The sequence below is a fragment of the Aquimarina brevivitae genome (assembly GCF_004216895.1).
GTDB classification, from domain to species: Bacteria; Bacteroidota; Bacteroidia; order Flavobacteriales; family Flavobacteriaceae; genus Aquimarina; species Aquimarina brevivitae.
In genome coordinates this window covers 66565-124235 of record NZ_SGXE01000006.1, presented here as the reverse complement: position 1 = coordinate 124235, position 57671 = coordinate 66565, and the positions used below count along the sequence as shown (strand labels likewise).

Here is a 57671-nt window from a genome sequence, read left to right as displayed (position 1 = left end):
ATTTTTCTAAACTACCTGTATTTCTCTAAGCATTTACATATATTATTGGCATTTCCTAATACCTATTATGCCAATCTTAAACCACAAGGACAGTTTGATAATTTAGAGGCCGTTACTAATGAGGTAAAGTTAATGATGGATCCAAGTGCTGACCCATTTGCTGCAGCTCCAGAGGGAGAAGAAGAGGCTGAACCAGAAAAATTTGGTGCATCTGATGTAGCAGATCTTAATTGGGTACAATTGTTAAATGCATATACTTGTACAGAATGCGGACGTTGTACTAGTGAATGTCCGGCAAACCAAACCGGAAAGAAATTATCCCCACGTAAGATCATGATGGATACCCGGGACCGTATGGAAGAAGTGGGTAAAAATATAGACAAGAACGGTAGCTTTGTTGATGATGGCAAGCAGTTGCTTAATGATTATATCACAGCAGAAGAATTATGGGCCTGTACCAGTTGTAATGCTTGTGTAGAAGCTTGTCCGGTAAGTATTAATCCACTTTCTATTATTATGGATATGAGACGCTATTTAGTAATGGAACAAAGTGCAGCGCCATCAGATTTAAATAATATGATGTCTAATGTAGAAAACAATGGTGCTCCTTGGCCATTTAACCAAATGGATCGATTGAACTGGAGCAAAGAATAGCAATCTACATCACTTTTATTAACCTTTAAACCAAAAAGAAATTTAGAACTTGAATACTATGAAGAAGGAAGAAGTAGAAAAATTATTACACGATAAGGTTGAAGCAGGAGAGCATATTAGTCCTGTTTTACCCGAAGGAATTAAAAATTATCTGATTGATATTGATGGAACGATTACTGAAGACGTTCCTAATGAAGAGCCAGAGCGAATGGAAACCTGTGAGCCTTTTCCTGATGCTTTAAATACTATCAATAATTGGTACGAAGAAGGACATATCATTTGTTTTTTTACGTCACGCACTGAAGATCACCGAGAAGTAACCGAAAACTGGTTACAAAAGCATGGGTTTAAGTATCATAGTATTTTAATGGGCAAGCCTAGGGGAGGGAATTATCATTGGATTGATAATCACTTAGTGAAAGCTACCCGATACTCCGGTAAGTTTACAGACCTAGTGGAGCGTGTAGTAACGATAGAAGTGTTTGATGATGGTAAACACGATTAAAATTTTTAGAAAACTAGATTTAATAATACAATAGTCTTATAATATGAGTGAAGCAATAAAAGTGCCTACTATGGCAGAATATATGGCTGAAGGTAAACAACCTGAAGTTTTATTTTGGGTTGGATGTGCAGGTAGTTTCGATGATAGAGCCAAAAAAATAACTAAAGCTTTCGTAAAACTGTTGCATAACGCTAATGTTGACTTTGCTGTTTTAGGTACTGAAGAAAGTTGTACAGGAGATCCTGCAAAGCGCGCAGGGAATGAGTTTTTATTTCAGATGCAGGCAGTAACTAATATTGAGGTGATGAATGCGTATGAGGTAAAGAAAGTGGTAACAGCTTGTCCACATTGCTTCAATACAATCAAAAATGAATACCCATCCTTAGGTGGTGACTACCAGGTAATGCATCACACGCAATTCCTTAAGTCGTTATTAGAGGAAGGCCGCTTAAAAGTAGAAGGCGGCAAGTTCAAAGGCAAAAGAATTACCTTTCACGATCCTTGCTATTTAGGCCGTGCCAATAATGTATATGAAGCCCCAAGAGATTTGTTGCGAAAGCTTGAAGCAGAATTGGTAGAGATGAAAAACTGCAAAAAGAAGGGACTTTGTTGTGGAGCAGGAGGAGCACAAATGTTCAAAGAACCAGAACCTGGTAATAAAGATGTCAATATCGAAAGAACCGAACAAGCCCTAGAAACTAAGCCAGATATTATTGCAGCAGGTTGTCCTTTTTGCAACACTATGATGACAGATGGCGTTAAGAATAAGGAAAAAGAAGACAGTATAGAGGTGTTAGATGTGGCAGAACTAATAGCCAATGCCAAAGATCTATAAACCGGTAGAACTGGAGTTTATAAAAAAAGAGTTGGTATGCGCTTCATATTAACTCTTTTTTTTCATCATACGTACTATTGTTTTTTACATTAGCAAAAAAATTGTCATGTTAGTAGCGTTTAATACTTTGCCGGATAATGCCAGAGTTTGGATTTATCAGGCAAATAGGTCTTTTACTGAAGACGAGATAGCAGAAATTAAGACAAAATTAGATGCATTTATCACCCAATGGACAGCACACGGGGCTGCACTAAGATCGGGGTATGATATTCGTTATAAGCGGTTTATAATTTTAGCTTTGGATCAACAACTCAATCAGGCAACTGGTTGTTCAATAGATGCCTCAGTACATTTTATTCAGCAATTAGAGAAAGAATACAACGTAGATTTGATGGATAAAATGAATGTTTCTTTTAAGCAAGGTGAGTTTGTAGCATATAAACCCCTTGTTGAATTCAAAAAAATGGCAAAAAACCGTTCGGTTTCCCCCAATACCATTGTTTTTAATAATTTAGTAACTAATCTGGCAGAGTATAAATCTAGCTGGGAGGTGCCTGCTAAAGAAAGTTGGCACAGTCGATTTTTAAAGTAATCTTTTGTGAAGTATAGTCCTAGGAAGTTAACCTTAATCCTTTTTTTAGTTGTTTCTGTAAGCGCGTTCTGTCAAGAGGCTAATCCGTTGGTGGTCAAAAATTTTAATGCGCAGAAAAAGTGGGTCGATAGCATCTATAATCAGATGTCCTTGGCAGAGAAGGTAGGTCAGCTATTTATGGTTGATGCCTATTCGTCTTGGAGCACCGCTGAACTTAACAAAATCAAGAAACAGATCAAAGAAAACCATATTGGAGGTATTATATTTTCTAAAGGAGGGCCTTATCGCCAGGCTAAAATCAATAATGAATTTCAAGAATTAGCGAAAGTTCCACTTTTGGTGGGTATGGATGCAGAGTGGGGGTTAGCAATGCGTTTAGACTCCACCTATGCTTTCCCTTGGAATATGACATTGGGAGCGATAAAAGATAATTGGCTGATCGAAAGAACTGGTAAGCAAATCGCTAAGCACTGTAAACGACTAGGAGTACATTTCAATTTTGCTCCGGTGGTGGATATCAATACCAACCCTAAAAACCCGATTATAGGAAATCGATCCTTTGGTGAGGACAAAGAAAATGTAACCCAAAAAGCATTGGCTTTTATGAAAGGGTTGCAATCCGAAGGCGTATTGGCTAACGCAAAACACTTTCCTGGTCACGGGGATACCGATAGCGATTCTCATAAAACCTTACCTACTGTGGACTTTGAGGCTGCCAGAATAGATAGTGTAGAGCTCTATCCGTATAAGAAGTTGATCAAAGAAGGTTTGTCTAGTGTTATGGTAGCACACCTTAATATCCCAAGTTTAGAGTCTAGATCTGGGTATCCTTCATCGATTTCAAAAAATATAGTGACAACTATTCTTAAGGATAGCTTGAACTTTAATGGGTTAATTTTTACTGATGCTCTTAATATGAAGGGAGCTTCTAATTTTAAAGAACCCGGGGATATTGATTTAGCGGCTTTTTTAGCGGGTAATGACGTATTACTCATTTCAGAAAATGTGCCCTTAGCTGCACAAAAAATTATGGAGGCGTACGAATCGGGTAAGATCACTGAGCAACGTTTAAGTCATTCCGTTAAAAAGATTTTATATGCAAAATATAAAGTGGGCCTGCATCAGTATAAACCGGTGGATTTAGCATATTTACATCAGGACTTGAATAGTATACAGGATGACGTGTTGCACGAAGAGCTTGTGGAGCATTCTTTGACCCTAATTAAAAATGATCGAGCAATTCTTCCGGTAAAAAATCTGGACCTAAAGAAAATAGCCTATGTAAGCCTTGGCGATGATGATGGACAACCATTTTTTGATCAGTTAAACTTGTATGCACAGGTAGATTGGATTAAAGGAGATAAACTGAGCGACATCTTAGAGCAATTAAAACAATACAATTATGTAATCATAGGGTATCATAAATCCAATAAAAGCCCTTGGGCAGCTTATGAATTTAAGGATAAAGAATTAGTATGGTTGTATGAAATAGCGCGCTTAAACCCAACAATACTTTCGGTATTTAGTAGGCCCTATGCAATGCTCGATCTAAAATCGACAACTAATTTTGAAGGGATACTAATGGCGTATCAAAATAGTGAAGTTGCTCAGCAAAAAGCGGCTCAATTATTATTTGGAGCTATTGAAGCAAAAGGAGAATTACCGGTTAGTTTGGGAGAAGAGTATCCAGTAGGATCAGGGTATGAAACACGATCCCTAAAAAGACTATCCTACGGATTACCAGAGCAGGTCGGTATCAACTCTTATAAGTTACAACAGGTCGATTCCATTGTCAATGTAGCTTTAGCAGAGGACATGACACCTGGCGTGCAACTTTTAATTGCTCGAAAAGGAAAGGTGATTTATCATAAAAATTATGGTTATCATACCTATAAAAAACAGCGAAAAGTAAAATTAACAGATATCTATGACTTAGCATCGTTGACTAAAATTTTAGCCACCCTTCCGTTGTTGATGGAGTTGAGAGATCAAGGTTTGGTGTCCTTAGACAGTAAAATAGGGGATATGCTACCTGATTTTAAAGGCTCTAATAAGGAAAATATCAATATTAAGGATATGTTGTCTCACTACGCAAGGCTTAAGGCATGGATACCTTTCTATTTACATACGTTAGATTCGGTAACCACTGCTCCAAGCCCGAAATATTATCGCAAAAAGAAATCAGAAGAGTTTAATATTGAAGTCACGGATCAATTGTATTTGAGATCGGATATGAGAGACTCTTTAATGTTACAGATTAAGGAGAGCGAGCTACGAGACCGTTTGAGTTATCGCTATAGTGATTTACCGTATTATTTATTGAAAGCTTATATTGAAAAGCATTACGAAAATAATTTAGACAATCTTACACAACAACACTTTTATAATCCATTAGGGGCAAGTAATATGGGATTTCTGCCCTTAAAAAAGTTTGATAAGGATCGAATTGTGCCTACAGAGGATGATCAAATATTTCGCAAGCAAGTAGTACATGGATATGTGCACGATCAAGGTGCAGCCATGTTTGGTGGTATAGGAGGCCATGCAGGGCTTTTTGCCAATGCCAATGATGTCGCCAAAATTATGCAGATGTATCTAAATAAGGGATACTACGGAGGTAAAAAGTACTTGAGTGGTAATACTTTGGATGAGTTCAATACCTGCTACTATTGTGATGATGATGTGCGAAGAGGAATAGGTTTTGACAAACCTCAATTAGGTGATGTAGGCCCAACTTGTGGTTGCATATCGATGACGAGTTTTGGTCACAGTGGATTTACGGGTACATTCACTTGGGCAGATCCTGAAGAGCAGTTGATCTATGTGTTTTTAAGTAATAGAACCTATCCGGATGCAGCCAATCGCAAATTAATTAGCAACGATATACGGTCGGAAATACAACGTGTGATTTATAAGGCTATAATACGTTAAATAGATAGATAAAGATGACTCCACAAAAGCTTTCTAACAATGGACTAAAGGTATCAGGTATTGTTGCGGGTTGTATGAACTGGGGTGAATGGGGTGCTCAACTATCGGTAAATAAAACGGCCCAGCTAATCGATAATTGTTTGGAAATTGGAGTTACTACTTTCGATCACGCTGATATCTATGGACATTATACAACCGAAGCGTTATTTGGTAAAGCGATTAAGAACAGATCATCACAGCGAACCGCAATGCAGCTCATCACCAAATGTGGCATACAATTGGTTACTCCAAATAGACCGGCACATCAATTAAAGTCATATAATACGAGTAAAGATCATATTTTGAAGTCCGTAGATCGGTCATTAACTAATTTGCAGACAGACTATATTGATCTTTTATTACTACATCGGCCATCACCATTAATGCGGCCCGAAGAAATTGCCGAAGCATTTACTGCGTTAAAGGATAGTGGTAAGGTGATACACTTTGGTGTTTCTAACTTTACAACTTCTCAATTTGAACTTTTAGACTCCTATGTTATGCTCTGCACTAACCAAATAGAAGTATCTCCGGTACAACTAGATCCATTTATTGATGGCACTTTAGATCAATGTATGCAAAAGGGTATAGCACCAATGGCATATTCTACACTTGCCGGTGGGCAATTTTTTAATAGTAAACCTTCGGAGCGAATTCAACGCATCAAAAAAGTGCTAAACGAATTAGCTAATACCTATAGTTTAGGTATGGATCAAATCCTATTAGCCTGGATCCTAAAACATCCATCAAATATCATCCCTGTGGTTGGTTCCACAAAAATGAATAGAATAAAGGATACCACTGAAGTAAGCCGTACGACACTGACGGATCAAGACTGGTTTAAAATATACGAGGCCTCTCTGGGTCATGAAGTAGCTTAAGATCGCTTATTTTTTATTTATTTTCTTTACCGTAATCCATTTTTGGAATACTTATTGTTAAAGTTTTAAGAACCATAGTAACAATTTTGGGGTTACTGACACATATAAGTGGATAGTGGCGCTAATGCTGCTAAAGTTTAAGTTTGTGTGTTACAAAAAATCGTATAGGTCGTGGAATATTTGGGGTAATGGACCGCGACCTGATTTTTTGTTATGATGCTTCAGGATAGTACGCTTCAAATTTTAAAAAATATCAATTTATAGAGTAACATTATAACCTTTCCAGACACATAAGAGTATAAGTATAGCACTAATGCCAAAATAACATCGCTAGACTTATGTATGTTAATAAAGCCACGGCAACAAGGATAGGGGTATCGGTGTGTCGTGGTTTTTTGTTTAGCATTTGTAGCAGATGGATAAACCGATAATGCGGTAAAACAATAATAACGATAGGGGTATTTTATAGTTTATTCTTATTAAATTACTAGTAAATCTTAATTTTAAGATAATTTTATGTATATTTATCCTGAACCTTAACGTAATGGCAATTTTTTAACCAAATAGTTGCACAATCGTAATGAGAAGATTTTCACACATCGTCACTAATTACCTCACTCAAAACTCCACCTTCCATGAATAGGTATAGGCTTACTATTGTGGGATCGGTACTGGCTATATCGATCTACCTAATCAACAATTTTCTAGAAATCAACATTTTTACTTACGTACTCAATTTTTTTGCAAGTCTCGAAAAATCGATCTTAGAATTGATTGTTTTACTTGGGATCGTTGTACTTTTTGTTAGTATTGATTATTACAGAAACAGCAGGGAATCACAGCTTGAAAAAGCAAAACGCAATATTTACAAAGCAATGCTTTGCTCAAGCCATCATATCTTAAATAGTTTTTTGTATCAAATGGATATCTTTAAAATCACAGCAGAACATACCCCAGGTTTTGATGCTAAAACGCTAGCTTTCTATGAAGATATCGTAGATGATACCTCAGACAAAATACAATCTTTGAGTAATTTAAAGTCTATCGATGAGTTTTCGATCAAGACCTCGGTGATGACAAAATGAATGGTGTTTTTATAGCGTTCGCTAACCATACCACTGTTATTCTTCGGTTTCATTAACCGTGTTATGATTGAAAAAACTGAACACAGAGCTTCCGTATTTACGGGAATGTGCATAGTTGATCCCAGCTTCGAGTGAAGTGTGCTTAGCGTGTTCAATAATTAATACACCATCGTCACTTAAAAGTTTATGTTCAAAAACCAAGGTTGCAATTCTTAAAAATTCTGCTTCACTAAAGTCATAAGGGGGGTCGGCAAAAATGATATCATACTTACCCGCTGCTTTTTCTAAATAGCTGTAGACATCACTTTTTATAGTTTCAATCGGTGCCTCTAGTTCTTTAGCTGTATTTTTAACAAAGCCCACACATCCATAATGTGCATCTACTGCAGTGATAGTTGTTGTGCCTCTTGAGGCAAACTCCAAACTGATACTACCAATACCACAAAATAGATCTAATACGGTTACCTCACTAAAGTAATATTGATTATTCAGGATATTGAAAAGCGCTTCTTTCGCCATATCTGTAGTAGGTCTAACGGGTAGCTTATTAGGCGCTTGTATTCTTTTTCCTTTATGTTTTCCGGATATAATACGCATGGTTTAGTTTTAACTGAGTAAGGTAAAGTATTTATGTTGCACAAAGTCAGATGCTGGCGCAAGTATAGTGGGTGCAGGGAGTAACCCGCCTAAGCTTACGTTACGGATATACGTATAGGCAATGGCATAATAGGGATCATCTTTTTCTATATTCCCAAGCAGTGTTAGCGTAAATTCTTCTGGATTAAACTGCAATTGTTCTGCTGTAAACAGTAGATAGTAAATAAAATCTTCTGTGGTTTCACAAGTAAAGCTATTCGCCAAGAGTAATTTATTTCGCTCCATTGCCACGAGATCAACACTCTTTTCGTGTAGATTGGCATAAATGGTTTTCTCAACTGTATTTTTGTGATACGACCCGATATGCTTTAAAAACACAGATTGTGCATGGTGGTAGGTAAAAGATCCAAAGCGTTCAAAAAAGAAGTTATTGATATTCGTATAAGGTACATACACGCAATTGACCTCCATTTGCTCTAAAGTATCTACAGCGACAAAGTCAGTTTCGAGCAGTTTTATGCTGTATTGCAAATAATCCTTGGCTTGGGTTTCATCAAATAGTGGGCTTGGAACTAAAGTATACAATTCATTTTGGTGTATTACTTCTACAGCTTCAAAATCAAAAGCTAAATCTGGATTTTGATCTAATTCCTTCTCCACCTTTTCCAGTAATTGGTCTGGTGATAATTGGATACCAAAGTTGTCGTGGTGATAGGCAACTATTTCACCATCTTTATTTTGGGTACAAAAAGAAAGTCCACTCAGGCTTACCTGAATGGACAATTTATGTAAGATTTTTGGTGCTGTATTATTGGTCGTTAGAACCATAAGATTTTGGCCAGTTACCTGATGTATTTACTTCTGTCATAGAGCCTACAGATAAATATTCTCCGTTTACTCCATCTACAGAAACTACTTCTTTCTCTTGAGCTAGGAGATCTTTATCCTGATCGAATAGTAATACGTCTTTAGAAACTCTAGCTTCAAAAACCGCGATACGTAAATCATTCTTTAAAATAAACCCAGCATTCATTTCAAATTTCTTGTCTACGCCTTTAACTGGGATCTCCATCATATTCTTGTAGCGGTCTGTACCTTTAAATAAGGAATCTTTTACCGAAGCGTATCCAAGGGTGTCGATAACCACTGTATCCTTTGGTTCGTCAATTTTTAAGATCTTATTGTAAGACATAAAACTTGAATCTCTTCTCTGGGTTAGCGTAAATTTTGCGGTATCAAGAAAGGCGATTAATTTTTGAGGATCTTTTTCAAAAGAACCTGTAACGGTACGGTGAGCCAATTGTGCCTGTCTGATATCTTTAAGGCTTTCGATTGCTTTAGCGTATCTAGCTTTTTTTACTTTATTAAATCGTACAGGGCCCATTACAGAATTAAATACAAGGTACCCTAAAAAAATGATAACAACCCAAAGAACTAATTGAACAACGATTCTCATTTTATATTTTAGCTTTTTTACATTAGTGTATACGCAAATCTACAATTTTTTTTGAATCGTAAAAGTTTATCACTAAAAAAGTGGCCTCTTAGATTCAATTAAAACGATAATGACTGGTAAAAAGAGTATAGAACCCTTATTTTTGAGGCACTATTATTAAAATGTTAAAGTCTATGAAGGAAACGGAATTTTATCAATTACTCAAAAAAGAATTTCCGTTTGAACCTACACTAAAGCAGGATTTGGTACTGCAGAAGTTATCTCATTTTTTATTATCGGATACTAAAGATACACTTTTTTTACTCAAAGGATATGCAGGTACAGGTAAAACAACCTTGATCGGTACCTTGGTGAACAACCTGAGGAAGGTGCAGTTGAAATCTATTTTATTAGCACCTACCGGTAGGGCTGCCAAAGTAATTAGTAGTTATGCTGGTCGGCACGCACAAACCATACATAAGAATATTTATTACCCTAAGAAGGATAAATCAGGTGGAGTAGCGTTTCAACTCAAGCAAAATAAAAATCGTAACACAATATTTATCGTTGATGAAGCTTCAATGATACCAGATGCACCAACAGAAAGCAAACTCTTTGAAAATGGGTCATTGTTAGATGATTTAATGATGTATGTCTATTCTGGTTATAACTGCAAATTATTATTTATCGGAGATACGGCACAGTTACCTCCGGTAAAACTAGAAGTTAGTCCGGCCTTAGACGCGGATAAGCTTGCATTAGGTTTTAATAAAACCGTAGATGAAATAGAGTTGGATGAAGTAGTGCGCCAGGCAGAAGATAGTGGTATATTGATGAATGCCACAGAATTAAGAGAGCTGTTAAATGATCAAATATATGATGATTTCAAATTCAATATTAGCTCTTTTACTGATGTTGTCCGTTTGGTGGATGGACACGAAATTATGGACGCAATTAACGACGCCTACCATACACAGGGTCACGAAGAGTCTGTTATTATATTGCGATCTAATAAGCGCGCCAATATTTATAATCAGCAAATACGATCTCGAATTCTTTTTCAAGAAGAAGAATTGTCTGCCGGTGACCATTTGATGGTCGTAAAGAATAATTATTTTTGGTTGGATAATAAGAGTGAAGCTGGCTTTATCGCCAATGGAGACATTATAAAGGTATTAGAGATCTTTGCAGTCAAAGAATTGTATGGTTTTAAATTTGCAGAAGTAAAAGTAGTCATGGTCGATTACCCAGATCAAAAACCTTTTGAAACGGTATTGCTTTTAGACACACTGACTTCGGAGACGCCTTCTTTAAGTTATGAAGAATCCAATAAGTTATATCAAGAGGTACAAAAGGATTATGCCTCCGAACGCTCAAATTATAAAAAGTTTTTAGGGGTAAAGAACAATAAATTCTTTAATGCGCTACAAGTAAAGTTTTCGTATGCCATAACCTGTCATAAATCTCAGGGGGGGCAATGGGATACCGTTTTTGTAGAACAGCCGTATTTACCAGATGGTATTTCTAGAGATTACCTACGATGGCTATACACAGCAATCACCAGAGCACGAAAGAAATTATACCTGATCGGGTTTAAAAATGATTTTTTTGTAGAAAACTAGTATATTTAACTATGCAAGAAATTGTTATTAGTATTTGTCTAGGTATAGGATTAGCTGCTTCTGCTGGATTTAGGGTGTTCTTACCATTACTAGCATTGAGTATAGCTGGCTATTACGATATCTTACCGTTAAATGATAGTTGGCAGTGGATTGGCTCCTCTTTAGCCATTTGGATATTTGCTATTGCCACACTTGTAGAGATATTAGCCTATTACATTCCTTGGTTTGATAATGCCTTGGATACGATTGCTATTCCTTTAGCCACTATTGCAGGAACCGCAATTATGGTATCTACGGTAACTGAATTGAATCCGGTGATCACCTGGGGCTTGGCAATTATTGCCGGTGGAGGAACAGCAGCAACTGTGAAAAGTGCCATGGGAGCTACCCGACTTTCTTCTACCGCAACTACTGGAGGTATTGCCAACAATTTAGTAGCTACAGCTGAAACAGGCATTGCAACTACCTTGTCATTAGTTTCGGTATTCTTGCCTTTACTAGCACTTTGCTTAGTTATCGTTTTATTTTTGGTACTAAGAAAAATTTATCGAAAACTGTTTAGCAGATCAATTAAAAAATCATCATAAAAAGCCTATTTTGCGGCACTAAAAATTGTAATACATCTTGAGTAGAAAAAAGCTTAGAACTATAGCCATGATTCCGGCACGATATGCCGCCTCTCGTTTTCCTGGTAAATTAATGCAGAACCTGGGCGGAAAATCGGTCATTGTAAGAACCTATGAAGCAGCCACTAATACAGGTTTGTTTGATGAAACATTTGTCGTAACCGATAGTGAGATCATCTATGATGAAATTGTAGCTCAAGGAGGTAAAGCCATAATGAGTGTTAAAGAACATTCTTGTGGCAGCGATCGAATTGCCGAGGCTGTGGAGCATATGGATATAGACATAGTGGTCAATGTACAGGGGGATGAACCGTTTACAGAGAAAGAAAGTCTCGAAAAAGTATTAGCAGTTTTTGAAGAAGAAGATGCGGATAGGATTGATTTGGCCAGTTTAATGACACCAATGAGTGATTGGGATGAGATTGTGAATCCTAATAGTGTTAAAGTTATTGTAGACAAGGATAATTATGCACTCTATTTTTCGCGCTCTCCCATACCTTTTCCTAGGGATAAAGAAATAAATCACGTATATTATAAGCATAAAGGAATTTATGCGTTTAGAAAACAAGCTATTTTAGATTTTTATCATTTACCGATGCGATCGTTAGAGGCCTCAGAAAAAATTGAGTGTATCCGATACTTGGAGTATGGTAAGAATATTAAAATGGTGGAAACGCACCACGAAGGTGTAGAAATCGATACCCCAGAAGATTTAGAAAAAGCAATTCGTTTAATTAACAAAGAAAATCTTTTGATACAAGAAGGAGCAGTTATCGAAACCAAAAAAACTACTACACAGCATAAGAATTTTCCTATGGTACCTAGAGTAGTATTTGGTGCAGGATCATTTGATCAAATCGATGAAATTATTGGAGGGCAGCGCAAAGAAACCGCACCATTTATCTATTTAATAGATAGTGTTTTTAAGACACAAAAGCAGCTTATTGAGGATCGATTGCCACTACAGCAGCAGGATACGGTAGTTTATGTGTCCACGGAAGAAGAGCCCAAAACAGCACAAGTAGATGCTATTGTAGCTCAAATAAAAAAGGAATATAAATTTGCACCCAGTGGAGTTATTGGTATTGGAGGTGGTTCAGTTTTGGACTTAGCTAAGGCTGTAGCGATTATGTTAAAAAATCCAGGCAGTGCTTCGGATTATCAAGGCTGGGATTTAGTGCCCAATAAAGCCTTGTACCACGTAGGTATTCCAACAATTTCTGGAACAGGGGCCGAAGTGTCAAGAACTACAGTATTGACCGGACCGGAACGCAAATTAGGAATCAATTCAGACTATACACCCTTTGACCAGGTGATATTGGATCCTCAACTCATCAAAGATGTACCTAAGGATCAGTGGTTTTATACGGGTATGGATTGTTATATTCATTGTATAGAGTCTTTAAATGGAACGTATTTAAACGCCTTTAGTCAAAGTTATGGTGAAAAGGCCTTGGATCTATGCAAAGAGATTTTCTTATCGGATACCTTACCAAAAGAAGAAGCTGATGCTAAATTGATGATGGCTTCGTGGCACGGAGGTATGAGTATTGCGTACAGTCAGGTTGGCGTAGCCCATGCGATGAGTTATGGATTAGCTTATGTTTTGGGTACTAAACACGGTATTGGAAACTGTATTGTTTTTGATAAGTTAGGGAAGTATTATCCTGAAGGCGTGCGTTTGTTTAAGGAAATGAAGGCCAAACACAACATTGAGCTGCCACAAGGATTATGTGCAAACCTAACCGATGAACAATTGAACACTATGATATCCGTAGCATTAAGTTTAGAACCGCTATGGGAAAATGCATTGGGTAAACAGTGGAGAGATAAGGTTAATGAGCAGGTGTTAAGAGAGTTATATTTGTCTCTTTAAACTAAAAAAAATATGATGTAATGAAATGGCTTTCCTCATTTATATTTCACAAGATTTTAGGGTGGAAGATTATAGGTCATTTTGATCCAGCAACCACCAAAAAGTGCGTAGTAATTGTAGTGCCTCATACCAGTTGGCACGATTTTACTATTGGGATTTTAATACGGCAGATTATTGATTTAAAAATAAGTTTTTTAGGAAAAAAGGAGCTTTTTAAATGGCCTTTTGGTTGGTATTTTAAAAAGGTAGGAGGAATCCCGTTGGATAGAACCCCTGGACAAAATAAAGTCGACGCTATTGCACAATTATTTGAGGATAAAGAGGTGCTACGTTTGGCACTTGCTCCTGAAGGGACTAGAAAAAAAGTTACAGAGTGGAAAACAGGATTTTATCATATTGCTAAGGCGGCACAAGTACCTATAGTGATGGTAGCCTTTGATTTTGGTAACAAATGTTGTAAAATCTCGGATCCATTTTATCCAACGGATGATCAAGAAGCTGATATGAAGTTTATGTATGCCTATTACAAAGGAGTGAAAGGTAAAGTACCAGCAAATAGTTTTGATCCTGATTTAGAATAAGAATTGACAATAAAAACAAAAACACCCGAGAGTCTTATTTTCGGGTGTTTTTGTTTATACTATTTTATGATTGTTATTCCTCTTCGTCCGAAGAACTTTCTTCCATGGTGTGATATACGTTTTGTACATCATCATCTTCTTCAATTTTTTCTAGTAACTTTTCAACATCGGCAGCTTCCTCTGGGGTTAATTTTTTGGTTACTTGTGGGATACGCTCAAATCCTGAAGAAAGTATTTCGATATTGCGCTCTTCTAATTCTTTTTGGATCGCACCAAAACTTTCAAAGGGCGCATATATTAATATACCATCATCATCAAGGAACACTTCTTCGGCACCAAAGTCAATAAACTCCAATTCTAGTTCTTCGGGATCGATACCTTCAGCATTGATCCTAAAATTGCATGTATGATCAAACATAAATTCTACAGAACCAGAGGTACCCAGGTTACCATCACATTTATTAAAATAAGAACGGATGTTTGCCACTGTTCGATTATTGTTATCCGTAGCGGTTTCTACTAAGATCGCTATACCGTGGGGTGCATAACCTTCAAAAAGAACTTCTTTATAATCACCCAGTGATTTATCGGAAGCTCTTTTTATAGCTCTTTCAATATTATCCTTCGGCATATTAACTGCCTTAGCATTTTGGATAACAGCTCTCAGTTTAGAATTAGAATCGGGATCTGGTCCTCCTTCTTTAACCGCCATAACGATATCTTTACCAATTCTGGTAAATGCTTTGGCCATCGCAGACCAACGTTTCATTTTTCTTGCTTTTCTAAATTCAAAAGCTCTTCCCATAATATAAAGCTTGATTTTTAATAAGTACAAACATAAAGAGAAACCCAATGAAGAACAAATGTTTTGTGCTTGGGTATAAAACTTCTCACTGCGTTAGGGATAGTAGTGAAAATCCCGGAGCAGCCTAAGGCTGTGATCGGCATTGTAGCGTATAGCCCGGCCAGGATCTCGATAATTATCGAGATCCTGGCAACGCCATAACTGTTTTAATCTCCTTCTATAATGTTATCAATGATGGCTGCCAATGCAAGATCCTTTTCTGTTACTCCATCAGCATCGTGTGTGGATAGCGTGATGTGTAATTTATTGTACACATTGGTCCAATCTGGGTGATGCTGTGCTGCCTCGGCTTCAAAAGCAATTCGACTCATTACGGAAAAGGCATCTTTAAAATCATTGAATTCAAAAGAGGTGTGTATGGCATTGTTTTCATAATGCCAACCACTATGATCTTTTAATTTATTTTGTATTTCGTCTTCCGATAATTTTTTCATCTGAGTTTTATTTTATTGTAGTTCTAATTCGTTTCGTAAATATTCGTCTTTGTTACTATTTTTTGTCCAATACGGACTTTTAATGCGTTTAAGCTTCGTTGCAGTAGAGGTCAAGGTTGTAGCATTATTACCAAAACCGCTAATGATAGTTTCTGTCCAACCCTCTATGGTGTGTGGAAATTGAGTGCTATAGGATATGGCTAGTGTTCTTTTTAATTCTGGATAATCTAAGGTGTATATGCTTACACTGTCTTTTCGGGTTATGGTAGCCGTTGCCTCATATGCTTTAATTTGTTTGTGTTTTAATCTAGTATAGGCCAGTGAAGGGATCACTTGTAGTGTGCCTTCTGGTAAACTATTTGGGGCTATTCTTATTTTGGTCCAAAGTTCATTTTCTAAAACGTTGGTATCCAGACTAAATTTTTGATCTGCCTCTCCCTCAAAGTAAGAATGCGAAGTAACTTCAAATTGATCTCTAGTATTGAGTTGGGCATAAACCTGCCCGCACCATTCCTGAATACTGCTAGACACTTTTATGGCGTGCTGATTGTTTTGTATGGGATAAAAGGTGCTTTGCATGATACTGTAAGGATAAATTCCGGTATTGAAGTTTTTTGTGGCATTGAGCTTCAAAACAGGTATCGTATTGCCAGATCTTTGGTTTGCTTTAACCTGTACTTTGGGTAAAAAATCTTCGGTAACAAAGATCAGCACTGCTTTACCTTCTCTAATTTCGCCATATCGTGCTTGTCTTAAATCATAGGAGGTGATTTCTGCTGCACCGCTATACCAATACTTCTTAAATGCCGATGTAGGTTGATATGTTTTTGCTTGTGAAGGGGATTCTTTAGTCTTTTCTACAACACTTACCTCTTGTGAATCCGTATTAGTATTTGATGTTGTATTAGAAGGGTTGCAACCTATGATGCTATTGATCAGAAAAATAGTCAAGACAACCGATGTAATTTGTTTCATAGCATAAAAAGTTTTTAGTAAAACAAGTGCCTTTGTTACTCCTGATGATATAGGTTGAGAACAAGGTACCTAATTTTCTTAGCTTTATAAACAAAGTACAATAAAGCTAGGAAGAAACCATAGCTCTTAACGTTTCATAAACAAGATGTGTTGGTAATCCTACCACGTTAAAATAACTACCTTTAATTTCGGTGATTCCGATGAGTCCTATCCACTCCTGAATTCCGTAGGCGCCAGCTTTATCCATAGGATGATAATTATTTACATAATAGTCAATTTCATCTTCACTGAGATTCTTAAAGGTTACATCGGTAGTATAATTAACAATCTTTTGGTCATTATGTGTGGTAAAGCACACAGAGGTAATTACCTGATGGGTATGACCAGATAACCGTTGGATCATCTCTTTTGCTTCTCGGTGCGATCCCGGTTTATTCATTGCTTTTTTCTGGAACCATACAATAGTATCACTGGTAATTACAATTTGGTTGGGTTGTATGTCCGAAAAAACCTCACTTTTTAATTTGGCCAGGTAATCCGTGATCGCTGCACCGTTTAAATGCTCAGGAAAAACTTCATCTACTTTTCGAACATCTACAGTAACTGGTATACCAAGGTCTCTAAAAAACTGTTGTCTCCTTGGAGATCCTGAGGCAAGAATAATTTCATAATCCGCAAAAAAATCCCTTGTCATAATTAAAGTATAATGAATTGAAAAAATAGGATGTTTAGCAAAGTGGTTAAAATGATCATTTTTACCAAAGCAGCCATAAAACGAAATGCTTTCACCTTCTCCGCATTAAAGCATTTAATGATCAGATAAATTAATGGAGCGACAACCGTAGCTAATACTAAAATAACCGCTGTACTATTGGCAAACAAATAGCTGTAGATGTAGTAAACAGCAGCCCCAATAGCAATAAGTGCGATAAGGGCAATGATCTTAAGACTTCTATCTTTACCAAGAGTGATGGGTATGGTTCTCATACCAAGATTATGGTCTCTGTCCAGGTGAACACAATCTTTACTAATTTCGTGAGCTAGAATCAGTAGAAAACCAAAAATAGCATAGTCTAAAATAATCGAAAAGGATACCATAATAGTTTGCTGGGTAGCAGGAATAATCATAGGAACCAATTCAAAAACACCTATACCTAAAACACCTAGCGCCCCTAAAAAGGCAATTGTGATATTTTTGACTACTATAATTTCCTTTAGATACACTGCGTACATATAAAATAGTACCGAAGCGATAATAAAGAAGGCAACAAACCCTGGTTTTTCTGCCAAATTGGATAGGTAAAAACCTAAGACAACCCCCAAGCTATTAAAAAGCAAAAACAAGCGAAAAGCTACCTTTTCGGAGATTTTAAATGGAGTGAGTTCTTTGTTATAGATCCTAATGATTAAAGTACCACTTGCCAATAACAGAACGGATGCTACAACCAACATGCTGAATCCAAGTCCATTATAAGCATAGGGTACTTGAAAAGGTACTAACATCCCGTATTTTATTACAAATTGAGCCAGGACCAATAGTAATAGGTTATCAATTCTGATTAATTTTAAAAAGGATATCATATAGGAAACTTATTTGCCGAACAAATGTACACATTAAATCAGTAAATTTTTGTATTAACATAAACCCGTGTAGGTGCCCAATTATGGTTTTAAAGCTAACAATCTAGGTTAATGAACGGTTAACGGTAAGTAATAAGTAGGGTTACAAGGCTTTTGTTCCTATTTTTGGTATATCAAAAAACGAACAGTTGTGTAATTATGACTAAGGTACTTGCCGCATTATGTAATAGGTATGAAAACAAATAGAATTAAATATTTAATCAGTATTTCCATCGTTTCCTTTATTGCATTATGTCTTATACAGGGGTATTTACTATACAATACCTATCAATTAAAGAAGCAGGTATTTGTCGATGATCTAAAAAGCAGCATAGATGCACTCAATGATGTTCCTGAAATACAACAGCTGAATGAAGCTTGGTACTTAAGCATCATCCAAAATCTTGCAACTTATAAAAATACTGTAAATACTAAAAAAGAAGTCGTCCAAGCCATAAAAACAAAAACAGATAGTATTAATGCACAATTCATAACTCTATTACAAGAAGTATTTGAAGAATCAGAAATTACCCACCGGATTAGTTATAAAAAAGAAATTCAGGATATTATTTTATATGATAATGAACTCCCTGTAGATACAGTCTATAGTGGTGCAAAAACAAATACTAATCTTTATCTGGGAAGCAATCAATCAAATAAAGAAAAAGTGTTGCTGAGTACCGGAAAATGGTTTTCCAAATATGACAAAAATGATGCAAAGGCATTGGGAATTGATGGAAGCCTTGATGTGGAAATAATAACTGGGGATTATGTGAGCCTTACGAATTGGGAAAAGGAAGTGCTACTTCAAATGATAGGCATATTTGCAATATCCATAGTATTATTGGTGTTTGTAGTGGGATTATTTTACATTTCTTTTAGCACCTTACTCCGCCAGAAGAAGATCGCAACAATGCGCAATGATTTTATCAATAATATTACGCACGAGTTGAAAACGCCGCTTGCTACGTTAAAAGTGGCCTCAAAAAGTTTGCATAACAAAGAGGTTCTTCATCATCAAGAAGCCCTAGAAAATACAATTGCAATTATCGATAGACAAAGCAATCGCTTGCATCGTATTGTAGACCAGGTATTACAAAAGACAATTGGTGCTGAAGAGCTAGAACTAAATTATGAAGAAGTAAGTCTTGTTCCTTTTATAACAACGATTATTGAAGATTTTAGCTTACTAAATGAAGCGAATAGTGTTACCATTGAATGGGTTGCCGAAGAACGAGAAATGAAGGTAAGCTTTGATGCTTTTTTGATGACCACAGTGTTGCTCAATATCCTAGAAAACGCGGTGAAATACGGAAAAGATGTGGTTAGAATTTCGGTGAATGTAATTGAAGATAAGCAAAACTATCACATATCGATTACAGATAATGGGCTTGGAATTTCACCAAAGGAACAAGAACGTATATTTGATAAGTTTTATCGCGTTCAAACAGGGAATATTCACCAGGTAAAAGGCCTGGGGCTCGGTTTATATTATGCCTGGCAAGTAATCAAAGCACATCAGGGCGAACTAGGAGTAACTAGTACATTAACAGAAGGAACAACATTTACCATCACTTTACCAAAACGATAATTATGAAGCATCAAGTTTTATTAGCAGAAGATGATTTTGATTTCGGAAGTATTTTAAAACAATATTTAGCGTTACATAATTTCGCAGTTACTTGGGCAAAGGATGGTGAGGAGGCATTTCAGCTATTTGCTGAAAACAGCTACACCATTTGTGTGTTGGATGTTATGATGCCCAAGATGGATGGCTTTACTCTTGCGGAAAAAATTATCGAACTTAACCCAGAGGTTCCCTTTATCTTTTTAACCGCAAAGAAGCTAAAAGAAGATAAAATAAGAGGGTTAAAACTTGGTGCGGATGATTATATCGTAAAACCATTTGAAGCGGATGTTTTAGTCCTCAAATTGCAAAATATAATCAAAAGAGCTACACAAACCACGCTCATCCACAACGAAGTGGATAAGTTGGCTATTGGATCGTTTGAGTTTGATATAAAAAACCAAGTATTACAGCGAGATGATGAAGTACAACGATTAACTGAAAAAGAAACAGCACTTATCCAATATTTGCTATCCTACAAAAATACAATGATACGTAGAGAAGTTTTGTTACAGCAGCTGTGGGGTAGCGATGATTTCTTTTCAGGTAGAAGTATGGATGTCTTTATCAGCAGGCTTCGTAAATATTTTAAGGCAGATCCAAAAATAAGTATCCAGAGCGTCAGAGGAGTCGGATTGACTTTTGCTATAGCAGAATGACGATTTCAATAAACGGATTTCTGAGCTACTCTTTTAGTTAAAACAATCATCAATCATTAAATCAATACATTATGAAATCAATCAAAACTATTTTAGTCGCTATCCTTTGTTGCTTAATGTTATATAATTGTCAAACAAATGATACCGATACACCTTTACAAAAGAATCAACTGATTTATTCGGTCCGCCCTATGGAAAGGGACGGTAAGCCTTTGTTGCACATCACTATGCGATTAAAAGCAGGTGACTCGGGCATTACACGAATGAATTATCAAAATAATGCCTGGGGAGAAGAAAGTCTCTTTGATGTACTACAAGATATGAAGGTGTTGACAAAAGATGCTGAAATAACGGTGCAACCCGATAGCAGTTATATTGAAATTAAACACCAACCGGGCTTGGAGGAACTAGAATTCTCTTATGCAGTAAAGCAGGACACCGAAGGTGAAATTAGCAATGCAGGGCGTTATAGGCCGATAATTAATAAAAAGTACTTTCACGTGTTTGCCCACAATTTGTTTATGGTGCCTGAGCGAATAGAGGATAAAGATACCTTATCGGTAACCATACAATGGTTAGATTTTCCTAATGATTTTGTGATTCACAATAGTTTTGGAACTGGACAGCGAGAGCAGCACCTAGAAAACCTGGCTATAGAGAAATTTCATATGGCAATTTTTGTAGGAGGTGATTTTAGAATTTATACAAAGAAAATTAAGGATAATGAGTTGGTTTTAGCGACCAGAGGAGCGTGGGTGCTTTTTGAAGATCAAAAGGTAATGGATGTATTAAAAAACACTGTGGAAGCGCAACGTAATTTTTGGGCGGATCACTCGCAACCCTATTTTACGGTCACTATGCTCCCTTTTCCGATGGAGCAAGGTAGTAGTTTTGGAGGTACTGGTTTAACGAATTCCTTTGCCACAACGGTTTCTAATAATACAGAAACTTCCATAGACCAACTAGCATATTTATTTAACCATGAGCTGATGCATAATTGGATTGGGGCTGCTATCAAAAATGAAAAAGAGGAAGCACAATATTGGTTTAGCGAAGGATTTACCGAATATCTTACCTATAAAAATATTGCTAAAAACTCCATTATGCAGAAGGATGAACGCTATTTTATAGATGAAATGAACACCCTTTTTAAGAACTTATATACTTCACCCGTTGCGGAGCAGCCAAATAGCGAGATTACTTACGAAAATTTTTGGTCAAATAAGGGATATGAAAAATTACCATATTACAGAGGAGCTGTGTTTGCTTTTCTATTGGACCTGAAAATTAAAAAGGAATCTGATAATGTATATAGTCTTAGTAATGTAATGAAAGATCTTTTAGCGGAAGCACGACAAGGGAAAAAGCTTAATGCTAGTTTGTTTATTACTACAGCCAATAAATACCTCAATGAGGATATGACTTCTTTTTTTACCAAGCACATTGAGGAAGGGCAGTTACCTAATTTAGCAAAAATGTTTACTGATTTTAACCTGCAATACAATACTGAAGCAAAAATTTATGATAAAGGGTTTGCGTATGAACGCGATACCAAAATTGTAACCAATATAAAAGAGAACTCACCCGTTAAGAAGGCAGGATTACAGCTTGGAGATCGCTTAAAAAGCTGGAATATGTTTACTGATGATTTAAGTAAACAATCAGAACTTACCATAGTCAGGGATGAAGAAGAGCATGTGATTGCTTATTATCCAGTTAGAGTGGAAAAAATACCACAACTGATCATAAATGAATATAATCTGCAACAGATTAAATTATAATTATCTGTGATGATAAGGTTCATTACGTAATATGGTAAAACCGCGATATAATTGTTCTACAAAAAACAGTCTGATCATTTGATGCGAAAACGTCATCAGGGATAAGGAAACTTTGGAGTTCGCCCTTTGGTATAGTTCATCACTAAAGCCATAGGGCCCTCCAATGATAAAAACCAATTGTTTAATACCACTATTCATATGTTTTTGTAGCAGATCAGCGAATTTTTCGGACGTAAATTGTTTACCTCGTTCATCCAATAACACTACGCCATCACTATGGGTAATTTTTGACAAAATTAATTTACCTTCTTTATCCTTTTGCTCAGCCTCTGATAGATTTTTGGTTTTTTTCAGATCAGGAATGACCTCTAAGTCAAATTTTATATAGTGAGCGAGCCGCTTGGTATATTGGTCGATGAGTAATTGTAAAGAGTTATCATCAGTTTTACCTATAGCTAAGAGTTTTATGTGCATAGCGCTTTTCTTTCTTGATCTTTCATATTTATTTAGATCATCTTTTTTTACTTTAGCAAAAATAACTATTCAATATGATAAGCAAAGCTCAGTTTGACCAAGAAATTGAAATGATCATCAAAAATGCGATAAGAGAGGATGTCGGTGATGGCGATCATAGCTCCTTAGCTTGTATACCAGAATCAGCCATCGGTAAAGCAAAGTTATTAGTTAAAGATGAAGGTATACTGGCTGGTGTTGAATTTGCAAAGAAAGTATTTGAATATGTTGATCCCACAATGCAAATGGAGATACTATTGGAGGATGGAACAGAAGTAACTCATGGCGATATCGCTTTTTATGTTTCGGGTAAATCCCAGTCTATACTAAAAGCAGAACGTTTGGTGCTTAATGCAATGCAACGCATGAGTGCTATCGCTACTAAAACAAAACATTTTGTAAACCTCTTAGAGGGTACAACCACTAAAGTGTTAGATACCCGGAAAACAACACCAGGTATCCGAGCGCTTGAAAAATGGGCGGTAAAGATAGGCGGTGGAGAAAATCATCGTTTTGCGCTATATGATATGATTATGCTTAAAGATAACCATATCGATTTTGCCGGAGGCATTACCAAAGCTATCGAAAAGACAACAGCTTATTTGAAAGAGAATGAACGCGATCTTAAGATTATTGTCGAAGCTAGAGATCTGGAGGAGATCCAAGAGATTCTAAAATCTGAGGGCGTATATCGCATCCTTATTGATAACTTTACTTATGAGGATACCAGAAAAGCCGTGGAGATGATTGGAAATAAGTGTTTAACAGAATCTAGTGGAGGTATAAATGAAAACACCATTCGAAAATATGCAGAGTGCGGTGTAGATTATATCAGCAGTGGGGCCTTAACACATTCTGTGTACAATCTAGACCTTAGTTTAAAAGCGGTGTAGATGGCTACAAACTTAGAAGAAAAATTAAATAAGATACCTGTAATTAAGTCAGTAGTAAAAATACTAAAGAAAGTAATTTTACCTGGTCTTGATGGCTTATCATTATACGACTTGCTAGAAATTTACTTCCTGGGAATCGTAAAAGGTACATTCTCAGCCAGAGCAAGTGCGATCTCTTGGAGCTTCTTTTTGTCGCTTTTTCCTTTTTTATTATTTCTTCTAAACTTGATTCCATACGTCCCTATAGAAGATTTTGATCTTAAATTTTATGAATTTATAAATGATGCTTTGCCCGATCAATCCAAAGCCTTTTTTGAAAGTGTATTCTCTGATATTGCTTCAAAGAAAAGAGGTACATTATTATCAACCGTATTCATTCTTTCTATTCTCTTAATGGCTAATGGTGTCAATGCTGTTTTTTCTGGATTTGAGTATTCGTATCACGTAACATTAAACCGAAACTTTTTTAGACAATATATTGTAGCCTTAGGAGTATCCTTAATTGTGGCATCTTTGTTGTTAATTACAGTTATAGGAACCTTATACTTTTCGTATTTGATAGATCGATTAAAAACCTATGGTTTGGTCAATGATGGTGTTTGGTGGTTAAACATAGGTCGATATGCTTTGTTTGTATTGATGATATTCAATATTGTAGCAACTTTGTTCTTTTTTGGTACGTCGGAAGGTAGGCAAAGTAAGTTTTTTTCACCGGGCGCGATAATGACTACCTTATTAATTATTGTCACTACCTATTTGTTTGGATTGTATATCGACAATTTTTCAAATTATAATGAATTATATGGGTCAATAGGAGCGATGTTAATTTTAATGCTATATATTTGGCTCAATGCAAATTTGTTACTTTTAGGGTTCGAACTTAATGCATCTTTAAATAAATTAAGAAAATTTTATTAATATAATTATCTATAAATATTTAAATTAAATCTTAAACTATGAAAAAACTCATTTTTTTAATTGCAATTACCATTGGAGTATCAACTCAAGCACAGGTACAAGTAGGGGACGCAGTACTCCCTAAAAAAGTAACTTTTAATGGAGAAGAATTGACAATTAATGGGGCAGGAATTAGAGAGAAATTCTTTTTTGATATTTATGCTGGTGGACTTTATCTTAAAAAGAAAAGCAAAAATGGAAATGAGATAGCAAGCCTAGATGAGACTATGGCTATTAAATTACACATCCTTTCAGGTATGATGTCAAGAAGTAAAATGGAAGGGGCACTGAGAGATGGGTTTGATAAATCAACAAATGGTAATACTAAAGCTATAGATAAGCGAATTAACAAATTTGTTGGATTCATCAATAATGAAATCGAAGTAGGTCAAATTTATGATATCGTATACGAAAAAGGAAAAGGAAGTGTAATCTATAAAGATGGCGAAGAAAAAGGATATGTCGAAGGATTAGACTTTAAAGAAGCATTGTTCAAAATTTGGTTAGGAGACAAGCCAGCTGATAAAAGCTTAAAAAGTGAAATGCTAAGCGCTTTTTAGGATAAAAGGCATTCTTTTTAGGATGAAATACCAAATTTTAACATTTTTATGACTCATTTACTATGCCTGCATAGTAAAAAGAATTATATTTGCGTCGAATTTTAAGATTGAAAATAATAAAATCATCCTATTAATAAATCCTTATCACATGATGAAAAAAATTACTTTATTCCTATTTTTAGTTGCAACCGTAGCATCACAGGCACAGATTCGTGTGGGCAGTAAAGCCATTCTGCCTTATGAGCAAAGTTACGGAGAGGCAGAACTTAAATTGAACGGTGCTGGTTTAAGAGAAATGCTATGGATTGATCTATATGCAGGTGGACTTTATTTACAAAATCAAACCAAGGATCCTAAAGAAGTTTTAGAAGCTGATGAAACGATGTCAATTAAATTAAATATTGTTTCTGGTTTCGTTACACAAAGTAAAATGATCAAAGCTGTAAAAGATGGTTTTGAAAAAGCAACTTTTGGTAATACTGCACCGCTACAAGATAGAATAAATAAATTTATTTCATTTTTCTCAGAGCCTATTGTAAGAAACGATATTTTTGATTTAGTATATATTAAAGATAAAGGTGTTGTGGCCTATAAAAATGAGAAAGAGTTAGGTGTAATCGAAGGTCTCGATTTTAAATATGCATTATTTAAAATCTGGTTGGGAGATGAACCTGCAAGTGAATCGTTAAAAGAAGGAATGTTAGGAATTCAGTAATTTCTATATCCAAAATATAGTAAAGCCATCCTAAAAGGGGTGGCTTTTTTTATGGTCTTTAGCGGTGAAATAAGTAATTTAACCCACTAAAAAAACGTTAAACCATTATCATATTTGTTGAATAATAATATTTTTAAAAGAAAGTAATTAAGTATGAAAAAGATACAGTTTATTCTAATTTTTAGTTGCCTTCAATTTTGTATAGGTTTAGGAAATGCACAACAATCAGTAATTGGTAAATGGAAAACTATTGATGACGATACAGGTGAAGCCAGATCTATTGTAGAAATTTATAAGCAGGGTAATAAGCTGTATGGCAAGGTAGAAAAGGTAATTCAAGAAGAAGATCAAAATAAGACTTGTATTAAGTGTGAAGGCGAAAATTATAATAAGCCAATTAAAGGATTAGTGATTTTAAAAGATCTCGAAAAGGATGGTCAGGAGTATGAAGACGGTACTATACTCGATCCAGAAAACGGTAAGGTATATCGATGTAAAATCTGGCTAGATGAGGATAATCCGGATGTGTTGAATGTTAGAGGGTACATTGCCTTTCTATATCGAACCCAGCAATGGCTTAGGATTTAAATTCTAAGAAGACGATAAAATTACCTTAAAGTATAAGCAAAAAACATGCTTTCATAGCTTTTGTTTTAATTGCAGCATATCTAATAAAGATTTCCTATGTCTTATTTTATTAATGTCATTCTTCCCATTCCCATAACTAAGGAATTTACCTATCAGGTAAATAAAGATGAAGCTGCATTTTTGCAAAAAGGAATGCGTGTTGCGGTACAGTTTGGAAAAACTAAAGTGTATGCTGCTTTAGTATCCAGTGTACATAACAATCCTCCAGAAGTATATGAGGCTAAAGAAATCGAACATATATTGGATGAAGCTCCTATCGTAACAGCGCATCAATTACAATTATGGCAATGGATGGCAGACTACTATATGTGTGCGGTAGGAGAGGTGATGCGTGCTGCATTGCCTAGTGCATTTTTATTAGAAAGCGAAACGATAGTAAAGCGGAATAATTTAGATGACGCCGATGAAGCGGATTTAAAGGATGATGAATTTTTAGTATTTGAGGCCTTACAACATCAAAGTTTATTACGGATAAATGAGATCATAGCTATAGTTGGTAAAAAAAGTGTTTTACCGCTGATTAAGCGATTGATTGATAAAGGAATTGTGACGGTAGAGGAAGAGATCTATGAACAATATAAACCCAAATTGATTCGGTATGTAAAAATACATCCAAACTATAAAGAGGAGATTGCCTTACGGAACTTGATTGATGAGATGAGTAGAGCGCCCAAGCAGAGAGAAGTACTACTACGACTATTCTCCTTACAAGCCAAATCAACTAAGCCAGTAACGGTAAAAGAACTGACCAAAGTAGCTAATACCACAACCAGTGTAATTAAATCTTTGATTGATAAAGAGGTATTAGAAGAATATCACCTGCAAAAAGATCGAGTGGAATATAGCGGTGAGCCTAACACTTCAATAAAGCAATTGAATAGTTACCAGCAACAAGCCTTTGATGAGATTAAGTCTCATTTTGAAAATGATAAAGTTACCTTATTGCACGGAGTTACTTCCTCTGGTAAAACTGAAATTTACGTTCGACTTATTAAAGAAGTCATAGAAGCTGGTAGACAAGTATTATATTTACTACCAGAAATTGCACTAACGACGCAATTAATAACAAGGTTACAATCCTATTTTGGTGACCAACTTAGCGTATATCATTCCAAGTATTCAGTTAATGAGCGGGTAGAGGTTTGGAACAACGTAAAAGAGGATAAAAATAAAGCTAGGGTAATTATTGGGGCAAGATCGGCCATCTTTTTACCTTTTGTTAATTTAGGTTTAGTAGTCATTGATGAAGAGCACGAAAGTTCTTATAAGCAATATGATCCCGCACCCAGGTACCACTCCAGGGATACTGCAATTGTTTTAGCAAATCAACATAAGGCTAAGGTATTATTAGGTTCTGCCACGCCTTCGGTAGAAACGTATCACAATAGTGTGCAAAACAAATTTGGGTTAGTTTCTTTAACCAGAAGACATGGAAATGTACTCATGCCAGATATCAACCTTATTGACATCAAGGAAAAATATCGCAAAAAACAAATGACGGGTCATTTTAGTGATACGTTACTCGGAGCTATTGAAGAAGTATTGAAGGAAGGAGAGCAGGTAATGCTTTTTCAAAATCGAAGAGGGTATTCTCCAGTAGTGGAGTGTACTACTTGTGGGCATTCGCCTCAATGCCCAAATTGTGATGTGAGCCTTACGTATCACAATTTTAAGAATCAACTACGTTGCCATTATTGTGGACATCATATTGCGATGCTTTTGCAATGTATGGCTTGTGGTAGTGCAGATTTATCTACTAAAGGATTTGGAACTGAGCAAATTGAAAAAGAACTGTTAGCTCTGTTTCCAGATCACTCCATTGGCCGGATGGATCAAGACACCACAAGAGGAAAACACGGTTATGAAAAGATTATTGACAAATTTGAACAACACCAAATAGATATTTTAATTGGTACACAAATGCTAGCCAAGGGGCTAGATTTTAGAAATGTTAGCTTGGTTGGAGTAATGAATGCTGATAACTTGCTTAATTTTCCTGATTTTAGAGCACACGAACGTAGTTTTCAGCTATTACAACAAGTGTCTGGGAGATCAGGTCGAACCCAAAAACGGGGAAAAGTATGGATACAAACCTATAACCCCTATCACCAGATATTACAACAGGTTACAACCTACGATTATGAAGGGATGTATAAGGATCAGATAGAGGAGCGACGACAATATAAATATCCTCCATTTTATCGGTTGATCAAAATCACAGGTCGACATAAAGATTACAATAAAACGATATTGGCTACAAACTGGGTGTTTACAGCATTAAAAAATTCATTTGGAGATCAAGTATTGGGACCAGAGTTTCCTCCTATACCTCGTATACGGAATCAATATAACAGAAATATATTACTTAAAATACCTCAAGGGCAATCCTTGCAAAAAACAAAAGCGGTAGTGAAGAAAATTGAAACTACTTTTTCTAGTATTAAAGATTTTTCAGGTGTCCGTTTAATAATTAATGTAGATTTTTACTAGAAAAGAAAAATCCTACGGCTAACCGTAGGATTTTTTTATAAGTATTAAAGTAATTTTTTATCCATTTAAGGCTTCAATTAAAGAATGTTTTTTATGTCTACTAAGTGGAATTTTCTCGTCAGCAATTTCTATATTTCTACTATTGTAACGTTCAACTTTATCTAAATTAATAATGTAAGACTTATGAATTCTTAGAAAACGATCACTAGGTAATTCTGCTTCAAAAGATTTCATAGTTGCCAGTACTACAATAGGATCACCATCTTCCATGATTAACTTAACATAGTCTCCTAATGCTTCTACATATTTAAGTTGCTTTAGATAAACTTTACGTTTTTTCAAATTACTTTTAACAAATATGTAATCATCATCTTCAACTGGCACCCCTTCTGCATTAAGACGCATCATGCTCATTGCCTTTTCAACAGCCGCATTAAATCTATCTTTTTTTAGAGGTTTTCTTAGGTAATCAACTGCATCGTAATCAAATGCTTTAAAAGCATATTTCGTTTTACCTGTAACAAAAATAATGTGAGGCTTATTTTCAAGATCATCCAACAAATCAAAACCGGTAAGTATTGGCATTTCTATGTCTAGAAATAAAAGATCAACAGGAGTATCAAGTAACCCATTCTTAGTTTCAATAGCGTTATTCCATTCTGCCACCAATTCTAAAGAAGGGTGCTCATCTATAAGCTTTACAATAGCTAATCGCTGAAGGCGGGAATCATCTACTACCGCACATTTTAATTGAAGTTCTTCCACTTGCTAAGGTTAATTTTCAAATACAATATTACATAATATATCTAACTTCCACAAGTATTTCGGGCTTTTTATCGACAAATATCGTGTTTCATCGAAGTGGAATTAGAGTTTGAAAATAAGAAAAATAATCTTACTTTTGCAGCCAATTTTAATTAAAACATAATTTTTTATGAATCAGTACGAAACTGTTTTCATCTTGAATCCCGTTTTATCTGATGAGCAGATAAAGGAAACAGTTAAGAAATACGAAGACATTCTTGTTTCTAACGGTGCCAAGATGATATCCAAAGAAGATTGGGGGCTAAAGAAGTTAGCTTATGCAATCCAACACAAAAAAAGTGGTTTTTATCACTTATTTGAATTCCAAGTACCAGGAGAAGCAATTAACGCTTTAGAGGTAGAGTTTAGAAGAGACGAAAGAGTAATGCGTTACCTAACTGTTAAGTTAGATAAACACGCAATTGCTTGGGCTGAGAAGAGAAGAAACAGAAACAAACAAAAAGCTTAATTATGTCATCTATAGAACAACAAGCAAAAGGAAAAAAAGACGGAGAAATCAGATATCTTACTCCTCTTAATATAGATACGACAAAAACTAAGAAATACTGTCGTTTTAAAAAGTCTGGTATTAAGTATGTGGATTATAAAGATCCAGATTTCTTAATGGCATTCGTTAATGAACAAGGAAAGTTACTACCACGTAGATTAACTGGTACTTCTTTAAAATATCAGCGTAAGGTAAGTGTTGCTGTAAAAAGAGCAAGACATTTAGCGTTAATGCCTTATGTTGGTGATTTATTAAAATAAAAAGGCATAACATAATGGAACTTATATTAAAGAAAGACGTTGAGAATCTAGGATTCACAGATGACATAGTAGAAGTGAAAAATGGTTATGGCCGTAACTATTTAATTCCTCAGGGATATGCTGTTTTAGCTACACCTTCTGCAAAAAAGGTATTAGCAGAAACACTTAAACAAAGAGCTTTTAAAGAGAAAAAAGCAATTGAGGATGCTGAGAAAATAGCGAAGAAAATTAATAACCTTGACCTTAAAATTACTGCAAAGGCTGGAGCTGGTGATAAATTGTTTGGATCAGTATCTAGTGCTGATGTATCAGATGAGCTTGCGAAAGAAGGTATTGAAGTAGAGAAAAAATACATCAATATTGCAGGTAATGTAATTAAGCGTTTAGGGCCATACGAAGCTGACATTCGTTTACACAGAGAGGTAATTGTTAACTTACCTTTTGAAGTAGTAGCAGCAGCACAATCGTAAGCTATACCATATTAGTAGTAAAAACGGCTAACCTTAGGTTAGTCGTTTTTTTTTGTTTTTGGATGTAGCACTATTACTGTAAAAAATTATCCTTTTTCTAAAACCTATTGTTTATAACGGTTTCAATACAAATTCACCAGTGAGCATTCCCATCCAACAGGTATAGGTCAATCGCGTATGTTCTTTAGGATAAAACTCAATAATATTCAAACCTTCCGAAAGTTCCTTTCGTAGTTTTAATGCGGGTATTTCTATTATCTTATTGCAGGGTGTCAGTTCAGTGACTTCTATTTGCCATCGGATTTTCTCCGTGGGTGTAAAATAAATTTTCTTCTTACTCCATCCTTTGGTATCAGCCTTCATCGAATACGTGCTCATCATTTGTTTTGGGATTGTGGCTACGGCATAATCGTTATTTTCCGTGGGTTGTAAAGGCATTAGATGATATCCACCTAAAGAAATCCCTTGTTGGATCATTACCACCCCATAGATTACAATAAGCAAGGCAATAACTCTATCTGACCAAACAGATTTTAACGCTTTAAAAAAGTTTAATAAAACTCCGTAACACAAAAATATGGGTAGTGTTCCTAAGCTAAATACGGTTAATGCTATAGCACCATAAATGGGGTCTCCCTTTGTAGCAGCAATGAGATATAATGCCTGCAAAGGGCCGCAAGAAATCATAAGACCATTTAGTAATCCAATATATTGAGGTTTTTCTAGATGTGTAGTTGGAAGCTTTTTACTTACCCATTGGAATATCTTTAATTTGTTACATAAACCAAATGATTTTGCGCCTAGATAGAGTAGAAAAATTCCGCCAATTATAGCAATGGTGCTTTTTGAACCGTTATTGAAGCTTACCAAGCTACCCAGTGCGCCAAATATAGCACCCATTAATGCATAGGAGGCCGTTTTGGTTATACTATAGGTCAGATGGGACCTGGTTAAAGAAATGTGGTTTCTAATACTGTATCGGACATAACCTGCCATCAACCCGCCACACATGGAAATACAATGCAATCCGGTTAAAAAACCCATCACCCAAATCATCCCTAATGTCTTCATTTCCATAGCTTGATTTTGATAATTTTTGAAGAAGTTTAGCGATACCAATACTATGGCGATTACAACTGCAAAGACAAAATAGTACAAGCCCTGTATCCGGTTTGTTTTTTTGTGCGTGCAGCTACAATTTGGTGAAGGTGAAGAACAGCTCATGTTTTTAGGTTTTAAAAGCGAAATAGATGATTACATCAGGCACCACCTGCAAGTAAACAAGGCGCCAATTAGGTATATGGCTACCTTGTTTACCTTGGTGTACGCTGTATTAATCGTATGCTTTTTATTTATAAAGTGATATACGACTATTCTAACACATCAAACTGGTAGTCAAGCGCTTTGGGCATCTTATCGGATCTACCGATGATATCTACATCAAATTCAGCATTGTTTATCTCATCTTCTGAGAAATGACTTAGGTCAAAAAAAGCCTTAACTTCTAAATGGTTTTGGCAGTTAGCACAGGAAGCAACATTCCATCTGCTAAGTATCGATTGCTTGCCTAGACTTATTTTCTTTCCATCAATGATGATATAGCCTACAACAACAAAGGAGCCACTAAATAACGAGCGATCAATACCAGATACCATTAGCTTCTTAGCAGACTTTGCTTCGGATTTTAATGCCATTGGAGCCCATTTTTGTTCCTCACTAAATGAACCGTTGCTATAGGTAATTCCAAGTTGCGTTTCACTATTGATACAATCTTTAGAGGTGTAATAAACCGTTTGACCACCATTTTGTTTTACAAAAGGTTTTAAAGGGGTTTCTAAAGTTAATGGCTGATTAGGATCCTGACCTGCAGCAGGTCCCTGACCATTGGGTAAAGTGTTTGGATCTGTACCTGCATAATTGGGTATGATTTCAATGGAATCCGTTTGGTTATTTTGTATTTGCCATAACCAAAACATACGATCTACATTGCAATGGTGGAAAAAGAAGATAGGATCTAATCCCGCAGTGTTATTTTCGCCCATATCACCGTTAGCGCCTTTGATCTGACCTGAGCTACCTTGGTTAGGAATATCAAATCCACCCACTGCTAAATGGATATGATTATGGGGAGACTCCAGCGGAGTAACAATACCTGAGTTTTTTTCGTTCCACGCAGCAGCAGAGGTGGTATTAGAAAAAGCGGTATAATTCGGAGCTTCTAAGCAAGACTTATACTCCCAATATACACCATCTTTTTGAGGGTTTGGATCTGTAGGGCTTACACCATCTCCTTTTAACCAGGCTTTTACATTGTCATTCAGTAGAACCGTGTTTTTAACTGGGTCTGGAAATTTAGCATTATGCGCTTCAGTGGCTTTTCTGGCTTCTTCTGTACCTACAAGCCCAGATAGAGGGTAACGAACAGTTGCATAGCCTGCAGGTTTGGTATAGCGTTGGTTGTCTCCAGTAACATCGTCGTTGACTTGTTTTTGAAGTACATATGACTTTAAGGGATTGGTAACTACGGTTCCGTCGCTAAATACAAATTGCTCGTCAGTAAGTACCCAAGGGATACCTTTTTCAATAGTTTCCTTCGTAGTTTCATCCCAATACGGCATAGTAACATCTGGGACAATGCTTTGCAAGGCTTGTTCGATACGCAAAACATAAACCCTATGCCAAGTGGGGAATAGTACATTACCGTGATTACAATAGCCACCCCAATAGTCAGGGTTTTTTGCGCCTTGACCTTCAAAAGGTTCCCCGTGATAACCGCCAATAACAAAGAAAGAATTTAAGTCATCTGCTGGCAAACTAGTAATGCCAATCCAAGCTTGAACTAGGTTTTCTAAAGGTTTTTTATTGCCGCTTTCGTGCATGTCTTGTAACTCACGAACAGAATATCGTGTTTTCACTTCACTGTGGCTTACAATGGGTTTAGAAATAGTGGTTTCAGTTTTAAGAGTACTCATAAGATGATTTTTTGTGAATTTATATTTAAAGATAAGCATATTTTAGGTGCTATAAACAGGTATTAGTACCTGATTTTGAGTGCATACCGATGTAAATAATGGAGGGTAGTTTGGTAGGATTAAATTTTACCAGAATTATAAATATCCTTAATTTTGCAGTCGTTTTGAAAAAACAAAAGCTGTGAAATACAAGAGACTATCCAAAGAACAATTAGAAGAATTACATCAAGAGTTTATCACTTTTTTAGCTACCCAATCTATTACGGCGGAAGAGTGGGAAGATATCAAGAAAAATAAACCACAAGTTGCTGAAGAAGAAATTGATGTGTTTAGTGATTTGGTATGGGACAGTGTGCTGAGTAAGGCAGAATATTTGGAGCATTTTTCGCCCAATCAAATGCACCTTTTTAAATTAGAAGAAGAGGGGATGAAACTCATCGCTATCAAAATTGATTATCCGGACATTGATATTACAACGAGAGAAGGGTATGAGTGGCTACGAAATAACCTGATGGATGAAAAAGTTCTTTTCTACAATTCTAAAAAGGAATATAGTAGTGACCCTAATGCTGATCGTTTTGATTTGATCCTTAAGGGCGCCAACATCACCAAAGGAGAATTGTTTACGTATTTTGAATCATTAATAGATTAGGAATCAACAAATTAATTATTATTCGTATCTAAGGGATTCAATAGGATCTTGCTTGGCTGCTTTTAATGCAGGATATAATCCTGAGATAATTGCAATTACAAAAGATATAGTTGCTGCTGAGACGATCGCTAGCCAGGGCGTGCTGAAGTCAAAGTTGGCTATTAATGTGATCAACCAGCCTATTAATACGCCTAAAATAATACCGATAAGACCACCCAGTTGACCAATGATTATCGTTTCCATAAAGAATTGACCAGCAATGGTGTATTTTTTGGCACCTAAAGCCTTGCGAACCCCAATCTCTCGGGTTCTTTCGGTAACCGAAACTAACATAATATTCATTAGGGCTATCGAGGAACCAAAGATCGTAATAATACTGATGATCCACGCTGCGATATATAAGTAAGAAGTAATATTTGCAATACGGTTAAGTAGGTCATCACTGCGTTCTATACCGAAATTATTGTCTTCAATTGGGTTCAAACCTCTAACATTTCTAAAGGTAATTATGGCTTCATCTTGTGCGGCTTCAAAAAGTTGTTTATCATTTACCTTTACGCTAATTCTATAATTGATATTAGGTAATGTAAATATGGATCGGGCCACTTGTAAGGGAACTAATACCCTCAAATCTTGATTGTTGCCAAAAGTTGCTCCTTTACTTTCTAATAAGCCAACTACTTTGAATTTAACTCCTCTAACACTTACCGTTTTACCAATGGGGTCGAGATCTTTAAATAAATTTTTCTTAAAATCTGAACCCAAAATACAAACCTTTGAATTGTTTTCAATATCAAAAAAGGTGAAGTTTCGTCCCTTTTCTAGCTCGGTCCCGGTATTATCCAAATAATGTTCATTGATACCTAAGACTGAAACTTCGGGATCTGTTTTTTCGTTCAGATATTTTACTTCAGCAGACTGTGTGCCTGTGAACGATACCGATACATTTGTTAGTGGATATTCGTATTTATCTGTAAATGCTCTTACGTTTCTGTAATTGATAATAGGATTAACTTTGTCAATCTCTCTACTGTTTCGGGTTGTAAATTCGTACTGTTGAATATTAAAAGTGTTGGCTCCCATAGAAGCAAAATCTCCGGATATAGTGTTTTCAAGTGCTCCGACTAAGGTTAAAATACCAACTAAGGCAGTTATCCCTATCGCTATAATTAAAATGGTAAGAATCGTTCGTAATACTTGACCTTTTATAGAGTCAAAAGCAATTCGGATATTCTCTCTAAACAGTGAAAACATAAATATAGATTAACCGGTTTTTTAATTAGACTAACAAATCCGTAGAAAGTTACTTAAAAATCAGTTTTTTTTTCGCTTCTCCAAAACTTCGGATTTTTATTTGTGTTAAAGCTTACGATTTTCGGATATTTGCAGCGATTTGAACAAAAGGGAAACTGATACAAAGGCTTCTTTGTGTAGTAAACTAATTTATAGCGATACCATGAAACCATCCATACCAAAAGGGACTAGAGATTTTTCACCTGTAGAGGTAGCAAAACGACAGTACATTATCAATACGATTCAATCTAAATTTGAACTTTTTGGTTTTCAGCCTATTGAAACTCCAAGTTTTGAAAATAGCGATACCCTAATGGGGAAATATGGAGAGGAAGGAGATCGATTGATTTTTAAAATATTAAATAGTGGTGACTTTTTAAAGAAAGTTGATGACACCACCTATAGTACTAAGGATAGTGTTCAAATAACCTCTAAAATTAGCGAAAAAGCATTGCGCTATGACCTAACGGTGCCTTTTGCCAGATATGTAGTACAACATCAAAATGAAATTGAATTCCCTTTCAAACGTTATCAAATTCAACCCGTATGGAGAGCAGATAGACCGCAAAAAGGCCGATTTAGAGAATTTTATCAATGTGATGCTGATGTAGTAGGTAGTGATTCATTATGGCAAGAAATTGAATTTATCAAGCTCTATGATGCGGTATTTAGCGCCTTGAATTTATCAGGAGTTACCGTGAAGATTAATAATCGAAAGATACTTTCTGGTATCGCTGAAGTCATTGGTGCAAGCGATAAGCTGATTGATTTTACCGTAGCACTAGATAAATTAGATAAGATCGGTGAAGATGGCGTTAAAAATGAAATGCTTGGCAAAGGAATTACCGAAGAAGCTATTGCTAAAATGCAACCATTATTTGATTTTAGCGGCGATACCAATGAAAAAATAGAAAAGCTCAAAGCCTTATTACACGCTTCAAACGAGGGCTTAAAAGGAGTGGAGGAGTTGCAGTTTATCATACAAATGGTCAATGAACTTTCATTAACTACGGTAGCTATTGATCTGGATGTTACCCTGGCACGAGGGCTTAATTACTATACCGGTGCTATTTTTGAGGTGGCAGCGCCACAAGAAGTCGCTATGGGATCCATTGGAGGAGGAGGAAGATATGATGATTTAACAGGTATTTTTGGACTTAAAAATATGAGTGGTGTAGGGATTAGCTTCGGTTTGGATAGAATTTATTTAGTATTGGAGGAACTTAATTTGTTTCCAGATACGGTAGCAGATACTACTAAAGTGTTGTTTATCAATTTTGGTGAAAAGGAATCCTTGTATTGTATGAAAGGCATATATCAATTACGTAATTCGGATATTGTAGCCGAGTTGTATCCCGATGCTGCTAAAATGAAAAAACAAATGACCTATGCCAACCGTAGAAATATACCCTACGTGGTTCTTGCAGGTACCAAAGAGATGAACGAAAACACGTTTACCGTAAAGACCATGGAAACTGGCGAACAACAAGAAATGAATATCGAACAACTGTCTAAATACTTGTCATAACGGCTAATTCTTTGTGATTTTGTAAAATAGACTTATAAAGGCGCTGACTTATTTTGTAGAATTATAATTCTAACTTATATTTGTCACTCGATAAATTACTTGTTTTTCAAAAGTGTTGAGTTATTAACTTTTAGTTCCCGACAAGTAATAAAGTTTGCAAGTATTGCATATCGCAAAATTTCCCAGCAAACGATTTATTGATTTTTCCACTGAAAGGATTGAAGTTCGCTTCAATCCTTTTTTTATTCCATATTTTTAAAACTTTGGTATTTAGAAGTTTTAGTTTAGGTTTGGAATTATTTTTTTAAATCAAAAAAAATCAGATAAGCAAGGGTACGTTGGACAGGTTAAACTTACCCTATAAAAAGAAATAGAATGATTAAAGCAATACTTGTTGAAGATGAATCGTATATACGTAAAGGATTGATTAACCTTATAGATAGTCTTGATAAGGAAATAACTGTGATAGGGGAGTGTGGTTCGGTTCAAGAGGCGGTTACAGTAGTCAGTGCTTGTAAACCCGATTTGGTGTTTTTGGACATTCATTTACCAGATGGCAATGCTTTTGACTTTTTAGCACAGACCAACGATTTGAATTTTAAAGTGATTTTCATTACTGCCTATGATCACTATGCGCTCAAAGCTTTAAAAGCAGGGGCTGTAGATTATATTTTAAAACCAGTCGATGTGGAAGAGTTAGAGACAGCCATTGATAAAATATCTAATGATGATGTAGGCTTACAGCAACAAAAAATAGCGGTTACTCAGAGTCATTTTAATCAGGAAAGACTGGTGATCGGTTTGCAGAATGAATACAAAGTGATTAATATTAATGAACTACAATATTGTAAATCAGATAAAGGATACACTACATTTTATCTAACCGATAATCGCAAAGTGTTAGCGTCTAAACCGTTAAAATTCTTTTTGGATAAGTTGCCAGCAGCAAAATTTGTCAGAACACATCAATCTTGTTTGGTAAATTTAGATTATGTGGATCGATATGATAAAAGTGGAGTGGTTATTTTAAAAAATAATGCCCAGATTCCTGTTTCTGTTCGTAAGAAGGAAGAATTTTTAGCCAAATTGATCTCCAACGGTCAATAAAATTCAAATTATAATATTCATTTCTTAACGAAAATATATTCGTAGCTAACGAATATGTATGCACAGTGTTGAAGAGTTGTCATTTCGGCTACTTTTACACCGGTTGTGCTGCTAAAATATTATGCTTTCCAGGAAGACTGGAAAAAAAATAATTTTCCAGTGAAACAATCCAAAAAAATAATAATGACAACTAAACACTAATTTACTATGAAAAATTTGATTTTAATGTTAATTGTAATCTTATCAGCGTCCTGCGGTTTCAATTCATCAGGAGATGTAAAAGATTTTACAGAAATACAAGAAGAGCTCAAAGATCAATTTGGAGAAAATGCCTATTACTCTCAGTTAGTTATATTTCATGATCCTAATATGGGGACTTATTTTAATGCTTCTGGTACGGATAAACCATCTTCTCTTACCTTAGAAGAATGGAACTGGATGCAAGGAAATTGGAAACAAACTTCAGAGATTACCTTAGAGATAAGTGGAGGCAAAGCAGAGGATTTTCTTTTTAGATTGGATAAGGATATAAGTCTACCTAAACTAGAAGAATTGATTGCAGCCTCTGTAAAAAAGTTAAAAGACGAAAAGAATATTGATGGGGTACTCCACATGGCAAGTATTTTTAATCCAGAAAATGGTAATAACAAGGAACTAAAGTATCAAATTACCTTGAAGCCCCAAACCGGTGGTACTTCATTTGATTTTACCTATGGGTTAGATGGAGGTTTAGAGGATTTTGATTACTAATTTGATAAAATACGAAATAACGATTTAGTCTCGGTGAAACCGTAATGCGAAGTAAAGCTTGTCTTAGTATAGATAAGCTTTTTTCATGGATATTTATGTACTCCAGAAAAGCGAATAAAAAAAGTCCAACAGAATACTGCTGGACTTATGTTGTAGCGAGAACGAGATTTGAACTCGTGACCTCCGGGTTATGAATCCGACGCTCTAACCAACTGAGCTACCTCGCCGTTTTTGATATTTACTAAGGGTTCTTGATTTCCTTTAGCGGGTGCAAATATAAAAACAAAATATATTGACGCAAACAAAAAGTAAAGAATTAATTTTTTTTTCATTCGCCTTTTAAAGTATGTAATTAATCTATATATTGGCTTATTAACAATAACAATATGTCAGACAAAATTAAATTTGAACTGGAGTTTGTGATTCAATCATCACCTCAGTTGCTTTATCAATATATTTCAACACCTTCAGGACTTTCAGAGTGGTTTGCAGATAATGTAAATTCTCGAGGGGAGTTGTTTACTTTTATTTGGGATGACTCTGAGGAGGAAGCTAAATTACTAAGTAAAAAAAGTGGAGAGCGGATCAAATTTAGATGGGTTGAGGATGAAGAAGAAGGTAATGATTACTTCTTTGAGATCCGTATTCAGGTGGATGAAATCACCAAAGACGTTTCTTTAATGATTTCGGATTTTTCTGAAGAGGACGAATTAGATGAAAATAAAATGTTATGGGAAAATTTAATAAGTAACCTAAAACACGTGCTTGGTTCTACCTAAAACATAATTTAATAGTATATTTGCACCCTTCTAATTCATGTAATTTCAAGGGTTTTTTTATGATTAATCTTAATGGAGAATTGTGTAAGGATGAACAGGCTTTAATTCATTTATCTAATCGGGGGTATGCATATGGAGATGCTGTTTTTGAAACCATAAGAGTAAATCAAGGCAAAATATTGTTTTGGGAAGATCATTACTTTAGACTTATGGCCTCCATGCGTATTTTAAGAATGCAAATCCCGATGGAATTTACGCCAGAGTTTTTAGAAGAGGAAATATGTACACTAGTTGATAAAAACCAACTACAGGATAAGGCAGCGCGAATAAAAATTACCGTAAGTAGACACGCTGAAGGTTTTTACACTCCTTTATCCAATGAGGTAGTGTATACCATTCAAGCTAGTGAAATCACTAATGGATTTTATACCATAGAGGAGAGCGATTACGAGGTCACTTTGTTTAAGGATCATTACGTTATGGCAGACTTATTGTCAACAGTAAAGAGCAATAACAAAGCAGTGAATGTCCTGGCTGGTATTTTTGCAAAAGAGAATGGGTTCCAGAATGCGTTGTTGCTCAACTCTAATAAAATGGTGATTGAGGCGATTAATGGAAATTTATTTTTGGTAAAAGATAATGTGATTAAAACACCTCCATTAGCTGATGGCTGTCTTAGAGGCATACTGCGAACTCAATTATTGAGAATTTTAGAAAAACTAGACGATTACGAGGTAAAAGAAGAATCCATCAGTCCATTTGAATTACAGAAGGCAGATGAGTTGTTTATTACGAATGTAATTACTGGTATACAACCGATATCAAAATATAAAAAGAAAGCGTACAGAACGATCGTAGCTAAGCGTCTACTGGGTACATTAAACGCTAGGGTAAGACTAACTTAATTGTAACTGGGATTTTCAGGAGCGTTGGACCAAAGCATATATTCTCCACCCAGCTCTAGCATTTTTTCCTTCCAAAAGGTATTATAGGATTTTACAAAAATGTTTTTCTTGTAACTATTCTCCACAATTACCCAAGAATTAGCTTGTAATTCCTGCTCTAGCTGTTCGGCATCCCAACCCGAGTACCCCAGAAAGAAACGAATTTCGGAGGGTGTAATTAATCCTTTTTTTATCAATTCAGAAACCACCGCAAAATCACCACCCCAATAAATACCTTCAGATATTTCAACGCTATCGGGAACTAGCTCCGGTACTTTATGAATAAAATAAAGATTATCCTGTTCTACAGGCCCTCCATTGTAAATCTCAAAATCAGTCTCAATTTCAGGAATAAGATCGGATAAATAATAATCCAATGGTTTGTTTAGAATAAAACCGATAGAGCCTTGTTCACTATGGTCCGCCAAAAGAACAACCGACCTATTAAAAGAAATATCTCCTATTATAGATGGTTCTGCTATCAATAAATGTCCTTTGGAGGGTTGAAGTGATATCATAAAGATAACATTTAGATAACTAAATCTAGTTATTTATTTCTAATTATCAAAGCACTGCTGGGCTTTTTAGCATTTAATAAACAAAAAAAAGCTCTCAAAAAATGAGAGCTTTTTTAATATTGTAAACTAAGTGATTAGTTAACTGCATCTTGTAAATCCGCACCAGCCTTAAACTTCACAACGTTCTTAGCTGCGATTTGGATAGTTTTTCCTGTTTGTGGATTTCTACCTTCTCTAGCAGCTCTTTTAGAAACTGACCAAGAACCGAAACCTACTAAAGAAACACGGTCTCCTTTTTTAAGAGTACCTTCTACATTTCCTAAGAAAGATTCTAAGGCTTTTTTAGCTGCTGCTTTAGTGATTCCAGCGTCAGCTGCCATTGCATCGATTAATTCTGTTTTGTTCATAATTATGTTTTTAAAATTAATTGTTGGTTAAACCAATCATTTGTTAAACGCTCTACAAATTTATACGGATTTATGATTCATGCAAGCTATAATGCAGCAAATGGGAGGTTTTGTTAATAACTATGCTGGATTGTTAATAAACAACCGTGAATTTTGTTAATTTTTTGGACAAATCTACTTAATCCTAATAGAATTGGTTGAAAACATACGGCTTTACTTGTGGTCTTTTTTAAGTATGAAGTCACTATTAATAGACTTTCGCGTCTTTATAAAAGGAGTAGCCATTGAGTAAGTCTGTAGCTTTTAGAGCTTTTTTACCTGGTAATTGTAGCTCTTCTATGCTTATAAATCCACCATCAATGGCAATTATTATTTTACCTTCTTCTGTTTTAAGTTTTCCAATTTCATAAGAGTGGGTTTCCTCAGTGTACGAAGATTTGTAAATTTTAAAAGTATACTCTTCACCATTGTTTTGTAAATAAGACCACGCGGTGGGGTATGGGCTAAGCCCTCTTATCAAATTTTGTATGGTCCTTGCATCTTTAGTCCAGTCAATCTTAGTATTATCCTTATTGAGTTTGTATGCGGTTTTAAAGCTTTCCTCTAACGGTTGGGATTGTAAGGATACGGTTTCTGATTCTATTTGTTGAAGCGTTTGGATGACCAAAGACGCTCCCCTGTTCATTAAAGTATCGTGCAGCGTGCCTGCTGTATCTTCTTCAGTAATCGCAACTTCTTCTTGAGCAATGATTTTTCCGGTATCGATTTTGTCATCAATAAAAAAAGTAGTGATTCCCGTTTTTTGTTCTCCGTTAATAATTGCCCAGTTAATTGGAGCTGCACCCCTATACTCAGGTAGTAATGAAGCATGCAGGTTAAATGTACCATACTTAGGCATATCCCACACTACTTTTGGTAACATCCTAAAAGCAACCACTACTTGAAGGTTAGCGTTTAATGAACGTAATTCTTCAATAAATTCTTCACTTTTCAGATTTGTGGGTTGTAATACTTTCAAGCCTTTAGCTACAGCAAATTCTTTTACAGCTGATGCCTTTAGCTTTCGACCGCGACCCGCAGGTCTATCCGGAGCAGTTATCACCCCAACAACGGTGTAATTATGCTCTAATATTGCCTTAAGGGTAGCTACCGCAAAATCCGGCGTACCCATATAAACGATTCTTAATTTATCTGTCATGCCCTATAATTTCGTATGTGTTGTCGTAGTTTATCTTTACTTTATTTTGCTGTATGAGCTTTTGAATTTCATTGAGTAATACTGATTCGTCAAAAGGTAAAGTTTCAACCAATTGCCTGGATGTTATGCGTTCTAATTTTAATAAGGAGAGAATTTCTTTTTGAACATCCTTATCACTGACTTGCTGTGCGTTTTTCTTTTTACAAACATTGCAAATCCCACAGGGTTCAGAAGTGCTTTCTCCAAAGTACTGCAATAATAATTGACTTTTACAGGTATCTTGATCTTCAATAAACTCAAGTATACTATGTACCTTGTTAATTTTGGATGCGTTTTGTGCTTTTAAAAAATGTTTAACCCTATTAATAGTTCGATCATCCTCTCTTGGTTGTAAAAAAAGTATTTCAGCATCTGATATTGTATAGTCAAAAACCACCAGTTCTTTTTTTTGTAACTGCTCAAGAACTTCTACAATGTCCTTTTCGGAAAATTTAGTTTTTTTAGCAATTAATGATAGATCAATGGTTAAACTGTCATCGAATATGCCACCATAGGTTCTTAAAATACCTTTAGTAATATATTCAATTTTTTGATTGGTTTCTACGAAATCCAGAATTTCTTTACTTGAAACGATAAATTGAAGATTGGTCTTTTTTTGATACTTCTGTGTAAAGCGGATGACCCCACATCGGTCCAAAAACTGCAATGCATTATAGGTTATTAAAGTATTTAGCGAATAGGTACCGCAAAATTTAATAAAGTTAAAGTTGTGTAGTGTTTGCTCACCTTCGCCATAGGAAATCTGAAAATAGCTGGTCAACTTGCGGTACACCATTTTTACATAATCCGTATCGGGTAATACCTTTATAAATTGATTTTTTACCCGAGCTATATCTTTATCCTGGTATAATAGTACATTGGTAGCACTTTCTCCATCACGTCCGGATCTACCTGCTTCTTGAAAATAACTCTCAATACTTTCTGGGATATCATAATGTATTACTACTCGTACATCGGGTTTGTCAATACCCATACCAAATGCAGTGGTAGCCACCATGACTCTAGTTGAATTATGTAACCAGGCTTTAAATCGTTTTGTTTTTTCTTTGTTGTCAACCCCTCCATGATAAAATTGAGCAGAAATACCGTGATCTTTTAAATGCTCAGCAAGAGCAACAGACGATTTTCTATTGCGTACATATATGATGGCACTACCCTGATGTTTTTGTAATACTTGAAGCAAGGCATAATTTTTATCACTCACTTTTATGGCGTTATAACTAAGGTTGGGCCTATAAAATGAGCTTTTGAATAGCTTTGGGTCGAATAAGTCAAGCTCAGTAATAATATCACTCACCACTTCTTTGGTAGCAGAAGCAGTTAACGCAATCATCGGTAGCGTTGGATTGATTTCTCTTAGTATGGTAATTTTTTTATAGGAAGGCCTAAAATCATTACCCCATTGCGAAATGCAATGTGCTTCGTCTACTGCAATAAAACTGATGTTCATTTGCTTTAATCGCTCCTGCACAATGTCTTGCTGTAATCGCTCTGGCGATAGGTACAAAAATTTATATCCCCCGTGAATGCAATTATCCAATTGCTGGTCTAACTCAGAAAAACTAATCCCACTGGTTAATGCAATAGCTTTAATTCCTTTACTTTTAAGGTTAGTAACCTGATCCTCCATCAAAGCTATGAGTGGTGATATGACAATGCAGATCCCTTCTTTAATTAATGCAGGTACCTGATAACAAATGGACTTACCACCACCTGTAGGTAATAAAGCAAAGGTGTCTTCTTTGTTTAATACACTTTGAATAATAGCTTCCTGCAAGGGTCTAAAACTTTGATAGCCCCAATATTGCTCTAATATTTTTGCAGCAAGATTGTTCATGGATTAGTTTAAAGATGGTTGAGTATAAATGAGACACGATTGTCTACAGTATCCAATGGAACAGTAAGACATTGGTATCCAAACCTGGTGTAAGTTTCTTCTAAATGTTTATGTATTTCCTGAGCCTGATCAAAACTTTCGAAGCGCTCTTCATCTACTTTGTATATCTCTTTCCAGGGTGGTAAAAGAAAAACCTTGTTATAAATGTATTCTTTACACGCCTTACTAAAGTGTGCTGCTATGGGTTGATTAAAAAAATCCATATACGCCAAAACATCAGGGATTCCTCGGTCGTAGAATAACAAGTCGTTGGTTTGATTGCTACCTTCTTTATATTGAGCTATACGACCGTTTAAAATTTTTTTATTAAAGGCTAGGGGGTCTTCAACAGATACAATAGGGTTAGAAGTTATCGCTGTAGTTTCTTTACTGTCTTTTGTAAAATCCCTTACAATTTCGTGAAAACAGAAATAATCTGATTTTTCCAATTGTAAGATAACAGAAGTCTTTCCGGTTCCTGGTGCTCCAGTAATAACAACACGTTGTTTGGTCAAGATATATAATTTTAATGCAAATTTCGGAATATTTATGCGATTATGAAAGTTTATTCAATCCCTTAAAGGTCTGTTAAATCTCTTACGATGATTTATTTTTTTAGTAATTTAAACAACGGTTTACATATTTACACTAAAAAAAATTCTCATGCCTGTTTATAATTTAAAAATTAACGGAACTGCACATTCGATAGAGGCAGATCCAGATACCCCATTACTTTGGGTACTCAGAGACCATCTCAATCTTGTTGGAACCAAATACGGTTGTGGTATAGGACAATGTGGAGCATGTACCGTTCATGTGGACGGTACTGCAACCCGGAGCTGTTTGCTCAAAGTTTCCATGGTAGAAGCTATGGAAATCACCACAATTGAAGGGTTGTCAGAGGACGGTTCTCATCCGGTTCAAATCGCCTGGAAAGAAATAGATGTTCCACAATGTGGTTACTGTCAGGCTGGACAAATAATGTCAGCTTCAGCATTTTTAAATACTAATGCAAACCCTTCTAAAGAAGATATCCGAGATGCTATGAGTGGTAATCTTTGTCGATGTGCTTCATATAATAGAATTGAAAAAGCAATTGAAACCGCGTCTTCTAAACTCAGTTAAATCCTATAAATCAAGATCATGAAATCATCAAATAACATACATTTAAGTAGAAGATCTTTTATCAAAACTTCGGCTTTAGCTGGAGGCGGAATGCTTATAGGGTTTAATTTATTTCAGGCGTGTAAACCAGAAGCAAAGCCCCCAGTAGACATATCGCAATTAAACTTTAATGACTTTAACGCTTTTATCAAGATAGCCGACAATGGTATGGTGACTATTTTTTCACCAAATCCAGAAATAGGGCAGGGGGTAAAAACTTCCATGCCTATGCTTATTGCAGAAGAATTAGATATAAGCTGGGATAATGTAAGGGTGGTACAAGGAGCTTTAGACACTGAAAATTATACAAGACAAGTAGCTGGTGGTAGCCAATCGATCCGATTAGGATGGGAGCCGTTACGACAAACAGGAGCCACGGCTAGACAAATGTTGATCAATGCTGCAGCACAACGCTGGAATGTAGATCCTAAAAATTGTACAACAGAGGCGGGAGTAGTAAAAGGACCCGATGGAGCCACCTTGGGGTACGGAGAACTGGTTAAGGATGCCGCAGTACTTGAGGTGCCTGAAGAAGTTACTTTAAAAAAGCCAGAAGACTTTACCATAATCGGTAAGGACATTGTAAACGTTGATGTAGATAAAATAGTTACCGGTAAGCCACTCTTTGGGTTGGATTACAAAGAAGATGGTATGTTAACCGCTGTGGTAATGAGAGCACCTTCTTTTGGGTTGAAACTCAAGGATTATGATGCTAGTGAATCGAAAAACGTTACTGGAGTTGTTGATATTATAGATGTTAAAAATCGTATAGCCGTGCTAGCAAAAGATACATGGACAGCGATGAAGGCTAGAGATTTAATAAAAGCAAACTGGGAGGAAGATACCGAAATTGAAAGCACAGCTATGCATGATAAAAAATTAATGGATTTACTGAATGGTAAAGACTTTAAAACCATGCGAGCTGACGGTAATGTAAAAAAAGCCTTTGCAGAGGCAGATCAGGTATTGGAGCGAGTTTATGAATCTCCTTTTCTACCGCACAACTGTATGGAACCTATGAATTTCTTTGCAGATGTACAGGATGAAAAAGTGCGACTTGTTGGCCCAATACAAACACCAGAGCGTACTGCACAACAAGTAGCTACCTTATTAGAACGCGATGTCAAAGATGTAAGTGTAGAGATGACCCGGATGGGAGGCGGTTTTGGTAGAAGGTTATACGGAGATTTCGCTCAAGAAGCAGCCTTAATTTCTAATATAGTTAAAAAACCCGTTAAGGTGGTGTATACTAGAGAAGATGATATGACCGCGGGCGTATATAGACCTGCCATAAAATATAAGATTTCGGCCTCCATTAAAGATGGTGAAATTACAGGGTATCACTTAAAAGAAGCTTCCATTAATTCTAATATGTATGGATTGATACCTAATTTCTTCCCGGCAGGCGCCATCGAAAATTATCAAGTGGATGTTGCCAAATACGACAGTAATATCACTACAGGTGCTTGGAGAGCGCCATATACCAACTTCCTTTCTTTTGCAGAGCAGAGTTTCTTTGACGAGTTAGCCGAAGTGTTAGGTAAAGATAATATAGCTCTTCGACTGGAGTTGCTAGAGAAAGTAAAAGGTACCACCGACGAAAGAATTCAGTATTCTCCAGAAAGATTGCAAAATGTAATCCGAGAAGCAGTTGCCAAATCAGGTTATGGTCAACCAAAGGAAGGTGTTTATCAGGGTTTTAGTTCGTACTATTGTCATAATACTCACGTAGCGGAAGTTGCTGATGTGGTGATGGAAAATGAAGTGCCTGTGGTTAAAAAAGTAACGTGTGTAGTAGACTGTGGAGTCGTAGTTAATCCGTTGGGAGCAAAAAATCAAATAGAGGGTGGCGTCCTTGATGGAATTGGCCACGCAATGTACGGTAATTTTACCTTTGAAAAAGGAACCCCCGTAGATAAAAACTTTAACACCTATCATTTGATCCGAATTAATGAAACACCACAGGTGGAAACTCATTTTATCAAAAATGACTATGCGCCTACCGGTTTAGGAGAACCTGCTTTACCACCTGCGGGAGCGGCAGTGGCGAATGCGATTAAAATAGCCACCGGTAAACGACTGTATAAACAACCATTTGTTAATGAATTAAAAGTTAAGGCTCCTTTAGGTTAATATGACGCACGAATTTAAAGAAATACTAACTCAGTATGCTATTGCAAAACAGCTGGGTAAAGCTACAGTGCTCGCTACTGTGGTGTATGTAGAAGGTTCTTCCTATCGTCGACCTGGAGTGCGTATGTTAATTCGTGAAGACGGCGTAATGACAGGAGCAGTAAGCGGTGGATGTGTAGAAAAAGAGGTTTTGCGTCAAGCTCAAGCTGTATTTACAAACAAAACCGCTAAAATGATGACCTATGATGGAAAATACCGGTTAGGTTGCGAGGGTGTTTTGTATATTTTAATTGAACCGTTGGATCTGTCTACAACCCATATTAATACCCTAAAAGAACTATTAGGTGAAAGAAAGACATTTGATATCACTTCCACATATTCAAAGTCTTTATTAACCGGAAACACTATAGGTTCTGTTGTTACTGTCAACGAATCTGAAAGTAATAAGGAAATTCCATTTTATCCAAATTATAAAAAAACAGTTACAGCGAGTAGTTTAGAAAACCATAAAGATAAAATGAACCCTTGTATGCGATTAGTCATTATAGGTACAGAACATGATTCGGTTTCACTTTGTAAATTAGCAAGTTTATCAGGTTGGGAAGTTGTAGTGGTCGGTGCTCCTTCGAGTCCTCAGAAATTAACCGATTTTACAGGTGCAACTGAATTTAAAAAGATCGCTACAGATAGTCCTGATTTTATGTTTATTGATGAAGACACGGTTGTAGTATTGATGACACATAATTTTGCTAAAGATGCATTATATCTTCAAGCATTAAGTCAATCTGCCATACCCTCGTATATTGGTTTGTTAGGACCTGCTCAACGAAGAGAAAAGTTATTAAATGCATTAATAGAATACAACCCAGAGACACCTTCAAAGTTTTTGGAGCGCATCCATGGCCCTGCCGGTTTGAATATTGGAGCAGAGACACCACAAGAAATAGCAATTTCTATTTTGTCTGAAATTTTGGCATTACATAGAAATCAAAACCCAATTTTTCTTCAAGATAAAAAAGGAGCTATACACGACCCAAAAGAAAGTATTGCCATCTCAAAAGCCTAAAGAGAAGTGTTAGCCCATCTAATATTAGCAGCAGGTTCTTCGAGCAGATTAGGCAGGGAAAAACAACTGTTGCCCTACGCTGGTGTGTCTTTAATAGAATTCGTTGTCAAAGAGTCTTTACAGTTAACGGATACAGAAACTTTTGTTGTTTTAGGTTATAATCGCGCGGTAATCGCTAATCAAATCTTGGATTATGATATACACATTATAACCAATGCAAATTGGCAAAAAGGCATGGGTTCTTCAATTTGTTGTGGTGTTGACTTTATAAACCAAAAGAAGACAGCTTATGAAGGAGTATTGATTTCTTTAGTGGATCAACCGTTATTAGATCATAAGTATTTAAATCATTTAATTGAACTCTATATTCAGAATGACCGTGACATGGTCGCAACGCGTTATCCAGAAACATTAGGGGTACCAGCTATTTTTTCAAAGAACTATTTTGAACAACTGTTAAAGCTAAAGGGTGCTGGTGGAGCAAAAAAACTACTCAACACCAATAAAATCATACCTAGTCTTGATCCTGGTTCTTTATTTTTTGATATTGATACTGAAGAAGACTACGAAAATCTGATGACTAGTAAAGGGTTATCTAAGAAGTAAAATGTATCTTTGTAGCTTTATACGGAGTTACAATTGCTATGAGTAAATCAGAAGATTTTTACAATAAATTAAAAGTACAACTAACTGAAACCGCTGACTGGCCATCTGCCTACTTGTATAAGTTTATTGTTCCTAGTGAAAAATCTAAAATTGATCAGATAGAATCTATTTTTGATAATTTAGGGGCAGTAATACAGACTAAAAAATCCAGTAAAGGGACCTACACTAGTGTTTCTATTAATGTACGAATGAAAAACCCTGATCAGGTCATTGCTAAATATAAAGAAATAGCAGAAAAAGTAGAAGGCGTCATATCATTGTAAAACAAACACCTTTAAAAGCAATAATTTTATTATTTTGCGACACAACAGTATAAGTATCGTAGAATACTTCACCTTATTATTATGAAAATAGATAGTTTAGAATACAATACCGAAAGAGAGAAGTTAATTATACCAGAGTATGGTCGTCATTTGCAAAAAATGGTCAATCACGCCATCTCTATTGAAGATAAAGAAGAGCGCAATAAAATCGCGAAATCTATTATCGATGTAATGGGTAATTTGCAACCCCACTTAAGAGACGTTCCTGAGTTTCAACATAAATTATGGGATCAATTGATGATCATGAGTGATTTTAAACTTGATGTGGATACCCCTGTTCCGGTGCTCACCAAAGAAAAGCTCGAAGAACGACCAGAGCCATTAGATTATCCGCAAAATCATCCTAAATATCGATTTTATGGTAATAATATTAAACGTATGATCGATGTAGCCAAGCAGTGGGAAGATGGGGATTTGAAAAATGCTTTGATTTTTACCATCGCTAATCATATGAAGAAATGCTATCTTAATTGGAATAAAGATACCGTAGAGGATGAGGCTATTTTCCAACATTTATTTGAGTTGAGTAAGGGTGCAATCAATCTTAAAGGAACTAGTGAAGACCTAACAGATTCTTCAGATCTGATGAAGGGTAAGAAAAAAAGGCACACCAACAAACGAAGTCATAGAAGTAGAAAAAAACGTAACTAAGCTTACGTACTTTCCATAGTATAGTCACAAATAAATTTTATAGAATCATACCGATTATATGAGTGTTTTTCAGATTGAAGGAGGTCATAAATTAAAAGGAGAAATCATTCCTCAAGGAGCTAAAAATGAAGCATTGCAAATCTTATGTGCTGTGCTAATGACGCCTGATAAGGTTACGATTTCTAATATTCCTGATATAAGAGATGTCAACAAACTAATAGAAATATTAGGCAACTTAGGGGTAAAAATTCAAAAACTAAGTAAAGGCAAATTTTCTTTTAAAAGTGATGCGCTTAATCTGGATTATTTAGAAAGTGAACAGTTTAAAAAAGAGGGGAGTGCCTTACGTGGTTCCATAATGATCGTTGGACCCTTATTAGGTAGATTCGGAAAGGGATATATTCCTAAGCCGGGAGGTGATAAGATAGGAAGACGAAGATTAGATACGCACTTTGAAGGTTTTATAAACCTAGGAGCAGAATTTAGATATAACAAAGAAGAACGTTTTTATGGTGTAGAGGCACCCGAAGGGCTCAAAGGAACGTATATGTTGTTAGATGAGGCTTCGGTTACGGGTACTGCCAACATCATTATGGCAGCAGCAAGGGCTGAGGGTAAAACCACCATATATAATGCCGCTTGCGAACCTTACATTCAGCAATTGTGTAAAATGTTGAATGCTATGGGAGCTAAAATTGAAGGAATTGGCTCAAATCTATTAACTATTGAAGGAGTTTCGGAGTTGCACGGATGTGAGCATACGGTATTGCCAGATATGATTGAAATAGGCTCTTGGATTGGTCTTGCGGCAATGACTAAAAGTGAATTGACTATCAAAAATGTAAGTTGGGATAATCTAGGCTTAATTCCGGATACTTTTAGAAAATTAGGGATTACTATCGAAAGGGTCAATGATGATATATTTATACCAGAGCACAAAGATGGCTATAAGGTCGAAAGTTTTATTGATGGATCATTAATGGCGATATCTGATGCACCTTGGCCAGGTTTTACGCCAGATTTGTTAAGTATCATTTTAGTAGTAGCCACTCAAGCCCAAGGCGAAGTAATGGTGCATCAAAAAATGTTTGAAAGCCGCTTGTTCTTTGTGGATAAACTTATAGATATGGGAGCAAAGATCATCTTATGTGATCCACACCGGGCAACCATCATTGGTCACGGGTTTAAATCACAGTTGAAAGCAACCACAATGACATCTCCAGATATTAGAGCGGGGATTTCACTATTGATAGCGGCATTAAGTGCAAAGGGGACTTCTACTATTCATAATATTGAGCAAATCGATCGAGGTTATGAAAATATAGATGAACGTCTGCGTGCAGTAGGTGCCAAGATCATTAGAATGGATTAGGGTTTAAAATACTTCTTTGCGTAGTTTTACTATGAAGCTTTTATATAAGGGATGGTAAAATAGAATGTCGAACCTATGTTTTCGGTACTTTCAACTCGTATTTTACCTTCTAGCATTTCTACATAGGCTTTAGCAATAGAAAGACCAATACCTGCGCCTTCTAAGGCATATCGATCCTTAATATCAGCTTGTACAAAACGCTTAAATATGGCTTTTTGCCTGTTTTTAGGAATTCCTATTCCAGTATCTTTTACAAAAAATTCAAGTTTATCTTTGTTTACCTTTTGATATCCAAAGGATATAGCACCCTCATTAGTGTATTTGATAGCATTTTTGATGAGGTTAGTGAGAATCGCTACTAGTTTTTCTTTGTCAGTTCGTATTACCGCATTTTCATTAGTTAAATCTAAATGGAATGATAGTTCCAGATTCTTTTTATCGGCCTCAGGTTTAAAAAATTGGTATAAATAGGTGATTTCCTCATTAATGGCAACATCCGATGGGGTGACAGTTACCTGACCGGATTCTATTTTGGAGATATCTATAATGTCTTTGATGATGTTAAGCATACGTTTACCGCTTTCTTCGATGAGGCTTAGGTATAAACTTTTTTCATCACCTGATAATTTAGGTTCTTTTAATAATTCCGCGAATCCCATGATGCCGTTCATTGGTGTTCTGATTTCGTGACTCATGTTGGCTAAAAAAGCAGATTTTAAACGATCACTTTCCTCTGCTTTATCTTTGAGGCGACTCAATTCTTCTTCATACAGTTTGATTTCCGTTATATCTGTTATGGTGCCTACGTAGCCAGAAATTCTGCCGTTTTCATCGTATTCGGGTATCGCCTGGCCTAGTACCCATTTGATACTTCCGTCTTTTTTGTTAATAAATCGGTACTCGGAATATGAGGCTTTCCGATCCTCGGTATCGTTTTCCCAACCTTTTTTTAGCCGCTGCCTGTCATCCGGGTGTACTGCCTTGAGCCATCCTTCTCCAAGCGCTTCTTCGTAACTCATTCCTGATATTTCACACCATCTTGGATTTACAAAAATAGTTTTACCATTAGGTTTGGTCATAAATATTCCAACAGGAGAAATATTAGTTAATGTTTTATACCGGCTTTGGGTTAACTGCGCTGCTTTCTCTGCTGCTATAAACTTTTGTTTATAGGTAAGCGCGTGGAAGGTGTCTTTAAACGTTAAGAACTTAGGTTTGTATTCTTCTTTATCAACATACTTTAGATACAAGCTAAATACTATACTGTAAAAAATTGCAGAAAATACTTTGGAATATAAGCCAGATTCTAAAAACGACCCTACGTTATCAAAGTACCAAAAAGTAGATAAAGCGAAAAATACGGCATCAAAAGTCAGAGCGATAAGCATTGTAAAACAAATCCGGATAAATAGATTGGTGGAGTATTTAGAGATGAATTCAAAGGTGAATATGATGAGTAATGAATCTAAAAATAAAGCCACTGTACCAATCATCAAAACCAGGGCGTTACCATCAAAGAAAACTGAGGAAAGATTAAAATTGTTAAATTGAAACGATTCCTCGATGTTAAATCGGAATGATAAAAGTAATACAGACATTACAATATTGGCTGTTATTAACGCATAGATGAGTCGCCTGGTAACGGTAGCGTCTTCTTTGATGTAAATCAGTAATATCGCAAATAAAGTAGCGGGAAACATCACGGAGGACCCCGGAGAGATCATTAGACCATCAGCAATCTCATAATATAAGGTGCTTGCTAATAAAGCTTGCATAAACTGAAAAAGCCCCATCGTGGCGAATAAAAGTCCTACGCCAAATGTTGCTCTCAACTGAAAAAGGAGTAATAATAAAAAAGATATGATTAATCCTTGAAAGCCAAATATTAAGATTTGATAAAAGTTGATTTGATCCATAGGCGTCCAACGCTTGCTTGGATATTAAATTAGTGGTTCTAGTATCTGTTATTAGGTAAAGCTACAAACAATAATGTTATTTTGTTAATCCTTTTGCTATAATTTTAGGATTTTATCGACCCTTAAAAGGCTGTTATATGATCGGGTTATTGTTGGATTTGACTAATTTTTAATTCAAAAATTTTGTAAAGCAATCGAGCTGCTAGCCTTGCTGTGGTATTATCGATATCATAAGTGGGGTTTAATTCTACGATATCACAAGCGACTAATTTTTCTGATTTTATGACATCCTCAATTACCTTTACAACAATATCTATCTGAAAACCTAATGGAGAAGGAGCACTTACTCCAGGCGCGATAGCCGATGAAAATCCATCTAGATCAATACTTAAATAAATAAGGTCTACAGTAGATGTTAATGCATCAACTAACCTGCTTACATTTTCATAGTTTTGAATAACGAATTCTTGATTATAAAGATACTTTACTCCAAATTTTTCCGCTGTAGAAAAGAGTTCTTTATGGTTGCTTTCTTTTTGAATCCCTAAACATAAATACTGGAAATTTTCTGGGTTTTCTGATGCGATTTGATAGAATGGAGTTCCAGAAGTTCCTTGCTCATCCATAGCTCTTAAATCAAAATGAGCATCCAAGTTGATGATTCCAATTTTCTTTTTAGGGAAAGCGTTTTTGAGTCCATTAAAGTGCGCGTAGGCTAAATCATGACCACCACCTAGTATTATATTAAAAATTTGATTTTCAGTTATTTCTTGTATTTTACCTGAAGTAAAAGTTTGAATTTTTTCAAGGTCCTTGTTATCGCAATAAATGTTACCAAAATCTAAGATGTCTAAGGAATCCGGAAAGTGATTGGCTAGTGGACTTATCATTTTTCGAATCATATCAGGTGCTGCCGCAGCTCCTGCGCGTCCTTTGTTGCGTTTAACACCTTCATCACAGCAGTATCCCAGTATGCTAAACACTGGTTTGTGTATTGATTTAGTAAGGTGTTGGTCTAAATCTACAAATTTAATCTTTTCGTGCAGGTAATGTATCTTATTGGACTGTCTACCAGTGTATAAGGATTGGTTAATTTTTTGATACATGATAAGGGTATTACTTTAATTTATCTATTATTGAATCCTTCACCTTATTGGGTAGGGTTACTTTAAGGTTAGGTGTTCGCTCCATTTCGCGCTTGATCGCAAAAAGAGCCTCTTCGTTTCTGGCCCAACTTCTCCGCGAGATACCGTTATTAACATCATAAAATAACATATTTTGTAATTTATGATCTGCTGCTTCGGAGCCATCTAAGACCAATCCAAAGCCTCCGTTAATAACTTCTCCCCAGCCCACACCACCTCCGTTATGGATGGATACCCAGGTAGCGCCTCTAAAACTATCACCGATCACATTGTGTATCGCCATATCAGCCGTAAACTTACTACCATCGTAGATATTACTGGTTTCTCTATAGGGGGAATCCGTACCACTTACGTCGTGATGATCTCTTCCAAGAATAATGGGAGCGCTAATGTGTCCTGTTTTTACCGCTTTATTAAACTCCTGAGCGATTTTTATCCTTCCTTCGGAGTCTGCATATAAAATACGTGCTTTAGAGCCTACAACGAGCTTATTTTGCTTTGCGTTGGCAATCCAGGTTATATTATCCTGCATTTGTTGTTGAATTTCCTTGGGTGCAGTGCTTTTAATCTGTTCCATCACTTCAAGCGCAATTTGATCTGTACGATCCAGGTCTTCTTCTTTACCTGAACTACAAACCCATCTAAAAGGACCAAATCCATAGTCAAAACACATCGGACCTAATATATCCTGCACGTAAGAAGGGTATTTAAAATCTATTTTATTATCTGCCATGATAGCTGCACCAGCTCTTGATGCTTCCAGTAAAAAGGCGTTACCATAATCAAAAAAGTAAGTACCTGATGCGGTATGTTTATTAATCGCATCGGCTTGTCTAATTAAGCTTTCTTTTACTTTTTGCCGGAATAACTCTGGCTGTGTAGCAAGCATTGTGTTTGCTTCGTAATAGCTTAGACCTACTGGATAATAACCACCTGACCACGGGTTGTGTAATGAAGTTTGATCGGAGCCAAGCGTTACTTTTATCTGTTCTTCGTAGAATATTTCCCAAACTTCTACAATATTTCCTTGATAGGCAATGGATACAATCTCTTTTTGAGCTATAGCTTGCCGGACCCGTGCTACCAATTGATCGATAGCTGTGCAAATTTCATCGACCCATCCTTGCTCGTGGCGTTTTTGAGCAGCTTTAGGATTTACTTCAGCACATACAGTAATGCAGCCTGCAATATTTCCTGCTTTTGGTTGTGCGCCACTCATCCCTCCAAGACCAGAAGTAAGAAATACTTTTCCTGCAGGAGTTTCTCCGGGATGTAATGTTTTTCTGAAAGCATTCATAACGGTTATAGTGGTACCGTGTACGATACCTTGAGGACCAATGTACATATAACTACCCGCAGTCATTTGCCCATATTGTGTAACGCCCAAGGCATTATATCGCTCCCAGTCATCCGGCTTGGAATAATTTGGAATCATCATTCCATTTGTAACGATAACCCTTGGCGCATCTGGGCTAGAAGGGAATAATCCCATAGGATGACCCGAATACATATGTAGGGTTTGCTGTTCCGTCATCGTTGCCAGATATTGCATCGTTATGAGGTATTGTGCCCAGTTTTGAAAAACGGCCCCATTACCTCCATAGGTAATTAGTTCATAAGGGTGTTGTGCGACAGCAGGATCAAGATTATTTTGAATCATAAGCATTATCGCTGCTGCCTGAGCGCAATTTGAGGGATAATCAGATATCGGCCGGGCGTACATTTCATAATCTGGCATAAAACGATACATATAGATACGCCCTAGAGTGTTTAGCTCCTCCAAAAATTCGGGGGCTAAATCCTCGTGCCAAGCTACCGGAAAATAGCGTAATGCATTTTTTACTGCAAGGAGCTTTTCGTCATCGGTTAGTATTTGTTTCCGTTTTGGGGCTCTACTAATACCTGGGTTTATTTCTTTTTTCTTAGGAAGGGTGTTAGGTATCCCTTGTATGATTTGTTCTGCGAACGTCATGGAATAATCTCGTTATAGGTTTATGTGTGTTTTTATCTTTATATCAAAGATTTTGATTTAGACTTTTTACCAGTTGTAGCACTAACTGCTTCTATACTTTGGCACCTGGCTTAGTGCTCGGTGAAAATCAATTCTCCATTT

58 protein-coding genes, 1 tRNA gene and 1 pseudogene (2 of these 60 only partly in view) are annotated in these 57671 nt (G+C 36.0%); 37 read left to right on the top strand and 23 right to left on the bottom strand.

Annotated features, from left to right (window positions below):
- The 7 genes from EV197_RS15810 to EV197_RS15780 form a co-directional block, all read left to right on the top strand.
- On the top strand, window positions 1-654 hold the end of the coding sequence (locus EV197_RS15810) for a 4Fe-4S dicluster domain-containing protein (RefSeq protein WP_130287775.1). Its footprint begins 666 nt before the window's first position; 654 of the gene's 1320 nt are visible here — the last part of the coding sequence; its start codon lies beyond the left edge, outside the window; it ends in the stop codon at window positions 652-654.
- A gap of 58 nt (window positions 655-712) precedes the next feature.
- A complete protein-coding gene (locus EV197_RS15805) occupies window positions 713-1159 on the top strand; it encodes an LNS2 domain-containing protein (RefSeq protein ID WP_130287774.1) in 447 nt (148 codons plus the stop codon).
- 43 nt (window positions 1160-1202) lie between these two features.
- Complete coding sequence (locus tag EV197_RS15800; protein ID WP_130287773.1) at window positions 1203-1994, top strand: (Fe-S)-binding protein; 792 nt, start codon at window positions 1203-1205, stop codon at window positions 1992-1994.
- A gap of 106 nt (window positions 1995-2100) precedes the next feature.
- The gene (locus EV197_RS15795) at window positions 2101-2586 is read left to right on the top strand and encodes an ABC transporter ATPase (protein WP_130287772.1); all 486 of its coding nucleotides are present in this window, start codon (window positions 2101-2103) and stop codon (window positions 2584-2586) included.
- A gap of 6 nt (window positions 2587-2592) precedes the next feature.
- Window positions 2593-5517, top strand: coding sequence for a serine hydrolase domain-containing protein (locus tag EV197_RS15790; protein ID WP_130287771.1), 2925 nt, complete (start codon window positions 2593-2595; stop codon window positions 5515-5517).
- A 14-nt stretch (window positions 5518-5531) separates the two neighbouring features.
- A complete protein-coding gene (locus tag EV197_RS15785; protein WP_130287770.1) occupies window positions 5532-6437 on the top strand; it encodes an aldo/keto reductase in 906 nt (301 codons plus the stop codon).
- A gap of 635 nt (window positions 6438-7072) precedes the next feature.
- Window positions 7073-7522 (top strand): hypothetical protein, encoded by a 450-nt coding sequence (locus EV197_RS15780; protein WP_130287769.1) that lies wholly within the window; start codon window positions 7073-7075, stop codon window positions 7520-7522.
- Window positions 7523-7558: 36 nt separating this feature from the next.
- On the opposite strand, the gene EV197_RS15775 is transcribed toward EV197_RS15780, so the two are convergent.
- The 3 genes from EV197_RS15775 to EV197_RS15765 are packed head-to-tail and all read right to left on the bottom strand — an operon-like array spanning window position 7559 to window position 9575.
- Window positions 7559-8119 carry an RsmD family RNA methyltransferase gene (locus tag EV197_RS15775; protein ID WP_130287768.1) on the bottom strand — a complete coding sequence of 187 codons (561 nt, stop codon included), beginning with the start codon at window positions 8117-8119 and terminating at the stop codon, window positions 7559-7561.
- 9 nt (window positions 8120-8128) lie between these two features.
- Window positions 8129-8947: a DUF3822 family protein gene (locus tag EV197_RS15770; protein ID WP_130287767.1), complete on the bottom strand. Its 819-nt coding sequence runs from the start codon at window positions 8945-8947 to the stop codon at window positions 8129-8131.
- Complete coding sequence (locus EV197_RS15765; protein WP_130287766.1) at window positions 8928-9575, bottom strand: hypothetical protein; 648 nt, start codon at window positions 9573-9575, stop codon at window positions 8928-8930. The genes EV197_RS15770 and EV197_RS15765 overlap by 20 nt, the downstream gene beginning before the upstream one ends.
- 173 nt (window positions 9576-9748) lie before the next feature.
- Here EV197_RS15765 and EV197_RS15760 point away from each other — a divergent pair, with 173 nt between their 5' ends.
- From EV197_RS15760 to EV197_RS15745, 5 genes and pseudogenes are all read left to right on the top strand, one after another.
- Complete coding sequence (locus EV197_RS15760; protein ID WP_130287765.1) at window positions 9749-11176, top strand: ATP-dependent DNA helicase; 1428 nt, start codon at window positions 9749-9751, stop codon at window positions 11174-11176.
- An 11-nt stretch (window positions 11177-11187) separates the two neighbouring features.
- The gene (locus EV197_RS15755) at window positions 11188-11763 is read left to right on the top strand and encodes a DUF4126 domain-containing protein (RefSeq protein ID WP_130287764.1); all 576 of its coding nucleotides are present in this window, start codon (window positions 11188-11190) and stop codon (window positions 11761-11763) included.
- Between the two features lie 67 nt (window positions 11764-11830).
- Window positions 11831-12535, top strand: a pseudogene (kdsB, locus tag EV197_RS17265) (3-deoxy-manno-octulosonate cytidylyltransferase); the annotation flags it as partial.
- Window positions 12536-12616: 81 nt separating this feature from the next.
- Window positions 12617-13678, top strand: coding sequence for an iron-containing alcohol dehydrogenase family protein (locus EV197_RS17260; RefSeq protein WP_242610757.1), 1062 nt, complete (start codon window positions 12617-12619; stop codon window positions 13676-13678).
- A 20-nt stretch (window positions 13679-13698) separates the two neighbouring features.
- Complete coding sequence (locus EV197_RS15745; protein ID WP_130287763.1) at window positions 13699-14259, top strand: 1-acyl-sn-glycerol-3-phosphate acyltransferase; 561 nt, start codon at window positions 13699-13701, stop codon at window positions 14257-14259.
- Window positions 14260-14332: 73 nt separating this feature from the next.
- Here EV197_RS15745 and EV197_RS15740 read toward each other — a convergent pair whose 3' ends face one another.
- The 5 genes from EV197_RS15740 to EV197_RS15720 form a co-directional block, all read right to left on the bottom strand.
- On the bottom strand, window positions 14333-15064 hold the full coding sequence (locus EV197_RS15740; protein ID WP_130287762.1) for a YebC/PmpR family DNA-binding transcriptional regulator: 732 nt from the start codon (window positions 15062-15064) through the stop codon (window positions 14333-14335).
- A gap of 206 nt (window positions 15065-15270) precedes the next feature.
- A complete protein-coding gene (locus tag EV197_RS15735) occupies window positions 15271-15558 on the bottom strand; it encodes a 4a-hydroxytetrahydrobiopterin dehydratase (protein WP_130287761.1) in 288 nt (95 codons plus the stop codon).
- A 12-nt stretch (window positions 15559-15570) separates the two neighbouring features.
- Complete coding sequence (locus tag EV197_RS15730) at window positions 15571-16533, bottom strand: septum formation inhibitor Maf (protein WP_130287760.1); 963 nt, start codon at window positions 16531-16533, stop codon at window positions 15571-15573.
- Window positions 16534-16639: 106 nt separating this feature from the next.
- Complete coding sequence (locus EV197_RS15725; protein WP_130287759.1) at window positions 16640-17227, bottom strand: Maf-like protein; 588 nt, start codon at window positions 17225-17227, stop codon at window positions 16640-16642.
- Window positions 17228-17229: 2 nt separating this feature from the next.
- Window positions 17230-18114: a UbiA family prenyltransferase gene (locus tag EV197_RS15720; RefSeq protein ID WP_130287758.1), complete on the bottom strand. Its 885-nt coding sequence runs from the start codon at window positions 18112-18114 to the stop codon at window positions 17230-17232.
- A gap of 232 nt (window positions 18115-18346) precedes the next feature.
- Between EV197_RS15720 and EV197_RS15715 the strand changes: the two genes are divergently transcribed.
- From EV197_RS15715 to EV197_RS15705, 3 genes are all read left to right on the top strand, one after another.
- Window positions 18347-19744 (top strand): sensor histidine kinase, encoded by a 1398-nt coding sequence (locus tag EV197_RS15715; RefSeq protein WP_130287757.1) that lies wholly within the window; start codon window positions 18347-18349, stop codon window positions 19742-19744.
- A 2-nt stretch (window positions 19745-19746) separates the two neighbouring features.
- Window positions 19747-20439, top strand: coding sequence for a response regulator transcription factor (locus EV197_RS15710; protein WP_130287756.1), 693 nt, complete (start codon window positions 19747-19749; stop codon window positions 20437-20439).
- Window positions 20440-20510: 71 nt separating this feature from the next.
- Window positions 20511-22220: a M1 family aminopeptidase gene (locus EV197_RS15705; RefSeq protein ID WP_130287755.1), complete on the top strand. Its 1710-nt coding sequence runs from the start codon at window positions 20511-20513 to the stop codon at window positions 22218-22220.
- Here EV197_RS15705 and rlmH read toward each other — a convergent pair whose 3' ends face one another.
- Window positions 22221-22694, bottom strand: coding sequence for a 23S rRNA (pseudouridine(1915)-N(3))-methyltransferase RlmH (gene rlmH / locus EV197_RS15700; RefSeq protein ID WP_130287754.1), 474 nt, complete (start codon window positions 22692-22694; stop codon window positions 22221-22223). It lies immediately after the preceding gene.
- A 74-nt stretch (window positions 22695-22768) separates the two neighbouring features.
- On the opposite strand from rlmH, the gene nadC reads away from it, so the two are divergent.
- The 6 genes from nadC to priA all read left to right on the top strand — a co-directional run bounded on the left by nadC (window position 22769) and on the right by priA (window position 28996).
- Window positions 22769-23626, top strand: coding sequence for a carboxylating nicotinate-nucleotide diphosphorylase (gene nadC / locus EV197_RS15695; RefSeq protein ID WP_130287753.1), 858 nt, complete (start codon window positions 22769-22771; stop codon window positions 23624-23626).
- Window positions 23627-24544 (top strand): YihY/virulence factor BrkB family protein, encoded by a 918-nt coding sequence (locus EV197_RS15690; RefSeq protein ID WP_130287752.1) that lies wholly within the window; start codon window positions 23627-23629, stop codon window positions 24542-24544.
- Window positions 24545-24582: 38 nt separating this feature from the next.
- Window positions 24583-25143, top strand: coding sequence for a chalcone isomerase family protein (locus EV197_RS15685; RefSeq protein WP_130287751.1), 561 nt, complete (start codon window positions 24583-24585; stop codon window positions 25141-25143).
- 148 nt (window positions 25144-25291) lie between these two features.
- On the top strand, window positions 25292-25858 hold the full coding sequence (locus EV197_RS15680; RefSeq protein WP_341273031.1) for a chalcone isomerase family protein: 567 nt from the start codon (window positions 25292-25294) through the stop codon (window positions 25856-25858).
- A gap of 153 nt (window positions 25859-26011) precedes the next feature.
- The gene (locus EV197_RS15675; protein ID WP_130287750.1) at window positions 26012-26446 is read left to right on the top strand and encodes a DUF2147 domain-containing protein; all 435 of its coding nucleotides are present in this window, start codon (window positions 26012-26014) and stop codon (window positions 26444-26446) included.
- A 96-nt stretch (window positions 26447-26542) separates the two neighbouring features.
- Window positions 26543-28996, top strand: a complete 2454-nt coding sequence (gene priA / locus EV197_RS15670) for a replication restart helicase PriA (protein ID WP_130287749.1) — start codon at window positions 26543-26545, stop codon at window positions 28994-28996.
- A 57-nt stretch (window positions 28997-29053) separates the two neighbouring features.
- On the opposite strand, the gene EV197_RS15665 is transcribed toward priA, so the two are convergent.
- Complete coding sequence (locus EV197_RS15665; RefSeq protein WP_130287748.1) at window positions 29054-29761, bottom strand: LytR/AlgR family response regulator transcription factor; 708 nt, start codon at window positions 29759-29761, stop codon at window positions 29054-29056.
- 169 nt (window positions 29762-29930) lie between these two features.
- Between EV197_RS15665 and rpsF the strand changes: the two genes are divergently transcribed.
- From rpsF to rplI, 3 genes are read left to right on the top strand one after another with little or no spacing between them, the layout of a single operon-like run.
- Window positions 29931-30269, top strand: a complete 339-nt coding sequence (gene rpsF / locus EV197_RS15660) for a 30S ribosomal protein S6 (RefSeq protein ID WP_130287747.1) — start codon at window positions 29931-29933, stop codon at window positions 30267-30269.
- Window positions 30269-30568 carry a 30S ribosomal protein S18 gene (gene rpsR, locus EV197_RS15655; RefSeq protein WP_207224223.1) on the top strand — a complete coding sequence of 100 codons (300 nt, stop codon included), beginning with the start codon at window positions 30269-30271 and terminating at the stop codon, window positions 30566-30568. Before rpsF ends, rpsR begins: the two co-directional genes overlap by 1 nt.
- A 14-nt stretch (window positions 30569-30582) precedes the next feature.
- Window positions 30583-31038 (top strand): 50S ribosomal protein L9, encoded by a 456-nt coding sequence (rplI, locus tag EV197_RS15650; protein ID WP_130287745.1) that lies wholly within the window; start codon window positions 30583-30585, stop codon window positions 31036-31038.
- A gap of 111 nt (window positions 31039-31149) precedes the next feature.
- On the opposite strand, the gene EV197_RS15645 is transcribed toward rplI, so the two are convergent.
- Window positions 31150-32262, bottom strand: a complete 1113-nt coding sequence (locus EV197_RS15645; RefSeq protein WP_130287744.1) for a sulfite exporter TauE/SafE family protein — start codon at window positions 32260-32262, stop codon at window positions 31150-31152.
- A 146-nt stretch (window positions 32263-32408) separates the two neighbouring features.
- Window positions 32409-34010 (bottom strand): tyrosinase family protein, encoded by a 1602-nt coding sequence (locus EV197_RS15640; protein WP_130287743.1) that lies wholly within the window; start codon window positions 34008-34010, stop codon window positions 32409-32411.
- Between the two features lie 181 nt (window positions 34011-34191).
- Between EV197_RS15640 and EV197_RS15635 the strand changes: the two genes are divergently transcribed.
- Window positions 34192-34662 (top strand): DUF6495 family protein, encoded by a 471-nt coding sequence (locus tag EV197_RS15635; protein ID WP_130287742.1) that lies wholly within the window; start codon window positions 34192-34194, stop codon window positions 34660-34662.
- A gap of 18 nt (window positions 34663-34680) precedes the next feature.
- Here EV197_RS15635 and EV197_RS15630 read toward each other — a convergent pair whose 3' ends face one another.
- The gene (locus EV197_RS15630; RefSeq protein ID WP_130287741.1) at window positions 34681-35916 is read right to left on the bottom strand and encodes an ABC transporter permease; all 1236 of its coding nucleotides are present in this window, start codon (window positions 35914-35916) and stop codon (window positions 34681-34683) included.
- Window positions 35917-36118: 202 nt separating this feature from the next.
- Between EV197_RS15630 and hisS the strand changes: the two genes are divergently transcribed.
- From hisS to EV197_RS15615, 3 genes are all read left to right on the top strand, one after another.
- The gene (gene hisS / locus EV197_RS15625; protein ID WP_130287740.1) at window positions 36119-37483 is read left to right on the top strand and encodes a histidine--tRNA ligase; all 1365 of its coding nucleotides are present in this window, start codon (window positions 36119-36121) and stop codon (window positions 37481-37483) included.
- A gap of 375 nt (window positions 37484-37858) precedes the next feature.
- Window positions 37859-38590 carry a LytR/AlgR family response regulator transcription factor gene (locus tag EV197_RS15620; protein ID WP_130287739.1) on the top strand — a complete coding sequence of 244 codons (732 nt, stop codon included), beginning with the start codon at window positions 37859-37861 and terminating at the stop codon, window positions 38588-38590.
- A 207-nt stretch (window positions 38591-38797) separates the two neighbouring features.
- The gene (locus EV197_RS15615; RefSeq protein WP_130287738.1) at window positions 38798-39340 is read left to right on the top strand and encodes a hypothetical protein; all 543 of its coding nucleotides are present in this window, start codon (window positions 38798-38800) and stop codon (window positions 39338-39340) included.
- Between the two features lie 153 nt (window positions 39341-39493).
- Here EV197_RS15615 and EV197_RS15610 read toward each other — a convergent pair.
- Window positions 39494-39567, bottom strand: a tRNA-Met gene (locus EV197_RS15610).
- A 159-nt stretch (window positions 39568-39726) separates the two neighbouring features.
- Between EV197_RS15610 and EV197_RS15605 the strand changes: the two genes are divergently transcribed.
- Together EV197_RS15605 and EV197_RS15600 are read left to right on the top strand one after the other, a co-directional pair.
- On the top strand, window positions 39727-40119 hold the full coding sequence (locus EV197_RS15605) for an START-like domain-containing protein (protein ID WP_130287737.1): 393 nt from the start codon (window positions 39727-39729) through the stop codon (window positions 40117-40119).
- Window positions 40120-40178: 59 nt separating this feature from the next.
- The gene (locus EV197_RS15600) at window positions 40179-41024 is read left to right on the top strand and encodes an aminotransferase class IV (RefSeq protein WP_130287736.1); all 846 of its coding nucleotides are present in this window, start codon (window positions 40179-40181) and stop codon (window positions 41022-41024) included.
- Here EV197_RS15600 and EV197_RS15595 read toward each other — a convergent pair.
- The 5 genes from EV197_RS15595 to EV197_RS15575 form a co-directional block, all read right to left on the bottom strand.
- On the bottom strand, window positions 41021-41581 hold the full coding sequence (locus EV197_RS15595; protein WP_130287735.1) for a YqgE/AlgH family protein: 561 nt from the start codon (window positions 41579-41581) through the stop codon (window positions 41021-41023). The two genes, EV197_RS15600 and EV197_RS15595, sit on opposite strands and share 4 nt — an antisense overlap.
- Window positions 41582-41715: 134 nt before the next feature.
- Window positions 41716-41988 carry an HU family DNA-binding protein gene (locus tag EV197_RS15590; RefSeq protein WP_130287734.1) on the bottom strand — a complete coding sequence of 91 codons (273 nt, stop codon included), beginning with the start codon at window positions 41986-41988 and terminating at the stop codon, window positions 41716-41718.
- A 247-nt stretch (window positions 41989-42235) separates the two neighbouring features.
- Window positions 42236-43186 (bottom strand): methionyl-tRNA formyltransferase, encoded by a 951-nt coding sequence (gene fmt, locus EV197_RS15585; RefSeq protein ID WP_130287733.1) that lies wholly within the window; start codon window positions 43184-43186, stop codon window positions 42236-42238.
- A complete protein-coding gene (locus EV197_RS15580) occupies window positions 43176-45083 on the bottom strand; it encodes a RecQ family ATP-dependent DNA helicase (RefSeq protein WP_130287732.1) in 1908 nt (635 codons plus the stop codon). Before EV197_RS15580 ends, fmt begins: the two co-directional genes overlap by 11 nt.
- 8 nt (window positions 45084-45091) lie before the next feature.
- The gene (locus EV197_RS15575; RefSeq protein ID WP_130287731.1) at window positions 45092-45637 is read right to left on the bottom strand and encodes an AAA family ATPase; all 546 of its coding nucleotides are present in this window, start codon (window positions 45635-45637) and stop codon (window positions 45092-45094) included.
- A gap of 148 nt (window positions 45638-45785) precedes the next feature.
- Here EV197_RS15575 and EV197_RS15570 point away from each other — a divergent pair, with 148 nt between their 5' ends.
- The 7 genes from EV197_RS15570 to murA all read left to right on the top strand — a co-directional run bounded on the left by EV197_RS15570 (window position 45786) and on the right by murA (window position 52497).
- Window positions 45786-46247, top strand: coding sequence for a (2Fe-2S)-binding protein (locus tag EV197_RS15570; protein ID WP_130287730.1), 462 nt, complete (start codon window positions 45786-45788; stop codon window positions 46245-46247).
- An 18-nt stretch (window positions 46248-46265) separates the two neighbouring features.
- Complete coding sequence (locus EV197_RS15565) at window positions 46266-48419, top strand: xanthine dehydrogenase family protein molybdopterin-binding subunit (RefSeq protein WP_130287729.1); 2154 nt, start codon at window positions 46266-46268, stop codon at window positions 48417-48419.
- Between the two features lies 1 nt (window position 48420).
- Window positions 48421-49485 carry an XdhC family protein gene (locus EV197_RS15560; protein WP_130287728.1) on the top strand — a complete coding sequence of 355 codons (1065 nt, stop codon included), beginning with the start codon at window positions 48421-48423 and terminating at the stop codon, window positions 49483-49485.
- A 6-nt stretch (window positions 49486-49491) separates the two neighbouring features.
- Window positions 49492-50091: a nucleotidyltransferase family protein gene (locus EV197_RS15555; protein ID WP_130287727.1), complete on the top strand. Its 600-nt coding sequence runs from the start codon at window positions 49492-49494 to the stop codon at window positions 50089-50091.
- Window positions 50092-50129: 38 nt separating this feature from the next.
- Complete coding sequence (locus EV197_RS15550; RefSeq protein ID WP_130287726.1) at window positions 50130-50414, top strand: DUF493 family protein; 285 nt, start codon at window positions 50130-50132, stop codon at window positions 50412-50414.
- Window positions 50415-50495: 81 nt separating this feature from the next.
- Window positions 50496-51125: a DUF4290 domain-containing protein gene (locus tag EV197_RS15545; RefSeq protein WP_130287725.1), complete on the top strand. Its 630-nt coding sequence runs from the start codon at window positions 50496-50498 to the stop codon at window positions 51123-51125.
- A gap of 58 nt (window positions 51126-51183) precedes the next feature.
- Window positions 51184-52497: a UDP-N-acetylglucosamine 1-carboxyvinyltransferase gene (gene murA, locus EV197_RS15540; protein ID WP_130287724.1), complete on the top strand. Its 1314-nt coding sequence runs from the start codon at window positions 51184-51186 to the stop codon at window positions 52495-52497.
- A gap of 29 nt (window positions 52498-52526) precedes the next feature.
- On the opposite strand, the gene EV197_RS15535 is transcribed toward murA, so the two are convergent.
- The 4 genes from EV197_RS15535 to hutI all read right to left on the bottom strand — a co-directional run.
- On the bottom strand, window positions 52527-54413 hold the full coding sequence (locus EV197_RS15535) for a PAS domain-containing sensor histidine kinase (protein ID WP_130287723.1): 1887 nt from the start codon (window positions 54411-54413) through the stop codon (window positions 52527-52529).
- Window positions 54414-54559: 146 nt separating this feature from the next.
- Window positions 54560-55519, bottom strand: a complete 960-nt coding sequence (gene hutG / locus EV197_RS15530; protein WP_130287722.1) for a formimidoylglutamase — start codon at window positions 55517-55519, stop codon at window positions 54560-54562.
- 10 nt (window positions 55520-55529) lie between these two features.
- The gene (locus EV197_RS15525; protein ID WP_130287721.1) at window positions 55530-57530 is read right to left on the bottom strand and encodes a urocanate hydratase; all 2001 of its coding nucleotides are present in this window, start codon (window positions 57528-57530) and stop codon (window positions 55530-55532) included.
- A 110-nt stretch (window positions 57531-57640) separates the two neighbouring features.
- Window positions 57641-57671, bottom strand: the 3' end of a protein-coding gene (hutI, locus tag EV197_RS15520) for an imidazolonepropionase (protein ID WP_130287720.1). The gene runs 1229 nt beyond the window's last position; the window shows 31 of its 1260 coding nt (coding positions 1230-1260); the start codon falls outside the window, past its right edge; it ends in the stop codon at window positions 57641-57643.

Coding starts and splice junctions, on each gene's coding strand:
- rlmH (WP_130287754.1), bottom strand. CDS start 22,694: ATGCACATAAAACTCTTAGCTATAGGTAAAACTGATGATAACTCTTTA.
- EV197_RS15675 (WP_130287750.1), top strand. CDS start 26,012: ATGAAAAAGATACAGTTTATTCTAATTTTTAGTTGCCTTCAATTTTGT.
- EV197_RS15705 (WP_130287755.1), top strand. CDS start 20,511: ATGAAATCAATCAAAACTATTTTAGTCGCTATCCTTTGTTGCTTAATG.
- EV197_RS15570 (WP_130287730.1), top strand. CDS start 45,786: ATGCCTGTTTATAATTTAAAAATTAACGGAACTGCACATTCGATAGAG.
- EV197_RS15580 (WP_130287732.1), bottom strand. CDS start 45,083: ATGAACAATCTTGCTGCAAAAATATTAGAGCAATATTGGGGCTATCAA.
- hisS (WP_130287740.1), top strand. CDS start 36,119: ATGAAACCATCCATACCAAAAGGGACTAGAGATTTTTCACCTGTAGAG.
- EV197_RS15600 (WP_130287736.1), top strand. CDS start 40,179: ATGATTAATCTTAATGGAGAATTGTGTAAGGATGAACAGGCTTTAATT.
- rplI (WP_130287745.1), top strand. CDS start 30,583: ATGGAACTTATATTAAAGAAAGACGTTGAGAATCTAGGATTCACAGAT.
- EV197_RS15565 (WP_130287729.1), top strand. CDS start 46,266: ATGAAATCATCAAATAACATACATTTAAGTAGAAGATCTTTTATCAAA.
- EV197_RS15560 (WP_130287728.1), top strand. CDS start 48,421: ATGACGCACGAATTTAAAGAAATACTAACTCAGTATGCTATTGCAAAA.
- EV197_RS15715 (WP_130287757.1), top strand. CDS start 18,347: ATGAAAACAAATAGAATTAAATATTTAATCAGTATTTCCATCGTTTCC.
- EV197_RS15590 (WP_130287734.1), bottom strand. CDS start 41,988: ATGAACAAAACAGAATTAATCGATGCAATGGCAGCTGACGCTGGAATC.
- EV197_RS15680 (WP_341273031.1), top strand. CDS start 25,292: ATGATGAAAAAAATTACTTTATTCCTATTTTTAGTTGCAACCGTAGCA.
- murA (WP_130287724.1), top strand. CDS start 51,184: ATGAGTGTTTTTCAGATTGAAGGAGGTCATAAATTAAAAGGAGAAATC.
- EV197_RS15735 (WP_130287761.1), bottom strand. CDS start 15,558: ATGAAAAAATTATCGGAAGACGAAATACAAAATAAATTAAAAGATCAT.
- EV197_RS15725 (WP_130287759.1), bottom strand. CDS start 17,227: ATGACAAGGGATTTTTTTGCGGATTATGAAATTATTCTTGCCTCAGGA.
- fmt (WP_130287733.1), bottom strand. CDS start 43,186: ATGACAGATAAATTAAGAATCGTTTATATGGGTACGCCGGATTTTGCG.
- EV197_RS15645 (WP_130287744.1), bottom strand. CDS start 32,262: ATGAGCTGTTCTTCACCTTCACCAAATTGTAGCTGCACGCACAAAAAA.
- EV197_RS15690 (WP_130287752.1), top strand. CDS start 23,627: ATGGCTACAAACTTAGAAGAAAAATTAAATAAGATACCTGTAATTAAG.
- EV197_RS15755 (WP_130287764.1), top strand. CDS start 11,188: ATGCAAGAAATTGTTATTAGTATTTGTCTAGGTATAGGATTAGCTGCT.
- EV197_RS15640 (WP_130287743.1), bottom strand. CDS start 34,010: ATGAGTACTCTTAAAACTGAAACCACTATTTCTAAACCCATTGTAAGC.
- EV197_RS15770 (WP_130287767.1), bottom strand. CDS start 8,947: ATGGTTCTAACGACCAATAATACAGCACCAAAAATCTTACATAAATTG.
- EV197_RS15740 (WP_130287762.1), bottom strand. CDS start 15,064: ATGGGAAGAGCTTTTGAATTTAGAAAAGCAAGAAAAATGAAACGTTGG.
- EV197_RS15795 (WP_130287772.1), top strand. CDS start 2,101: ATGTTAGTAGCGTTTAATACTTTGCCGGATAATGCCAGAGTTTGGATT.
- EV197_RS15785 (WP_130287770.1), top strand. CDS start 5,532: ATGACTCCACAAAAGCTTTCTAACAATGGACTAAAGGTATCAGGTATT.
- EV197_RS15630 (WP_130287741.1), bottom strand. CDS start 35,916: ATGTTTTCACTGTTTAGAGAGAATATCCGAATTGCTTTTGACTCTATA.
- EV197_RS15685 (WP_130287751.1), top strand. CDS start 24,583: ATGAAAAAACTCATTTTTTTAATTGCAATTACCATTGGAGTATCAACT.
- EV197_RS15780 (WP_130287769.1), top strand. CDS start 7,073: ATGAATAGGTATAGGCTTACTATTGTGGGATCGGTACTGGCTATATCG.
- EV197_RS15805 (WP_130287774.1), top strand. CDS start 713: ATGAAGAAGGAAGAAGTAGAAAAATTATTACACGATAAGGTTGAAGCA.
- EV197_RS15595 (WP_130287735.1), bottom strand. CDS start 41,581: ATGATATCACTTCAACCCTCCAAAGGACATTTATTGATAGCAGAACCA.
- EV197_RS15550 (WP_130287726.1), top strand. CDS start 50,130: ATGAGTAAATCAGAAGATTTTTACAATAAATTAAAAGTACAACTAACT.
- EV197_RS15745 (WP_130287763.1), top strand. CDS start 13,699: ATGAAATGGCTTTCCTCATTTATATTTCACAAGATTTTAGGGTGGAAG.
- rpsF (WP_130287747.1), top strand. CDS start 29,931: ATGAATCAGTACGAAACTGTTTTCATCTTGAATCCCGTTTTATCTGAT.
- EV197_RS15775 (WP_130287768.1), bottom strand. CDS start 8,119: ATGCGTATTATATCCGGAAAACATAAAGGAAAAAGAATACAAGCGCCT.
- EV197_RS15615 (WP_130287738.1), top strand. CDS start 38,798: ATGAAAAATTTGATTTTAATGTTAATTGTAATCTTATCAGCGTCCTGC.
- hutG (WP_130287722.1), bottom strand. CDS start 55,519: ATGTATCAAAAAATTAACCAATCCTTATACACTGGTAGACAGTCCAAT.
- nadC (WP_130287753.1), top strand. CDS start 22,769: ATGATAAGCAAAGCTCAGTTTGACCAAGAAATTGAAATGATCATCAAA.
- EV197_RS15800 (WP_130287773.1), top strand. CDS start 1,203: ATGAGTGAAGCAATAAAAGTGCCTACTATGGCAGAATATATGGCTGAA.
- priA (WP_130287749.1), top strand. CDS start 26,543: ATGTCTTATTTTATTAATGTCATTCTTCCCATTCCCATAACTAAGGAA.
- EV197_RS15545 (WP_130287725.1), top strand. CDS start 50,496: ATGAAAATAGATAGTTTAGAATACAATACCGAAAGAGAGAAGTTAATT.
- EV197_RS15720 (WP_130287758.1), bottom strand. CDS start 18,114: ATGATATCCTTTTTAAAATTAATCAGAATTGATAACCTATTACTATTG.
- EV197_RS17260 (WP_242610757.1), top strand. CDS start 12,617: ATGGTACCTAGAGTAGTATTTGGTGCAGGATCATTTGATCAAATCGAT.
- EV197_RS15765 (WP_130287766.1), bottom strand. CDS start 9,575: ATGAGAATCGTTGTTCAATTAGTTCTTTGGGTTGTTATCATTTTTTTA.
- EV197_RS15605 (WP_130287737.1), top strand. CDS start 39,727: ATGTCAGACAAAATTAAATTTGAACTGGAGTTTGTGATTCAATCATCA.
- EV197_RS15730 (WP_130287760.1), bottom strand. CDS start 16,533: ATGAAACAAATTACATCGGTTGTCTTGACTATTTTTCTGATCAATAGC.
- EV197_RS15760 (WP_130287765.1), top strand. CDS start 9,749: ATGAAGGAAACGGAATTTTATCAATTACTCAAAAAAGAATTTCCGTTT.
- EV197_RS15525 (WP_130287721.1), bottom strand. CDS start 57,530: ATGACGTTCGCAGAACAAATCATACAAGGGATACCTAACACCCTTCCT.
- EV197_RS15620 (WP_130287739.1), top strand. CDS start 37,859: ATGATTAAAGCAATACTTGTTGAAGATGAATCGTATATACGTAAAGGA.
- EV197_RS15710 (WP_130287756.1), top strand. CDS start 19,747: ATGAAGCATCAAGTTTTATTAGCAGAAGATGATTTTGATTTCGGAAGT.
- EV197_RS15535 (WP_130287723.1), bottom strand. CDS start 54,413: ATGGATCAAATCAACTTTTATCAAATCTTAATATTTGGCTTTCAAGGA.